Source organism: Acinetobacter sp. WC-323, from assembly GCF_000314615.1.
GTDB classification, from domain to species: domain Bacteria; phylum Pseudomonadota; class Gammaproteobacteria; order Pseudomonadales; family Moraxellaceae; genus Acinetobacter; species Acinetobacter courvalinii.
This window is the reverse complement of sequence record NZ_AMZS01000070.1, coordinates 1-57,671: the sequence shown is the minus strand read 5'-3', so window position 1 is coordinate 57,671 and position 57,671 is coordinate 1. Positions and strand designations below refer to the sequence as shown.

General features: G+C 42.1%; 52 protein-coding genes and 1 pseudogene (1 of these 53 running past the window's edge). 39 read left to right on the top strand and 14 right to left on the bottom strand.

Translation table 11 applies throughout. From position 1 onward, the window contains the following. The 4 genes in view from ACINWC323_RS00850 to ACINWC323_RS00865 are tightly spaced (at most 24 nt apart) and all read right to left on the bottom strand, a layout consistent with a single transcriptional unit that may run on beyond the window. On the bottom strand, positions 1 to 904 hold the 5' portion of the coding sequence (locus ACINWC323_RS00850) for an acetyl/propionyl/methylcrotonyl-CoA carboxylase subunit alpha (protein ID WP_009515977.1). It extends 1,088 nt beyond the left edge of the window; the window shows 904 of its 1,992 coding nt (coding positions 1-904); its start codon is at positions 902 to 904; the stop codon falls past the left edge of the window. Between the two features lie 11 nt (positions 905 to 915). After that, positions 916 to 1,719 carry an enoyl-CoA hydratase/isomerase family protein gene (locus tag ACINWC323_RS00855; protein WP_009515927.1) on the bottom strand — a complete coding sequence of 268 codons (804 nt, stop codon included), beginning with the start codon at positions 1,717 to 1,719 and terminating at the stop codon, positions 916 to 918. Positions 1,720 to 1,728: 9 nt separating this feature from the next. Then, the gene (locus ACINWC323_RS00860; RefSeq protein WP_009515893.1) at positions 1,729 to 3,330 is read right to left on the bottom strand and encodes a carboxyl transferase domain-containing protein; all 1,602 of its coding nucleotides are present in this window, start codon (positions 3,328 to 3,330) and stop codon (positions 1,729 to 1,731) included. A gap of 24 nt (positions 3,331 to 3,354) precedes the next feature. Beyond that, positions 3,355 to 4,527: an isovaleryl-CoA dehydrogenase gene (locus ACINWC323_RS00865; protein ID WP_009516011.1), complete on the bottom strand. Its 1,173-nt coding sequence runs from the start codon at positions 4,525 to 4,527 to the stop codon at positions 3,355 to 3,357. 148 nt (positions 4,528 to 4,675) lie between these two features. Here ACINWC323_RS00865 and ACINWC323_RS00870 point away from each other — a divergent pair, with 148 nt between their 5' ends. The 5 genes from ACINWC323_RS00870 (at position 4,676) to ACINWC323_RS00890 (ending at position 10,822) form a co-directional block, all read left to right on the top strand. After that, positions 4,676 to 5,293: a TetR/AcrR family transcriptional regulator gene (locus tag ACINWC323_RS00870; RefSeq protein ID WP_005231201.1), complete on the top strand. Its 618-nt coding sequence runs from the start codon at positions 4,676 to 4,678 to the stop codon at positions 5,291 to 5,293. A 109-nt stretch (positions 5,294 to 5,402) separates the two neighbouring features. Further along, a complete protein-coding gene (locus ACINWC323_RS00875) occupies positions 5,403 to 7,097 on the top strand; it encodes an AMP-binding protein (protein WP_009516000.1) in 1,695 nt (564 codons plus the stop codon). A gap of 72 nt (positions 7,098 to 7,169) precedes the next feature. Continuing rightward, positions 7,170 to 7,844 (top strand): class I SAM-dependent methyltransferase, encoded by a 675-nt coding sequence (locus tag ACINWC323_RS00880; protein ID WP_009515907.1) that lies wholly within the window; start codon positions 7,170 to 7,172, stop codon positions 7,842 to 7,844. Between the two features lie 238 nt (positions 7,845 to 8,082). Then, on the top strand, positions 8,083 to 9,363 hold the full coding sequence (locus ACINWC323_RS00885; protein ID WP_009516016.1) for a DcaP family trimeric outer membrane transporter: 1,281 nt from the start codon (positions 8,083 to 8,085) through the stop codon (positions 9,361 to 9,363). Between the two features lie 91 nt (positions 9,364 to 9,454). After that, positions 9,455 to 10,822 (top strand): MFS transporter, encoded by a 1,368-nt coding sequence (locus ACINWC323_RS00890; RefSeq protein ID WP_009515882.1) that lies wholly within the window; start codon positions 9,455 to 9,457, stop codon positions 10,820 to 10,822. Positions 10,823 to 10,896: 74 nt separating this feature from the next. Here ACINWC323_RS00890 and ACINWC323_RS00895 read toward each other — a convergent pair whose 3' ends face one another. Next, the gene (locus tag ACINWC323_RS00895) at positions 10,897 to 11,817 is read right to left on the bottom strand and encodes a LysR family transcriptional regulator (protein ID WP_009515996.1); all 921 of its coding nucleotides are present in this window, start codon (positions 11,815 to 11,817) and stop codon (positions 10,897 to 10,899) included. Between the two features lie 96 nt (positions 11,818 to 11,913). Between ACINWC323_RS00895 and aptA the strand changes: the two genes are divergently transcribed. The 3 genes from aptA to ACINWC323_RS00910 all read left to right on the top strand — a co-directional run bounded on the left by aptA (position 11,914) and on the right by ACINWC323_RS00910 (position 16,412). After that, the gene (gene aptA / locus ACINWC323_RS00900; RefSeq protein ID WP_171062231.1) at positions 11,914 to 13,296 is read left to right on the top strand and encodes an omega-aminotransferase AptA; all 1,383 of its coding nucleotides are present in this window, start codon (positions 11,914 to 11,916) and stop codon (positions 13,294 to 13,296) included. A gap of 62 nt (positions 13,297 to 13,358) precedes the next feature. After that, positions 13,359 to 14,921, top strand: coding sequence for a CoA-acylating methylmalonate-semialdehyde dehydrogenase (locus ACINWC323_RS00905; protein WP_009516026.1), 1,563 nt, complete (start codon positions 13,359 to 13,361; stop codon positions 14,919 to 14,921). 96 nt (positions 14,922 to 15,017) lie between these two features. Next, positions 15,018 to 16,412 (top strand): amino acid permease, encoded by a 1,395-nt coding sequence (locus tag ACINWC323_RS00910; protein ID WP_009515983.1) that lies wholly within the window; start codon positions 15,018 to 15,020, stop codon positions 16,410 to 16,412. Between the two features lie 91 nt (positions 16,413 to 16,503). Here the strand turns inward: ACINWC323_RS00910 and ACINWC323_RS00915 are convergent, their stop codons facing one another. After that, on the bottom strand, positions 16,504 to 17,418 hold the full coding sequence (locus ACINWC323_RS00915) for a LysR family transcriptional regulator (RefSeq protein ID WP_005287006.1): 915 nt from the start codon (positions 17,416 to 17,418) through the stop codon (positions 16,504 to 16,506). Between the two features lie 789 nt (positions 17,419 to 18,207). On the opposite strand from ACINWC323_RS00915, the gene ACINWC323_RS00920 reads away from it, so the two are divergent. Beyond that, positions 18,208 to 19,149, top strand: a complete 942-nt coding sequence (locus ACINWC323_RS00920) for a LysR family transcriptional regulator (RefSeq protein WP_009515993.1) — start codon at positions 18,208 to 18,210, stop codon at positions 19,147 to 19,149. Positions 19,150 to 19,154: 5 nt separating this feature from the next. Here the strand turns inward: ACINWC323_RS00920 and ACINWC323_RS00925 are convergent, their stop codons facing one another. From ACINWC323_RS00925 to aguA, 4 genes are all read right to left on the bottom strand, one after another. Then, positions 19,155 to 20,207 (bottom strand): AraC family transcriptional regulator, encoded by a 1,053-nt coding sequence (locus tag ACINWC323_RS00925; RefSeq protein ID WP_009515903.1) that lies wholly within the window; start codon positions 20,205 to 20,207, stop codon positions 19,155 to 19,157. Between the two features lie 468 nt (positions 20,208 to 20,675). Further along, positions 20,676 to 20,990 carry a DMT family transporter gene (locus ACINWC323_RS00930; protein ID WP_009516030.1) on the bottom strand — a complete coding sequence of 105 codons (315 nt, stop codon included), beginning with the start codon at positions 20,988 to 20,990 and terminating at the stop codon, positions 20,676 to 20,678. Positions 20,991 to 20,993: 3 nt separating this feature from the next. Continuing rightward, complete coding sequence (locus ACINWC323_RS00935) at positions 20,994 to 21,302, bottom strand: DMT family transporter (RefSeq protein ID WP_009516023.1); 309 nt, start codon at positions 21,300 to 21,302, stop codon at positions 20,994 to 20,996. Between the two features lie 56 nt (positions 21,303 to 21,358). Further along, positions 21,359 to 22,423, bottom strand: coding sequence for an agmatine deiminase (aguA, locus tag ACINWC323_RS00940; protein ID WP_032881781.1), 1,065 nt, complete (start codon positions 22,421 to 22,423; stop codon positions 21,359 to 21,361). A gap of 384 nt (positions 22,424 to 22,807) precedes the next feature. On the opposite strand from aguA, the gene ACINWC323_RS0119425 reads away from it, so the two are divergent. The 3 genes from ACINWC323_RS0119425 (at position 22,808) to ACINWC323_RS00950 (ending at position 24,721) form a co-directional block, all read left to right on the top strand. Further along, positions 22,808 to 23,080 carry a hypothetical protein gene (locus ACINWC323_RS0119425; protein WP_032881779.1) on the top strand — a complete coding sequence of 91 codons (273 nt, stop codon included), beginning with the start codon at positions 22,808 to 22,810 and terminating at the stop codon, positions 23,078 to 23,080. Positions 23,081 to 23,325: 245 nt separating this feature from the next. Continuing rightward, the gene (locus tag ACINWC323_RS00945; RefSeq protein ID WP_032881784.1) at positions 23,326 to 23,775 is read left to right on the top strand and encodes an SRPBCC family protein; all 450 of its coding nucleotides are present in this window, start codon (positions 23,326 to 23,328) and stop codon (positions 23,773 to 23,775) included. Between the two features lie 139 nt (positions 23,776 to 23,914). Next, on the top strand, positions 23,915 to 24,721 hold the full coding sequence (locus ACINWC323_RS00950) for an SDR family NAD(P)-dependent oxidoreductase (protein WP_009516015.1): 807 nt from the start codon (positions 23,915 to 23,917) through the stop codon (positions 24,719 to 24,721). Between the two features lie 62 nt (positions 24,722 to 24,783). On the opposite strand, the gene ACINWC323_RS00955 is transcribed toward ACINWC323_RS00950, so the two are convergent. Beyond that, positions 24,784 to 25,596 carry an IclR family transcriptional regulator gene (locus ACINWC323_RS00955; RefSeq protein ID WP_005231181.1) on the bottom strand — a complete coding sequence of 271 codons (813 nt, stop codon included), beginning with the start codon at positions 25,594 to 25,596 and terminating at the stop codon, positions 24,784 to 24,786. Positions 25,597 to 25,864: 268 nt separating this feature from the next. Here ACINWC323_RS00955 and ACINWC323_RS00960 point away from each other — a divergent pair, with 268 nt between their 5' ends. The 14 genes from ACINWC323_RS00960 to ACINWC323_RS01025 all read left to right on the top strand — a co-directional run bounded on the left by ACINWC323_RS00960 (position 25,865) and on the right by ACINWC323_RS01025 (position 39,572). Continuing rightward, on the top strand, positions 25,865 to 26,170 hold the full coding sequence (locus tag ACINWC323_RS00960) for a non-heme iron oxygenase ferredoxin subunit (protein WP_005231180.1): 306 nt from the start codon (positions 25,865 to 25,867) through the stop codon (positions 26,168 to 26,170). 24 nt (positions 26,171 to 26,194) lie between these two features. Beyond that, positions 26,195 to 26,494: a recombinase-like helix-turn-helix domain-containing protein gene (locus ACINWC323_RS00965; RefSeq protein WP_009516007.1), complete on the top strand. Its 300-nt coding sequence runs from the start codon at positions 26,195 to 26,197 to the stop codon at positions 26,492 to 26,494. Positions 26,495 to 26,511: 17 nt separating this feature from the next. Further along, a complete protein-coding gene (locus ACINWC323_RS00970; RefSeq protein WP_009515891.1) occupies positions 26,512 to 27,579 on the top strand; it encodes a Rieske 2Fe-2S domain-containing protein in 1,068 nt (355 codons plus the stop codon). Next, positions 27,572 to 28,336, top strand: a complete 765-nt coding sequence (locus tag ACINWC323_RS00975) for an SDR family oxidoreductase (RefSeq protein WP_009515911.1) — start codon at positions 27,572 to 27,574, stop codon at positions 28,334 to 28,336. Before ACINWC323_RS00970 ends, ACINWC323_RS00975 begins: the two co-directional genes overlap by 8 nt. Before the next feature lie 11 nt (positions 28,337 to 28,347). Continuing rightward, complete coding sequence (locus tag ACINWC323_RS00980) at positions 28,348 to 29,280, top strand: VOC family protein (RefSeq protein ID WP_009515908.1); 933 nt, start codon at positions 28,348 to 28,350, stop codon at positions 29,278 to 29,280. Between the two features lie 26 nt (positions 29,281 to 29,306). Next, positions 29,307 to 30,518 (top strand): NAD(P)/FAD-dependent oxidoreductase, encoded by a 1,212-nt coding sequence (locus ACINWC323_RS00985; protein ID WP_009515949.1) that lies wholly within the window; start codon positions 29,307 to 29,309, stop codon positions 30,516 to 30,518. Between the two features lie 308 nt (positions 30,519 to 30,826). Beyond that, positions 30,827 to 32,050 carry an MFS transporter gene (locus ACINWC323_RS00990; RefSeq protein ID WP_005231168.1) on the top strand — a complete coding sequence of 408 codons (1,224 nt, stop codon included), beginning with the start codon at positions 30,827 to 30,829 and terminating at the stop codon, positions 32,048 to 32,050. Positions 32,051 to 32,084: 34 nt separating this feature from the next. Next, positions 32,085 to 32,606, top strand: coding sequence for a cupin domain-containing protein (locus ACINWC323_RS00995; RefSeq protein WP_009515931.1), 522 nt, complete (start codon positions 32,085 to 32,087; stop codon positions 32,604 to 32,606). 33 nt (positions 32,607 to 32,639) lie between these two features. Then, a complete protein-coding gene (locus tag ACINWC323_RS01000) occupies positions 32,640 to 33,455 on the top strand; it encodes an alpha/beta fold hydrolase (RefSeq protein WP_032881777.1) in 816 nt (271 codons plus the stop codon). Positions 33,456 to 33,477: 22 nt separating this feature from the next. Continuing rightward, positions 33,478 to 34,272, top strand: coding sequence for an SDR family oxidoreductase (locus ACINWC323_RS01005; RefSeq protein WP_009515997.1), 795 nt, complete (start codon positions 33,478 to 33,480; stop codon positions 34,270 to 34,272). 9 nt (positions 34,273 to 34,281) lie between these two features. Next, a complete protein-coding gene (locus tag ACINWC323_RS01010) occupies positions 34,282 to 35,073 on the top strand; it encodes an aspartate dehydrogenase (RefSeq protein ID WP_009515998.1) in 792 nt (263 codons plus the stop codon). A gap of 12 nt (positions 35,074 to 35,085) precedes the next feature. Then, complete coding sequence (locus tag ACINWC323_RS01015) at positions 35,086 to 36,552, top strand: aldehyde dehydrogenase (RefSeq protein ID WP_009516021.1); 1,467 nt, start codon at positions 35,086 to 35,088, stop codon at positions 36,550 to 36,552. A gap of 38 nt (positions 36,553 to 36,590) precedes the next feature. Then, a complete protein-coding gene (locus ACINWC323_RS01020) occupies positions 36,591 to 38,231 on the top strand; it encodes a thiamine pyrophosphate-binding protein (RefSeq protein ID WP_009515987.1) in 1,641 nt (546 codons plus the stop codon). Positions 38,232 to 38,378: 147 nt separating this feature from the next. After that, positions 38,379 to 39,572: a hypothetical protein gene (locus tag ACINWC323_RS01025; protein WP_009515942.1), complete on the top strand. Its 1,194-nt coding sequence runs from the start codon at positions 38,379 to 38,381 to the stop codon at positions 39,570 to 39,572. 72 nt (positions 39,573 to 39,644) lie between these two features. Here ACINWC323_RS01025 and ACINWC323_RS01030 read toward each other — a convergent pair whose 3' ends face one another. Then, entirely contained in the window at positions 39,645 to 40,640 is a 996-nt protein-coding gene (locus ACINWC323_RS01030) for an AraC family transcriptional regulator (RefSeq protein ID WP_009515887.1), read from the bottom strand. Between the two features lie 361 nt (positions 40,641 to 41,001). On the opposite strand from ACINWC323_RS01030, the gene ACINWC323_RS01035 reads away from it, so the two are divergent. After that, positions 41,002 to 42,483, top strand: a complete 1,482-nt coding sequence (locus tag ACINWC323_RS01035; protein ID WP_009515879.1) for a flavin-containing monooxygenase — start codon at positions 41,002 to 41,004, stop codon at positions 42,481 to 42,483. A 118-nt stretch (positions 42,484 to 42,601) separates the two neighbouring features. Here ACINWC323_RS01035 and ACINWC323_RS01040 read toward each other — a convergent pair. Both ACINWC323_RS01040 and ACINWC323_RS01045 read right to left on the bottom strand, forming a co-directional pair. Continuing rightward, a pseudogene (locus ACINWC323_RS01040) lies at positions 42,602 to 43,452 on the bottom strand (metal-dependent hydrolase); the annotation flags it as partial. A gap of 125 nt (positions 43,453 to 43,577) precedes the next feature. Then, on the bottom strand, positions 43,578 to 44,435 hold the full coding sequence (locus ACINWC323_RS01045; protein WP_009515917.1) for a LysR family transcriptional regulator: 858 nt from the start codon (positions 44,433 to 44,435) through the stop codon (positions 43,578 to 43,580). A gap of 214 nt (positions 44,436 to 44,649) precedes the next feature. Between ACINWC323_RS01045 and ACINWC323_RS01050 the strand changes: the two genes are divergently transcribed. The 12 genes from ACINWC323_RS01050 to ACINWC323_RS01100 form a co-directional block, all read left to right on the top strand. Continuing rightward, a complete protein-coding gene (locus tag ACINWC323_RS01050; RefSeq protein ID WP_009515897.1) occupies positions 44,650 to 45,318 on the top strand; it encodes an ankyrin repeat domain-containing protein in 669 nt (222 codons plus the stop codon). Positions 45,319 to 45,335: 17 nt separating this feature from the next. After that, positions 45,336 to 45,797 (top strand): nucleoside deaminase, encoded by a 462-nt coding sequence (locus tag ACINWC323_RS01055; protein ID WP_009515881.1) that lies wholly within the window; start codon positions 45,336 to 45,338, stop codon positions 45,795 to 45,797. Positions 45,798 to 45,800: 3 nt separating this feature from the next. Further along, complete coding sequence (locus tag ACINWC323_RS01060) at positions 45,801 to 46,985, top strand: cyanate transporter (protein ID WP_009516024.1); 1,185 nt, start codon at positions 45,801 to 45,803, stop codon at positions 46,983 to 46,985. Between the two features lie 183 nt (positions 46,986 to 47,168). Further along, a complete protein-coding gene (locus ACINWC323_RS01065; protein ID WP_009515915.1) occupies positions 47,169 to 49,964 on the top strand; it encodes a type VI secretion system Vgr family protein in 2,796 nt (931 codons plus the stop codon). Positions 49,965 to 49,966: 2 nt separating this feature from the next. Next, positions 49,967 to 51,409 (top strand): LysM peptidoglycan-binding domain-containing protein, encoded by a 1,443-nt coding sequence (locus ACINWC323_RS01070; RefSeq protein ID WP_032881775.1) that lies wholly within the window; start codon positions 49,967 to 49,969, stop codon positions 51,407 to 51,409. Next, a complete protein-coding gene (locus ACINWC323_RS01075; RefSeq protein ID WP_009516019.1) occupies positions 51,399 to 52,199 on the top strand; it encodes a tetratricopeptide repeat protein in 801 nt (266 codons plus the stop codon). Before ACINWC323_RS01070 ends, ACINWC323_RS01075 begins: the two co-directional genes overlap by 11 nt. A 146-nt stretch (positions 52,200 to 52,345) precedes the next feature. Then, positions 52,346 to 53,350, top strand: coding sequence for a tetratricopeptide repeat protein (locus ACINWC323_RS01080; protein WP_009516018.1), 1,005 nt, complete (start codon positions 52,346 to 52,348; stop codon positions 53,348 to 53,350). Between the two features lie 228 nt (positions 53,351 to 53,578). Next, positions 53,579 to 54,409, top strand: a complete 831-nt coding sequence (locus ACINWC323_RS01085) for a tetratricopeptide repeat protein (protein ID WP_009516012.1) — start codon at positions 53,579 to 53,581, stop codon at positions 54,407 to 54,409. Positions 54,410 to 54,533: 124 nt separating this feature from the next. Then, entirely contained in the window at positions 54,534 to 54,716 is a 183-nt protein-coding gene (locus tag ACINWC323_RS01090) for a hypothetical protein (RefSeq protein WP_009515955.1), read from the top strand. Positions 54,717 to 55,203: 487 nt separating this feature from the next. Beyond that, positions 55,204 to 56,010, top strand: a complete 807-nt coding sequence (locus ACINWC323_RS01095; protein ID WP_009515885.1) for a tetratricopeptide repeat protein — start codon at positions 55,204 to 55,206, stop codon at positions 56,008 to 56,010. A gap of 60 nt (positions 56,011 to 56,070) precedes the next feature. Next, positions 56,071 to 56,331, top strand: a complete 261-nt coding sequence (locus ACINWC323_RS0119420; protein ID WP_249364872.1) for a hypothetical protein — start codon at positions 56,071 to 56,073, stop codon at positions 56,329 to 56,331. A 230-nt stretch (positions 56,332 to 56,561) separates the two neighbouring features. After that, positions 56,562 to 57,671, top strand: a 1,110-nt coding sequence (locus tag ACINWC323_RS01100) for an IS256-like element ISAba26 family transposase (protein WP_009506471.1), incomplete at its 3' end; no start/stop codon positions are given.

Sequence of the window (57,671 nt, the reverse complement as noted above, 5' to 3'; positions counted from 1 at the left end):
TTTCCGTGACAGGATGCTCGACTTGTAGGCGGGTATTCATTTCCATGAAATACGCCGTACCATCTTGTTCTACAATAAACTCAACCGTACCTGCGCCCACGTAATTTACCGCGCGTGCAGCATCAATTGCAGCTTGGCGCATTGCATCGAGCTTCTCGCTTGGCATCTGTGGAGCTGGGGCTTCTTCTAACACTTTTTGGTGACGGCGTTGTACCGAACAATCGCGTTCAAACAAATGTACGTAGTTGCCATGTGTATCGCCAAATACTTGAACTTCAATATGGCGCGGTTGAATCACATAACGCTCAATCAAGACATCATCATTACCAAAGCTCGATTTGGCTTCACGTTTACAAGACGCTAAGGCATGGAGAAAATCTTCACTGCGTTCAACCAGACTCATGCCTTTGCCACCACCGCCAGCACTGGCTTTAATTAAAACAGGATAGCCAATTCGGTCTGCCTGTTGTTTTAAAAAGTCGGTATCTTGGTTGGTTCCGTGATAACCTGGTGTTAAAGGAACACCTGCTTTTTCCATTAAAGCTTTCGAGGTCGCTTTTAAGCCCATCGCTAAAATGGCATCTACTGGCGGGCCAATAAAGCAAATGTTGTGTTGTTGGCAAGCGAGTGCAAACTGGTCATTTTCTGAAAGGAAGCCGTAGCCCGGGTGAACCGCTTGGCTGCCCGTATCAATTGCTGCTTGAATAATGCGGTCAGCTTGTAAATAACTTTGTGTTGCAGGGGACTGACCAATATAAACCGCTTCATCTGCAAGTTTGACATGTTGTGCGTTTGCGTCTGCATCGGAGTAAACGGCAACCGTTGCAATACCTAATTTTTTAGCTGTGCGAATCACACGGCAAGCAATTTCGCCACGGTTCGCAATTAAAATCTTTTCAAACATGATGATCGTCCTTAATTGTTGTTATTCGAGTTAGAAACCCAAGCAGGCTGTTGTTTATTTAAAAAGGCATTTAGACCTTGTTTTGCCTCACTGCCTTGACGAACTTGAGCAATATGATGTGCTGTCTGTTGTAGCAAGTCATTGCTCATGGTCTGATTGCTCACCATTTGAATGAGTTGTTTTGATGCCGCTTGAGCATGCGGGCCACCGAGTAATAGAGCATCAATAATTTCTTGAACTTTTTTATCTAAGTCTTCGGCATCTGCTACTTCGTGCGCCAAACCAATGTGTTTGGCATCACGTGCTGAAATTCGCTCGGCAGTTAAGAAGTAACGAGAGGCTTGTCTTGCGCCAATTGCACGAATCACGTAAGGACTAATGGTAGATGGAGCAAGTCCTAAACGAACCTCAGATGTCGCAAACTTGGCGTCGGTGCTGGCAATACAAATATCACATGCCGACGCTAATCCCATACCGCCGCCAAAGGCAATGCCATGTACACGAGCAATAGTCGGTTGTTTTAGCGTTGCGAGTGCATCAAGCATTTGTGCAAGTTTTAATGCATCTGCTTCATTTTCTGCTGAAGATGCCTGACCTGCCTGTTTCATCCAGTTGAGGTCGGCACCTGCCGAAAAGCTTTTGCCGCGACCAGCTAGAACCACAACACGAATGTCATCACGTGTATTAATTTGCTTAAAACAGGCATGCAATTCTTCAATGACTGTAGTATTAAAAGCATTGTGCAATTCAGGGCGGTTCAGCCAAACATAGGCAACCTGATCTTGTTGTTCGAGTTGTAAAAATTGATAGCTCATATACACCTCTTACATGCGGAACACGCCAAATTTGGTTGGCTGGATTGGGGCGTTCATGGCCGCAGCCAAACTTAAACCAAGTACCTGACGAGTTTGCGCTGGGTCAATTACACCGTCATCCCAAAGACGGGCAGAGGCATAGTACGGATGGCCCTGACGCTCGTATTGTTCACGAATGGGTTGTTTAAATTCGTCTTCTTGTTGCGCTGACCACTGGGCACCTTTTTGCTCAATCTGATCACGTTTTAAAGTCGAGAGTACGCTCGCTGCTTGCTCGCCACCCATCACTGAAATACGAGAGTTTGGCCATGTCCATAAAAAGCGTGGTGAATAAGCACGGCCACACATCCCGTAGTTACCTGCACCAAACGAACCACCAATAATCAAGGTGAGTTTGGGTACATTTGCGGTTGCAACTGCCATCACCAATTTAGCGCCGTTTTTTGCAATCCCTTCATTTTCATACTGGCGACCCACCATAAAGCCCGTAATGTTTTGCAGGAATAACAATGGAATATTGCGCTGTGTGCATAGCTCAATAAAGTGCGCACCTTTTTGTGCAGACTCAGAGAATAAAATACCGTTATTGGCAATAATGCCGACTGGCATACCATAGAGGGACGCAAAACCGGTAATCAATGTAGAACCAAAGCGCGCCTTAAACTCATCAAAACGTGAGCCGTCCACAATACGGGCAATTACTTCACGTACATCGAAAGGTTTACGTGCATCACTTGGAACTACGCCATAGAGTTCTGCTGCATCAAATAAAGGTTCATCAACTTGTTTATTTAAGTCGTTTGGTTTTTTATTTAAGTTCGCAACAATGTTTCGTGCAATGGCAATTGCATGTTCATCATTTTCAGCTAAATGGTCAGCTACACCCGAAAGACGTGTGTGTACATCGCCACCGCCTAAGTCTTCACTACTGACTACTTCGCCAGTCGCAGCTTTTACCAGAGGAGGGCCGCCTAGGAAAATAGTACCTTGATTACGGACAATAATGGTTTCATCAGACATGGCAGGAACATAAGCACCACCTGCGGTACAACTGCCCATCACCACCGCAATCTGGGCAATTCCCAGACTCGACATACGGGCCTGATTATAGAAAATTCGTCCGAAGTGATCGCGGTCAGGGAAGACCTCATCCTGCATCGGTAAGAACGCACCGCCTGAATCGACCAGATAAATACAAGGCAAGTGATTTTGTTCGGCAATTTCCTGGGCACGTAAATGCTTTTTCACAGTCAGGGGATAATAGGTGCCACCTTTAACTGTTGCATCATTGGCGACGATCATGCAGGTCACACCGTTGACTTGTCCAATACCTGCAATCACGCCCGCAGCAGGAATATCATCTTCATAAACTTTGTAAGCAGCCAACTGACCAATTTCTAAAAACGCGGTACCCACATCAATCAGTTGATCAATACGGTCTCGTGGCAGCAGTTTACCTCTGGCGAGATGCTTTTGACGGGCATTTTCACCGCCACCGAGAGCCACTTTTTGAGCAACCTGTTGAAGGTCTGCAACCAAGGTCTGCATGGCATGCTGGTTGGTTTTGAAGTCTTCACTTCGAACATTGATCTTGCTGTGTAATTGGTTCATACGCTGCGTCCTTATTGTTTATTATTATTTGGTTTCATTGAACAGTTCGCGGCCAATCAGCATACGGCGAATTTCAGAAGTGCCTGCACCAATTTCATAAAGTTTGGCATCACGCCATAAACGGCCTGCAGCGTATTCATTGATATAACCATTGCCGCCTAAAGTCTGAATGGTTTCACCTGCCATCCATGTGGCTTTTTCAGCCGCATATAAAATCGCACTGGCTGCATCTTTACGTAAGCTACGGTCATGATCAGCTTTGTCACAGGCTGCACCCACGGCATAGACCAGGGCTTTACATGCCAGCCAGGTGGAATACATGTCGGCCAGTTTGCCTTGCATAAGCTGGAATTCACCTAAAGCCTGACCAAACTGTTCACGTTCATGTAAATAAGGAATCACCACATCCAGACAGGCATCCATAATGCCAAGCGGGCCAGCACTTAATACAGCACGTTCATAATCCAGACCACTCATCAGTACTTTGGCACCGTTACCGACACCGCCCAATACGTTTTCGGCAGGTACTTCAACATTGTCAAAAAATAGCGGGTAAGTGTTAGAGCCACGCATACCCAGTTTGTCTAAATGGTTACCGTGACTAAAGCCTTTCATGCCTTTTTCAATCAGGAAGGCGGTCATGCCTTTGGCACCTGCCTGTGGATCAGTTTTGGCATACACCACCAGTACATCGGCATCACCGCCGTTGGTGATCCACATTTTAGAACCATTGAGAACAAAATGATCACCTTTTGGCTCGGCACGCAGTTTCATGCTGACCACATCGGAACCTGCATTCGGTTCTGACATTGCCAAAGCACCGACAAAGTCACCTGAAATCAGTTTTGGTAAATATTTCTGTTTCTGTTGTTCGCTACCGTTCCGGTTAATCTGGTTGATACACAAGTTGGAATGCGCACCATAAGAAAGCCCGATGGAGGCAGATGCGCGTGAAATTTCCTGTAGCACAATAATGTGTGCCAGATAGCCTAAATTGGTGCCGCCGTATTCTTCAGAAACGGTAAGACCGAGCAGGCCCATATCACCAAATTTTTTCCAGAGCTGGGCCGGGAATAGATTGTCCTGATCAACTTGCTGGGCAATGGGTGCAATTTCCTTTGCACAAAATGCAGCTACTGAATCTTGTAGCGCAATTAACGTTTCATCCAGACCAAAATTCAAGCTACGTAAGTTCATTGTATCGTCATCCCATTGGTTATATTTGTTGTTCCAAAAAGCGTTGTTGTATGTGCTTAAGAAGTACCATACAATGATTTTTTGAAAAAGTGAATAGTGATTCATAAAATGATTTACAATTCATTTTATTTGGTAGAGAATAAAATTCATGAGCTATAAACGATCATCTTTGATGCAGGAGCGGATGGAACAAAATCGCAAAGCGATTTTGAGTTCAGCCAGAAAATTGATTTCGGAGGGAGGGTTTAAGGACGCACAAATACAAACCATTGCTGAGCAAGCAGGTGTTTCAAGTGGGCTGGTGTATCGTTATTTTGATAATAAAAGTCAGGTGCTGATTGAAGTTTTATCCGAGGCGATTAATACCGAACTATTGGTAATTGATTCGATTACCGAAAGTAATTTAAGCGCACAGCAGAAATTACATAAGGCTGTTACCAGCTTTGTAAAACGGGCACTGAATAGTCCTCAGCTGGCCTATTCACTCATGTTTGAACCTGTTGATTCTACAGTTGAACATGAGCGTTTCCGTGTGAAACAGCTGATTAAACAGAGTATTAAAAAAATCCTTGCAGATGGAAATGCAAGTGGTGAGTTTGTGCTGGAGGATCTTAATACCGCAGCGCTGTGTGTAGTGGGTGCCATGACCTATGTGGTGGTTGAACCTTTAGATCCAGCGCAAAATATCAAGTTTGATCAGCAGTATAAAAACTATTTTTCCAAGCAGATTGCTGACTTTTGTGTGGATGCGGTGCAAAAAAAGTAAGGCCAACAGCATCATTAGAATGACACAACAGGATGTTGGAAAAGTAGCTGTACTCAAAATAATTAGATGACTGAAAACAGAATTACAAAGAATCAAGGAGAGTGATTCAATGCAACAACAACGGTTAAGCTATGTCTCTGGAACCAGTTCTCAGCCTCTGTTGGGGATGACGATTGGAGAAAAATTTGATCAGGCCTGTGCGCAATATGCGGAGCAGGAGGCTATTGTTAGTGCTCATCAGAACAGACGATTGAGTTATAAGGCATTGCAGGATGAAGTCAATGCCTTTGCTTGTAGCCTGTTAAAACTGGGATTAAAAAAGGGCGATCGTTTAGCGATTTGGTCTCCGAATTGTGTGGAATGGACCGTGACGCAGTTTGCAGCCGCAAAAGCCGGCATTATTCTGGTTAATCTGAATACGGCCTACAAAAGCCATGAACTGGAATACGTACTGAACAAGGTGGCCTGTAAAGGGCTGATCATTGCAGCGCAATTCAAGACCACAGACTATCAGGAATTACTAATCAAGATTGCACCTGAACTGGCATTGAGTGCAGATAAGGTACTTCATTCAGCACGTTTACCGCATTTAAAATATGTCATTAAAATTGATGAGCAGCAGCATAGCGGTATTCACCGTTTTAGCGATCTGGTCGGACAGCCGACACCCCAGCAACTCGAGCAGCTACATGCTTTAGCCCAGCATTTGCAGTTTGATGAAACCATTAATATCCAATTTACTTCCGGCACCACGGGAAATCCGAAAGGAACCATGCTGACCCATCACAATATTCTCAATAATGGTTATTTTGTCGGTGAAGGCATTGGTTTAACCCCGCAGGATCGGGTCTGTATTTCAGTGCCTTTATTCCATTGTTTTGGCATGGTCATGGGGAATCTAGCCTGTATCACCCACGGTTCAACCATGGTGTATCCAGCCGCTGTCTTTAATCCGCTAGAGTCTTTAAAAACCATCCATCAGGAAAAATGCACCGCAGCTTACGGGGTGCCGACCATGTTTATTGCCATGTTAGAGCATGAGCAATTTACCGAATTCGATTTATCCAGTTTACGTACAGGCATCATGGCAGGCAGTCCATGTCCGAGAGAAATCATGCAGCGGGTCATAGACCGCATGCACATGTCTGACATTACCATTTGTTATGGCATGACCGAGACGTCACCGGTCAGTGCACAAAGTTATATTGATGATTCCATTGATAAACGGGTCAGTACAGTTGGACATGTACATCCGCATCTGGAAGTCAAAATTGTCGATCTGGAAGGCGAGATTGTTCAGCAAGGTGTATTGGGTGAACTTTGTGTCCGTGGCTATTCAGTCATGGCAGGTTATTGGGATGAACCTGAAAAAACCAAAGAGGTCATTGATGCGGCAGGCTGGATGCATACCGGTGATATCGCAGAAATGGATCAAGACGGTTTTATCAAAATCAAAGGCCGTATTAAAGATGTGGTGATCCGTGGCGGGGAAAACCTGTTTCCGAAGGAAATCGAAGATTTCTTATATACCCATCCCGATATTTCGGATGTTCAGGTGATTGGTCTGCCAGACAGCCGTTATGGCGAGGAACTCTGCGCCTGCATTATTTTGCATGAACATCATCAATGTGATGAAGACAGTATTAGACACTTCTGCAAAGAACATATTTCACATAATAAAGTGCCACGCTATGTCAAATTCTTTGCTGAATTCCCCATGACAGCCTCAGGCAAAGCACAGAAATTTAAATTGCAGGAAATCATGCGTGCCGAGTTAAACCTGACAGCAGAAGTCTTTGATTAAAATTAAGCACGGAGGGATCATTCAGGATTTTAGTGATTGCTGAGTGCCACGTGACTAGAAACAGGGGATGAAATGGCCAAAGATTTTAATAGCCAGAAAGTGGTGGAGCGTTATGACCAGCATATTCGTTGTCTGATTCCGGGCTACGAGCTGATGCATCAGCAAGTCGATGCCATTTTACAGGCCAGTTTGAAAAGTGATGCGCATATTCTGGTGGTGGGTTGCGGCACAGGCTATGAGCTTGAATATCTACTGAATAAGCATCCACGCTGGTCTTTTACCGCTGTTGATCCTTCTCTCGCCATGCTGCAAAAGGCTCAAGCGCAAATTCAGGCAATCGGGCAGCAAGCTCGCGTTAACTTTGTACATGGAGAGACAACTTGTTTATCCGAACTGCAAAGGTTTGATGCCGCACTTTGTATTCTCGTTGCTCATTTTATTGCGCATGCGATCAAGCCCGTTTTCTTTTCCGAAATCGCAAAGCGTTTAAAAAGCAGTGGCATTTTATTGACCTACGATTTGATGCATTGTGAAGACACAGTGCAAATGAAAGCCTTGCCACTGTTATGTCAGGCCAATGGACTGAGCGTAGCGCAGAGTCAGGCGATGATGGAACGTTTAGGACAGGATTTTTACACGCTGTCTTTAACGGATTATCAGCACCTGCTTAGTCAGGCTGGTTTTAGCCATATCCATGTTTATAGCCAGACCTTGGCCTATCAGGGGCTGATTGCACAGAAGAATTAAGCTGATCAGTGGCGATTGTCATGTTTGGACAATTCGGCTTTGGCTTGCTGTTGCCATTTAAGAATAGAAAGACCTAACAAGGATTGAAACAGAGGAGGTACGAACTAAATAAATCAAATGGTTTTGATTTTTAAAATAAAAAATGTGCTGGGAAATTGCGATTCAGGCAAAGGAAAAACACAAATAAACAATGATCTTAAAAGGTCGGGAAGATCAGCGAAAAAGGAAATTGATTTAAATGGATAAGTTTATTTTAACGGTACAAAAAAGTCTGTTGGCGCTGTCAGTTATAACGATGATGTCACCTGTTTATGCAGCAACGGATCAGGCCGAAATTGCACAACTCCGACAGGAAGTACAACAATTAAGGGCGATGTTGCAGCAATATGTGCAGCAAAAAGCTCCTGTACAACCTGCCAATCCAGTGGCTGTGACGGCTTCACCCCAAGAGACAACAGCCCCTAAGCTGAACCTGAGTAAAGGCGGTGCAGAGGTCAATTTATATGGTTATATCCGTGCCGATGCCTCTTATCAGGCCAAAGGTGCATCGACCATGTATAACAATATCAGTGCTGTGCCACTGGAACACACGGCAGAGGAAGCACAGCAAAAAGACCGTTTACACTCAACCGTCAATGTCACGCGTCTGGGGCTAAACTTTAAAACACCGAGTGTCGCTGGCGAGGTGGGCGGTAAGTTGGAAATGGATTTCTTTGGGGGCGCAACGCGGGATCAATTCCGTATCCGTCATGCGTATATCACTTTGGATCAGTGGCTGATCGGTCAGACCTGGTCAACGTTTATTGCACCTGAATACTATCCGGAAACGGTGGATGCCGGAACTTTTGTGGGCGGTGCCTTGCAACGTTCACCGATGCTGCGCTATAGCGATAAGCTCTCGGCAAACACCAGTTTTGCGGTCGCGATTGAAGACCCAAAATATACTGCGACTTCAGATCCGGACAATGAAATGCGTATGCCTGCCTTGGTGGGACGCCTCAATCATAAATTTGACAATGGCTCGCTATTATCAGGCCGAACGTTTATGGCTGAGAAAAAAACCAGTACCGACAAGCAATGGGCATGGGGTGTTGGGCTAGGGGGCAAATATCAATTGAGTCCGCAAACCTTTTTAAAAGCTGATTATTACCATGTCAAAGGGGATGGTCGCTTTCTGCTCTGGGCCAATAATAGTTATGTGATTGATGATCAAAATAATATTCAGAGCAACGAATTCGATACGATTTCTGCGGGCATCACCCATCAGTTTAATTCCCAGCTGCGCTCCACTTTAGGTTATGGCTATATGAAGGCCAAGGATGACAATCGCTTTGCTGAAATCCAGAAAAGCAATCTCACCCAGAATAAAGAATTATGGCAGGGCTGGATTAATGCGATGTACAACCCGTACAAGCCAATTATCTTGGGCGTGGAATATGTCTATGGCGAGCGTGAAACCTTCGACGGCCGTAACGGGATTGATAATCGCGTTAACATGATGGCGAGTTACGACTTTTAATTAAGGATTTGAATAATATTGTTTTTCTTTAGGATGCACTATGTTGTTTTAAAAAATAAACAGGGATTTATCTCATTGAGGAGATGTATAAATGACGGATTCGAGGCTGAATGTCAATGCAATCATTGACCAGGCAAAATTTACCCCTTTTCACTGGAGTATTTTGCTCTGGTGTTTACTGATTATTATTTTTGACGGTTATGACTTGGTAATTTATGGTGTAGTTTTGCCTGTGCTGATGCAAGAGTGGTCACTCACAGCGGTACAGGCAGGTATGCTGGCCAGTACTGCGATATGTGGAATGATGATTGGTGGCATATTTTTTGGTGCTTTGGCTGATAAAATTGGTCGAAAAAATGTCATCTTGATTTGTGTGGCTTTTTTTAGCGGTTTTACCTTTTTAGGTGCTTTTGCATCAAGTCCTTTTGAGTTTGGTGCCTTGAGATTTTTGGCTGGTTTGGGGATTGGGGGGGTAATGCCGAATCTGGTGGCATTAACCTCTGAATATGCACCAAAGCGCATACGCAGTACCTTGGTGGGGAGCATGTTTAGTGGCTATGCGATTGGTGGAATGATTTCTGCATTGCTCGGCAGTTATCTGGTAGAAAGCCAAGGCTGGCAAATCATGTTCCTGATTGCAGGTATTCCCTTACTATTATTACCGATTCTATGGAAGTTCTTACCCGAGTCCTTAACCTTCTTGGTTAAAACTGGCAAGACTGAGCAGGCTTATACCATTATCCAAAAAATCGCACCCGAACAAGCATTAAGCCGCAATACACGATTATATTTAAATGAAGATAATCTGGTGACAGGGAGCTCTGCTAAAGCACTATTCCAGCAAGGTCGTGCGTTAAGTACATTCATGTTCTGGGTATTATTCTTTATGTGCCTGCTGATGGTTTATACCCTAAATAGCTGGTTACCGAAACTGATGCTGGCAGCAGGTTATTCATTAGGCAAAAGTATTTTATTCCTGCTGGCGTTGAATGTCGGTGCCATGATTGGTGCGATCGCAGGAGGAATCCTTGCAGATAAATTCCATTTGAAGCCGGTGATTTTAACCATGTTTGTTGCTGGCGTTTTTGCGTTGCTAGGACTGGGCTATAACTCGCCAGTATATGTGTTATATGGTTTGGTGACAGTAGCGGGGGCAGCAACAATTGGAACATCAATCCTGCTTTATAGTTATGTCGCTCAATACTATCCTTTAAGTATTCGTTCCACGGGTATTGGCTGTGCTTCTTCAGTAGGGCGACTGGGTGCAGTTGTTGGGCCAATTTTGACTGGGATATTACTGAGTTTAGGGCTGCCACATAAACTCAATTTTGTGATGATTGCCATTCCAGCCATCATTGCGATCTTTGCCATATCAATGCTAAAACGGCACGAGTCAGATCATGGCAGTAAAATGACAGACAACTCCAGGCTAAAGGCAGCAGAAACAGGCGAAGTTTAACCAGTATTATTAATCTCTGGAACAGGAAAGTCGATGGTGTTTGCAATCGGCTTTTTGTTTTGTCTAAAAATGCACTAACTTAGCGGTATAATTCTAGTTTTTAGAATATCCATAAATGCTTTTAACACCATATTGTAATTTTTGCCTTTATGGGTAATCAGGCAAATCGGAGTGCTATGATGAATGACCTGTTGCAGAACCGGTTGCATAAAACCATCATCGACCCATTTCTTGGCATAGTGATCGGGCAGGAAGCCAAGAAATTTCCCGGTCAGGATCATAAAAGCAATGCCTTCACGGTCACTGGCGGTGGCTGAACAGTCCAGAAGTTGATGTAGTTTCGATGCTTCTGCAGTCATTGCATAATTCGGCAGCACCGCTTGCCAGTTATTCAGATCCTTCGATTTGATTTCATCCAGATGATTAAACAAAGGATGATTTTTGCCGCAATAGAGAAATGACTTTTCTTCATATAAATGTAAATAATCCAGTCCAGACAAGGGCGTCACCAGAGGAATTACGCCCGCGTGTAAACGGTTGTCCAGTACCCGGCATTCGATATCGGAAAGGGTGCTCATACTGATATTAATTACCACTTCTGCATTTTCTTCCGCAAGTTGGGCCAGCGTATTGGTGATATACAGACTGGGCATGGTCACCAGATTATTAATAATCCCGATATTAAATTCTCCCTTGAGCTGGTTGTGCATCTGATTGATTTTGGCACGGAAGTCTTCAATCGAAGCCGTTAGAACTTCGATATATTCCAAAATTTCCCGTCCTTCGTCGGTGAGGGCAAAGCCGGCACGTCCACGCTGACACAGCCGGATGCCTAGGCGATTTTCCAGATCACTCATGTGCAGACTGATGGCTGAGCGACTAATCCCAAGAATACTTTCAGCGGAACTAAAACTATGGCAGTCACAAACCGTTTTAAATATTTTAAGAAGTTTTATATCAAAATCAGTCACTTGATTTAATTTTTTCGGTTTCATTTAGTTTTGCTTTTTTATATCTAAACTCAAGACAATTTGAATTTATCAAAACTATTTGGCTCTGTACACTCCAGAGATAACCACAAAACAAGAAGAGTGATTATGTTTGATATCGATACCGCAAATGACCGTGATGAAGCATTGGAAGCAACATCACCAAGCGCCCAGATGAACCTCAATTATCAAGCACACTGGATGCCATTTTCTGCCAACCGTAACTTCCATAAAGACCCACGTATCATTGTGGGAGCGAAAGGCGCCTATTTAATGGATAGCACAGGCCGTGAAGTCTATGATTCCTTGTCTGGGTTATGGACATGTGGGGCAGGGCATACTTTGCCGGAAATCCAGCAGGCGGTGAGCCAGCAGTTATCAAAACTGGATTATTCTCCTGGCTTCCAGTTTGGGCATCCCTTGTCGTTTCAACTGGCAGAAAAAATTATTCAGCACATGCCTGAAAAATTGCAACATGTATTTTTTACGGATTCTGGATCGGAATCAGCTGATACTGCAATCAAGATGGCGCGTGCCTATTGGCGGATTAAGGGGAAACCCAGCAAGACCAAACTGATTGGCCGTGCGCGTGGTTACCACGGCGTCAATGTCGCAGGAACCAGCCTTGGCGGAATCGGCGGCAACCGTAAAATGTTTGGTCAGTTGATGGATGTGGATCATTTGCCTCATACCTTGCAACCCGACTTGAGTTTTACCAAAGGCTGTGCAGAAACAGGCGGGATTGAGCTGGCAGATGAACTGCTCAAGCTGATCGAGTTACATGATGCGTCCAATATTGCAGCTGTGATTATTGAGCCTGTTTCAGGCTCTGCAGGCTGTATTGTACCGCCGACCGGTTATTTAAAACGACTCCGGGAAATCTGTGACCAGCACGATATCTTGTTGATTTTTGATGAGGTGATTACTGGCTTTGGTCGTATGGGGAAATGGACCGCAGCCGAGTACTTTGGTGTCGCCCCCGATATTTTAAATTTTGCCAAACAGATTACCAATGGTGCAATTCCACTCGGTGGAGTTGTGGCAAGTCATGACATCTATGACGCTTTCATGCAGCAAGATTTACCTGAGCATGCGGTTGAGTTCACGCATGGTTATACCTATTCCGCACATCCGGTGGCCTGTGCAGCAGCTTTAGCCACACTGGATGTGTTGGAAAAACAGAATTTATTGGCGCAATCTGCGGCATTGGCACCAAGCTTTGAAACACTCCTACATGAATTAAAAGGTGCACCACATATTCTGGATATCCGTAATTGTGGACTGATTGGTGCTGTACAACTGGCGCCACGCGATGGTGATGCCACGATCCGAGGTTTTGAACTTGGAATGAAACTTTGGAAAGCCGGTTTCTTTGTCCGTTTTGGTGGGGATACCTTGCAGTTTGGCCCAATGTTTAATAGCACCGAGGCGCAATTATCAAGATTGATGAATGCGGTTGGCGATGCACTTTATCAGGTGAAATAAATTCAATTTTTAACTCAAAAGCAAATCAATCGGAAGACATGATCCCATACAAGGAATAAGAGATGAATAACTTAGAACATTTTTCAAGTGAAACGACGCAAAGCCATGATGGTCAAGCAGCACAGGCAACGCAGGTGCTTGGACATTTTATTAATGGAAAGGTGGTGTCCAAGTCTGCCAAAAGACAGCCTGTTTATAATCCGGCAACAGGTGAAATCAGTAAAGTGGTTGAAATTGCAGATTCTCAAACGGTGAATCAAGTGGTTCACGTGGCAGAGCAGGCTTTTCCGGCATGGCGTGACACACCAGTAATCAAGCGTGCGCGCGTGATGTTTAAGTTCAAACAGTTACTGGAAGAAAATGCTGAAAAAATCTGTGAACTGATTGGACAGGAGCATGGCAAGATTTCCCATGATGCGAAAGGGGAACTGCAACGCGGCATTGAAAATGTAGAATACGCCTGTGGTGCACCAGAGCTACTCAAAGGTGAATATTCAAAAAATGTCGGGCCAGATATCGACTCGTGGAGTGAATTTCAGCCTTTAGGTGTAGTTGCAGGCATTACCCCGTTTAATTTCCCCGCAATGGTGGCGTTGTGGATGTTCCCGATGGCACTGGTCTGTGGTAACTGTTTTGTATTAAAGCCTTCAGAAAAAGCACCGTCAGTCGTATTATTCCTGGCTGAATTACTAAAACAGGCGGGTTTACCCGATGGGGTATTTAATGTGGTGAACGGTGATAAAGAAGCCGTCGATACCTTATTACACCATCCAAAAATTCAGGCGGTCAGTTTTGTCGGTTCAACCCCTATCGCTGAATATATCTATCGCACGGCCACTGCAGCAGGTAAGCGTTGTCAGGCCTTGGGCGGTGCAAAAAACCATGCCATTATTATGCCCGATGCAGATATTGATAATGTGGTGACTTCATTATTAGGTGCTGCTTTCGGTTCTTCCGGCGAGCGTTGTATGGCACTTTCAGTCGCCGTGGCGATTGGTGATGAAGTCGCAAATATTGTGATTGAGAAGCTGACCCAAGAAATGCAGAAACTGAAATTTGGGCATTATGCCGATAGCAATAATGATTTTGGCCCCTTGATCACGCAAGCCCATAAAGATAAGGTGCAAGCCTACATTCAGAGTGCAGAACAGCAAGGTGCAAAAATTGTGGTCGATGGTCGTGATGCCAAACCTGCTGGTTATGAAAATGGTTTCTTTGTCGGGCCGACCTTGATTGATCAGGTCACACCGAAGATGACTAGCTATCAACAGGAAATTTTTGGGCCCGTATTGCAAGTGATGCGGGTAGATACCATGCAGCAAGCCATGCAACTGATCAATGAGCATGAATATGGTAACGGAACCTGTATCTATACCCGTGATGGTGAAGCCGCCCGTTATTTTAGCAGTCATATCCAGGTCGGTATGGTCGGGATCAATGTGCCTTTACCCGTGCCGGTGGCCTATCATAGCTTTGGTGGCTGGAAGCGTTCATTATTTGGTGATCTCCATGCCTATGGCCCGGATGGCGTGCGTTTCTATACCCGTCGCAAAACCATTACCCAACGCTGGCCTTCTGCGCAAGTCCGTGAAGCCAAACAGTTCGCGATGCCAACTTTAAATTAATTTTTGCATCAAGGGAAAACCTGAGTTTTCCCTTTTTCTTTGGATAGGAATTAAAACATGTCGTGAACTAACCCAAATTATTTTAAGGAATAAAATATGGATAGCGTTAAAACAAAAAAATTAGGCGAAGGACTTTCAAATCGCCACATTACAATGATTAGTATCGGCGGTGTGATTGGTGCAGGTTTATTTGTCGGTTCATCGGCCGCGATCGCCAAGGCAGGCCCTGCAGTGATTCTGGCCTACCTGACCACCAGCATCATGGTGTTTCTAGTGATGCGTATGCTCGGAGAAATGGCCGTATTGGAACCCGATACCGGTTCATTTTCAACTTATGCACGTAAGGCGATAGGTCCCTGGGCAGGATTTACGATTGGCTGGTTATATTGGTGGTTCTGGGTATTGGCGATTCCTGTCGAAGCGATTGCGGGTGCGCAAATTTTATATTCATGGTTTCCTTATTTTTCGGTTTCCACTTATGCTTTCTGTTTTATCGTTTTTTTGAGTCTGGCCAACTTTTTCAGTACCAAAAGTTTTGGTGAATTTGAGTTCTGGTTCTCTTTAATCAAAGTGGTTGCCATTATTGGATTTATTATCATTGGTATATTGGCGATTTCCGGGTTCTGGCCTTTAGCGCAAAATGTCAGCGGTGTTGCCAATTTATACAACAATTCGGGATTCATGCCACATGGCGTTGGCGGCATTTTAGCCGCAATCCTGATTACGGCATTTTCATTTTTCGGTGTGGAGATTGTGTCGATTGCAGCAGCAGAATCCTCTAATCCGCAACAGAAAATAAGACGGGCCACCAATCTGGTGCTATACCGTATTATCCTATTCTTTGTGGTCTCGATGTTTATTGCGGTCGCCCTGGTCGACTGGCGCTCACCAGATTTGCAAAAGTATGGCACTTTCCAGTATGTCCTGATGAGCCTGAATGTTCCCGGAACTAAACTTATTATTGATGCGGTCGTATTTATTGCAGTCGCAAGCTGTATGAATGCGGCGATCTATACCTCCTCGCGTATGTTATTCCGTTTAGGTACCCGTCATGAAGCACCGAGCAAAGTTACCCATATCAATTACGCGGGTGTACCTGTAGTTGCGGTGTTCTCCTCAACATTTATTGGCCTTATTTGTTGTGTCATCAATTATGCATTTCCAGGCAAGGTGTTCGGGTTGTTACTCTCCAGTACCGGTTCAATTGCCTTACTGGTCTATCTGGTGATTGCATTTTCACAACTACGCTTAAGAACAAAACTGGAAAAAGCTGGCGTGGAAGTGCCATTTAAAATGTGGTTATTTCCTTGGTTAACCTGGTTCGTGATCCTCATTATCCTGAGTGTATTGGCTTATATGTTCTTTTCACCGCAGTATAGTTATGAAACGACCTTATCCTTGAGTGTCACCATAGGCGTGGTGATTTGTGGACTGATTGTGACCCGAAAGAAGAAAACCACTAGAACTGTAGTGATGCATCTTGATGGATAGCAAGAGAAGCAAAATAGAACCTTGTCTTGTTCGGCTAAGGTTCTATTTTTAGATAAAAATGAATTAACTGGGGGCCGGGAATAATAATAGATTAGAAATATTGTCTTGCAAACATACGGCACTCGGCGATCAGGGCCAGCAGATTTGGATCGCGCTCTTTACTTTTAAGAAATACCAGACCAATTTCCTGTTTGATCTGATAAGGGGCCTGTAGTGGAATAAGTTTGACCGAGCTTTCATAAATTGTTGAGATGCGCCCCGGCAACAGGGCCAAACCTACACCCGTGCTGACCATACTGATCAAGGTAAAAATATCACTGACTTGTAAAAACACTTTGGGATCGATGCCAGCCTTTTCAAACAAAATGTCCGAATCATTGCGCGTTGCAAAGCCTTGTGAAAGGGTTAAAAATTTTTCGTCTTTCAAGCTGCTCAGGTCGATATTGTCCAGGGTCGCCAATGCAGAGTTTTTATTGACAGCTAAATAAATATTGTCCTGAAACATCGGCAGTTTTTCAAAATCAGCATCGCAGGTGGTGTCATTTAGTGCCACAATGATGGCATCCAGTTCAGTCGATTTCAGTTTCTTGACCAGATCCAGATTTGAGCTGAGCAGCAACTGGATGTCCAGCTCGCCTCGTCTTAATTTCAATCCGCTAATAACATTAGGAATGGTATTGACCGTCAAGGAATAGAGTGAACCCAGTTTTAAAATTTTTGCAGCAAAGCCTGCTGCTTCACGGGTTTTATTGACAGCATTGAGCAGATCCTGAACCAGTTGTTGCGAATGCTCCTGTAACACGTAGGCACTTTTCAGGGGGATCAGGTTTCGTCCTTCATTTTTAAATAAAGGACAACCCAGAGAACTTTCCAGTGAATGCAGGGCCTTATGCACACTGACATTACTGATTTGCATTTCATCAGCAGTTTTTGACAAGTTGCCATGGCGCATAAACGCTAAAAAAATCTGGATTTTTTTCAGGGTCAGTTCTTCTTCTATTTTCATGCACACATCTAGATTAAAATAATGAAAACAATTGTATAGACTTAATGACAGGCTGGGGTAGCAGGATTGTTTCTTATTGAAAAGCGGATACAGCCTGCGCAAAAAACCTGTTTTAGAAATATAACCCGGTCGCTCAACTGAATTTTAAGGAACTATGCTTTAAAGCGGGAACAATACTGACCTGATGTGCCAGTATTGTCCTGAGACTCTACTGATTCAGGTAATTCGTTACGGCATTAAAGAACAGGGCATTTTTCATTTTCAATCTCTGCCGATGGACGGGCGGAATCCCAGGCACTCCATTGTACCATCACAATATTATTTTTAGGATTAATCGCCATTCTTTGCCCGAATATACCGCGTCCCCAGAAGGTCGTATCCATATTTTTCGAGCTTAAGGGGGCACTGAGGTTGGATGATAATTCCACCATTCATAGCTGTACTGGTTTTTTAATATATTTAAGGAGAAATATAATTAAGGGAATACTACCATCTAAGGTGTCAAATATTATGCCTTGGTTTCATTTATCTTAATTTCCAATGTAATTTAGTCCATTGAAACTGTAGGGGGAAGGAATTCTTTAACTGTAGCAAAAAACGGTTGAGATCAGTGCCATTAAAGGCAATAAAGAACCATGTTTCAAGCTTGTCATCCTATCTAGCCGAGACATCAGGAAATGGATATACCGTTTCATAAATCAAATACAATTATTCGTTTATATGAATTTGATTGGTTAAGTTTAATTTGATAGTGTCTGTATTTGGATAACTTAGTAGTCTAGACTTAAAATGGCGACTGATCGTTTAGGTGATATGCAACTTTTCGTAGAGGCAACAGAATTAAAGAGTTTATCTGCCGCCGGTCGTAAGATGGGAATCTCGCCCGCAGCCGCCAGCGCCCGATTAATAAAGCTGGAATCTTCACTCGAAGCTAAGTTATTTGATCGTACAACCCGCAGTTTAAGGCTAACTGATGAAGGACAGGTTTTTTTAAGATATTGTAGAATTGCCTTACAAGCTATAGAGGATGCAGAAATTGCTTTGCAAGATAAACAGTCTGCAGTCAAAGGAAAAATTAGAATTTCTGTCGCAGTTGATTTAGGCCGTAATTTGATTAGTCAATGGATTGAGGAGTTTAGTCTGATTTATCAGCACCTCAGTATTTCACTGACCTTAACTGATTCAAACTCTAATCTGATCCACGATGATATTGATATTGCTATCAGATTTGGCCTGCCAGATAATGATTTGCTGGTCGCCCGTTATCTGGCGCCTAACTGGCGCGTACTCTGCGCATCACCAGTATATCTGGAAAAATATGGTATACCTGAAAGACCTTTGGACCTAGCTAAACATAAGTTTATTGTTCTTGTGACAGAGAGTGGTCCCTTAAATGAATATTATTTTAATTTTGATAACCAACATTCAAAATACGTGGTGCCAATGGAGACTGCATGGGAAACTAATGATAGTGTTCAAGCCAGAATGTGGGCTTTGGCAGGTCACGGCATTACAAGAAAAATTATTTGGGATGTCGCTTCGGATCTAAAAAAAGGGAATCTACAAGCAATTTTGACGCAAGGAATAGTGCGAGAAGTGGGGATTCATGCAGTCATGCATAAGAATAAATATATTGCACCAAGAATCCGCTTCTTTCTGGATTTTCTGGTTAAAAAATTTGAGGTTCTGACCCCTCATATGCTAGATCAGCTTCCGCAGCCCAAAAGCTGATATTTTTAATACAATGAGCTTGAATGGTTTGGCCGGGTTTTCTGTTCTCGAATATAATCTCTTGGATTTTTACCAGTCCAGCTTCTAAAAGCTCTAGAAAATGCATTGATATGGCTATAACCAAGAATATCAGAGATTTCTTGAATACTTTTATTGGATGAAATCAATTGTTTGGTCAGCATAAATTTTTTCATCTGTATTAAAGAAGAAAAGGTTGTATTAGCTAGCATCAACTCTCTCTTTAGGACCCTTTCAGAGACACGCAGCTTTTTTGCTGTATCTGTGAGTGTCGGAAAGCCCTCATGAGGTATCAGTTTGATATTTTTATGCACTAAAGAAATAATTTTGCTCTTCTGATTTTGAGCAATTAAATATTCTTCCTTAACATGATGAATGGCAAAATTATAAGCTGGTTTTGAACTGAATTTAAGGGGAAGATCCAGACATTTAAGATCAAAGATGATCTGGTTTTTATCCTGATTGAATTTAAACGGGGGAAGGTGCTTTTCAAAAGCAGCATGATAAGAGTTTTGCGCCCACTTCAGTTGTACATACAAACCCGTAATTTCATAATCTGTAATTTCTTTAAGATTCGTAATGATATTCACAATAGCTACTTCAGTAAGAAACCGACTAATTGCCTCTTTTTTTTCTAAATCCATGCCTTTGGGAAGCTCATAAAGAGGGTGAATGGTGATGATAACCTTATTATTTTTATTATGAATTTGAAAGTCCATCTTATGAAGGCGAATGTTAAAGTATTTTTGTAGATCCAGAATTACATTACCAAGCGTATCATTTGAAAGCATGGCAAATCCAAGGGTTTCATGTGATGTAACTCGACAGTTAAGTCCAAACCTATATCCAATACCTTGTTCTGGAAGACGTTCGAGCAAATTGGAAATAATTTTAATCCAGTCAGAAAATTTTAATGTTTCAGGTGGATTGTCACTAAATAAACATAAGGGAATCGATATTTTTCTTATAAGTTCCTGTTTTGAAATAAAATAATCAGCAGCTATGTCAAGCAAAATATTAAGATAATTACTATGAATCATGATGGAGTTATGCTCTTTCAGAATGGATCATATAAGACAGGAAGGGCCAAAGCATGAAATTCATTTTAGTGAAGCGTTTTACAATTGTTAATGTGGCCTAAAATTGAATAACTTTCAATTTTAAATTGAAAAATACATATTTTCTCCTAATTATTTTGTACTTTGTTAAACAGATGTAAATTTTTAGGGAGTTTTTATTTTTTAGTCTTAGTAAATATTTTTTAATTATGAGCCTATAATTTTTATTATTAACATTAAAATCAATTGTTTATTTTTATTGGTTGGGTATTGCGTTTAGATAGAATCTTCTGTCTTTAAAGAAAATAAAAGGTTAGCTATTTGAATTTATTTATAGATAATAGATAAATTTTATCAATATAATTAAAATAGAAGTTTAGTTATAAAGATGTTAGAGTTTAATGTTATTTTAAATTAAATAGTGCAAAACACTTCAATTTATATTAGTTTTTAAGTCGATACTTTTAAAATGATAACGCCAGATACAATCAAGCTGACATAAAAAAACTTTTCCAAGCTCCTACGCTCATTCCAAAAGAAAACTCCCATCAGGATGGTTCCAACAACTCCTATTCCTGTATAAACTGCATAGGCAATTGAAACATCAATAGTTTCCATGGCCATATGTAATAAAAATAGTGAAGATGAAAGTGAGATTGCATAGAGTGGTATCGCGGTTCGGTATTTTTTCTGAGTAATATCCCTTATACTTTTCACCACAAATATTTCCAGTATTCCAGATGCAATTAATAATAGCCAGCTCATTATTTAATCTCCAATTTGTTTTAACTTCACAACACCAGTAATGATCAATACAATGGCAACCAATGAAATAGGTCTGAAAGGATTGTCTATCACATAGATATCAAAGATAAATGTTCCTACTGTTCCAAAAACCACAAAAAATACATAGGCATACGATGCTTTTATTTTTTTTGCCGCTAGTAATAAAAACAGAAAACTGCCAATGATAAAGAAAATCGTGAATAACCATTCAATAAGACTTTCAGCGTATTTCAAACCAATTGCCCATAGGATTTCAAATAAACTGGCAATCAACAAATATAACCAAACCATAAGAACGCACCATAAGCAATTGAAAAGAAATCAAAGTGATTGAATTAGTAAATAAACTATTGGGGAATCTGCTGGGTAATACAATGAATATTTCCACCCCCAAGTAAAATTTCTCTTGCTGGTACACCGGTTATCAAATAATCAGGATACATTTGTTGGAACAGGGCTTTGGCTTGTTCATCAGTGCGCTCATCAAGTAAAGGGAAAATAATCTGCTTATTACTGATTAAATAGTTCACATAAGAACCAGCCAGACGATTACCTTCAAACCGTTCAATCGCCAGACCTTTCTCAACACTGATTGTTTCTTCTTCAGTTGAATACAGCGGCCCGGGGGCTGGTAGTTTCCATACTTTGAAAGTACGGCCCTGAGCATCTTTGGTCGTTTCAAGTACTTTTAATGCAGCGACTGAGCGTTCGTATTGCGGATCATCTTTATCTTCTGTCCAGTGTAGTGCTACTTCACCAGCACGTACGAAACAGCACATATTATCAATGTGACCATCTGTCTCATCGTTATATACACCGAGTGGTAACCAGATGAACTGTTTGATGTTTAATAGTTTTGAAAGCTCATCCTCTATCTGAGAACGGGTTAACTCAGGATTGCGATTTGGATTGAGTAAACATTCTTCGGTAGTTAACAAAGTGCCTTCACCATCAACATGAATTGCTCCACCTTCCAGAATCAAACTACTTTTATATAGGTCAATTGAATGAAAATGGGCCACTTGACTAGCGACTTTGAGGTCTTTATCCCAATTGGAATATAAGCCACCATTTTCTCCGCCCCAGGCATTGAAGATCCAATCAATAGCTATATTGTTGCCGGATTGATCCTTAACGATCGTAGGTCCTGTATCTCTCATCCATGCATCATCACTTTCAATTTCAACCAACGTAATATCAGCAGGCATAATTCTTTTTGCTTTATGCATTTCTGTTTTCGGGACAGCCATATATACCGGGGTAGTCCGGGAAATAGCTGTAGCAACTTGTGCAAAAGCTTGCTGGGCTGGGGCCGCATCTTGTCTCCAGTTATCAGTACGATAAGGCCAGATCATCCAGATGCATTGTTGTGGTTCCCATTCGGCAGGCATTGTGTATAGAGGGTTTTTCATTTCAAAAAATTCGGATCAGGTTAAGTTCACTTCATGTTAGATCATATTTTTTCAAAAGTTAAAATAATACATTTCAATTTTTTTGAAAGAATATGGTTTTTTTAAATTTTAATATGATTGAAATTAAATTTTTTCAATAAAAATTTAGGTACATTAATATGTTGAAGGCTTGTGAAGAAATTAAGAAAAAATGTGATAGCTTGATGAAGGGATTAGCCAATATTATAAATGGCCCAAAATGATTAAGTAATTTAAAAAAAAGGTTAAGTAGGTTTTTTAAAATATAGCTTTTATTAAAAAATACCAAACTGATAATTTTTAGTGTTTATCTTGTTGAACTTTGCCACCTTTTTTTTAATATTATATTTTTATTTTGGATCAATAATGAAAAAATGGGTTTGTAAAAAGTGTGGTTTATATAAAAGGATCAAGGCATCTGAGATAAAACCAGGGCAGAAAGTCTTTTTCATAAAGTTTGAACGTCATGCTAATAAAATAAATGGAAAAGTAGCTTGTGGGGAGGTTCTGAGTCGACATGCGAATGCTTTAACGCTTTTAAGTAAAAATATAATTTTTGTGGTGAAGGACACCGATGTCTATCCAAAAGATGCACCCGTATATTTTATTTATAATATGTTTGGTGAGTGTGATTGTTAAATTTTTATTGATTAAATCATCTGCTTTTTTAATGGTGTGGCACACATAGTCAAATGAGGTGATATATCGTCAAGATATACTTTTATAATGTTTATATAGTTGAACCTTCAGACTTTTCCTTATGCAATATTTGCCAGCTCTAAACAGAACAATCTAGCCTGATTCTGTGCTTTAGATCTCATCTCGCTTTAAGGAAAGAATCAAAGTCTTCTGGAGTTTTTATGTCTGACTGTAGAGAACAAAAGATGTCTAAATATATTGTGATGAAGCAAAGGATTAATGCGCCTTTAGACCTGGTTTTTCCTATTTTTTGCAAACATAGAACATTTAATATGATCTTGTGGCCATTGGATTCTGTAGTCATCAAAACTTCTGAAGATTCTAATAATAGGGATGGTGTAGGTTCGATACGGCATATGGGCATAGGATCTTTTAAGTTTATTCAGGAGGAAATTACCAAAATTATTCCCAATCAGATGATTGAATATCAAATGTTAAAAAACAGTATATTTCCTTTTCATTTAGGTCGTCTGGAATTTGAAGAGAAAGAAGGTATTACCTATCTGAACTATAGCATCTGGCTACAAAGCAAAATCCCTTTACTGGCAACATTGGTTTTGGCCCAACTCAAGTGGTCTGCCACACGTGGACTAAAACAAGTTGCAACAAAAATTGATCAATACAAGCCTCAATGATCATCGTAAGTAGCGGTGATATTTAGTTATATTCTCTATTGGAACAGTCGCATTCTCTGGCAAAAACTGATTCAGGCTCTATATCGCAGAATGCATAGCCCGCCATCAGACGTTCAACATCCAATATAAAGGAAAAATAATGGATCTCAGCAATAAGACAATTATAATTACTGGTTCTTCCAGTGGAATTGGTGAAGAAGCGGCAATTCAACTGGCACAAGCAGGTGCAAAAGTTTGCCTTATTGCACGGCGTGCTGAAGAATTACAACGTATTCAAAAGGCGATTCAGGCGCAATCGGGGCAGGTCTTTATTTATCCGGCCGATATTACCGATCCAGCGCAGTTAAAAACCTGCGTCGCCTTGATTTTGGCCGAGCATCAAAAGATTGATGCGCTGGTCAATAATGCAGCGCGATCAATCCGACGTCCTATACTCGAGTCACTTGATCGTTTACATGATTATGAACGCACCATGCAGATTAATTATTTTGCTGCGGTGAATATGACCCTGCATATATTGCCGCATTTTCTGGAAAATGGTGCAGGACATATCGTGAATATTTCGACCATGTCAACGCAAGTTCCCATTCCTTTATTCTCAGCCTATCTGGCCAGTAAATCCGCGCTTGAATCTTTTTCCCGCTCTTTGTCTATGGAGCTTAAGGACAAAGGTGTTGATGTCAGCATTGTATATTTTCCGATGGTTAGAACACCGATGTCTTCTAAAACAGCAATTTATAAACATATGAAAATGCTGGATACAGCAACGGCAGCAGGATGGATTGTGAAAGCGATTACTGAAAAATCCTATCGTGTTAGCAGCAAGACCGGGTTGGTGGCCAATGCACTGTTAAATACCGTACCGACCTGGATGATGAATCTGTCCCGACCATTGTTTCAGCGCATGGATAAACGTTTAAAAAATAAATTGGAAGCAGATCTTTAAGCCAAAATCAGAACTTGGCAATTCAGAGTTAAAAGAAAAGCAGCGAAAGCTGCTTTTTTATATTAATAGATAAATTTAGAAATCTTATCTGCAGTCTGAATGACCGCTTCGGCAACTTCATTTCTAAAATACTGTTCATCATAACTGCCAAGCGGACAACTCACGGATAAAACTGCGGCCATTTTACTGGTGGATTGTTTATAAATCGGCGCAGCGCAAGCAGCCATATCATGGTTATAGTGGCCCCAACTCACCATAGAACGTTGTGTTTTTACAAAATGGAGACGTTGTAACAGCTCTTTGAGATTTTTTGGGGTGAGTTCGGAAAAAGTGTCCCATTGATTAAAACCTTTATAACGCTCTTTAATTTCGGCTTCAGTTAAATCTGCCAATAGCATTTGCCCAATCACGGTTGCATGTGCAGGCCAACGTGTGCCCAGACCGATGTTACTGGTAAAGGTACCATTGGATTGAATGTTGTTGATAAAGACAATGTGTGTGCCTTCCAGAATTGAAAGATGCACTGCAAGCTGGGTTTGATCACGCAGCTCTTTCATTAATGGTGTGGCTAAATCCAGTAAGGACTGTCTGGCTAAGCTGTTAAAGCCAAGCTCCATGACCTTTGAGTCCAAAGCATAGGTTTTCTGTGAGGCTTTACGTAAAAAGCCACAAGACTCCAGCGTATAGATCAGGCGAAAAGCGCTGGAACGGTTAACATCCAGAATTTCGGCAATTTCGGTAATCGTCATTTCTTGGGTTTGCTGGTTAAACGCTTGCAAGATTGCCAAACCACGCACTAAGCCAGGGACTAAATAGCGCTCTTCATTTTTTATTGCATCAGATTCTTGGGAGTCTGTTTCAATGCTTGAATTCATCTGTTCAATTTTCCTATCAAAAAAGCACACTGCTGTACATTTCGTTCTCTTCGATTTGTATTGTAACTGCAAATAGATTTATAAAATATTTTTTTATATATAAAACAAAATTTTTTTAGTAAAACGTAAAAGAATGTGTTTTAAAAGTCAAGGTATTGAATTTTATAAATATATTTAATTTGACATAAAAAACATGATGGGAGTATTCTTATCTAAAGTTTGTTATATCAAATAATGTTTTATATATAAAACAAATGAGGATGCAAGGATGAGTTGGATCTCAGTTTGTCAGCAAGACGACATCACCGAAGACGAGCCGAAAGCCATTGAAGTCGACGGTAAGAAAATTGGCGTATTTTTCATCGATGACAATTATTTTGCTATCGAGAATGTTTGCCCCCATGCCTATGCCTTGTTAACCGAAGGCTTTATCGAAGACCAGACCGTGGAATGCCCGTTGCATGAGGCGATCTTTGATATCCAGACAGGTGAGTTGAAGAGTGGGCCGGGATGCCGTGATTTGTGCACCTATCCGGTACGGGTTGAAGGGCAGGACGTTCAAATTCAACTATAAGTTTATTTTTAAGGATGGAATCTCATGAAAACTTTTAATGAGAAGCTAGCGAACTGGATTCATGCCACGCCAGCAACCGAAGCAGGGATTAACAATATTCAGATACCAGGACAGGCAGAGTTGCTGGTTTGGCAAACGCGTTATAAAGAACCAACGGTCTATGAACAGGATTTTGTTCAACATCTCATAAAAGCCTTTTCCGCTGGTGTGACAGAACTTACTGATTTAGTCCAGTCTTTAAACCAGCAAGGTTTCCGCTGTGAGTCGGGCGAACTTTGGACTTCTGAAAAGTTCTCAGAAGAAATGCAACGTTTAGGTTATTAATTCAAGGAAGAATAGTGATGAACGCAGCAGTATCAGTGACTCCAAGTGTAGAAGAGTATTTAGATTTAGGTTTACGTGATCAATGGCATCCTGTGTTAGCAAGCTGGGAAGTGGCTGCAAATCCGGTCGGTATTACCCGTTTAGGTGAAAATATCGTGGTTTGGCGTGACGCAGAAGGTCAGGTGCATGCCTTGGAAGATCGTTGCCCGCATCGTGGCGCACGTCTTTCTTTGGGCTGGAATCTGGGCAATCGTGTTGCTTGCTGGTATCACGGTGTAGAAGTCCGTCATGATGGCGTGGTGGAAGATGTGCCTGCGGTACATGACTGTCCAATGAAAGGTACCTCATGTGTCAAAAGCTATCCTGTGATTGAACAGCATGGTGCAATTTTCATGTGGTTTGGGATTGATGCCAATGAAGAACCTAAACCGCTAGATTTTCCTGAACAACTGGCAAGTCAAGAATGGAGTTCATTCTTATGTCAGGCCGACTGGAAAGTGAATCATCAGTATGCGATTGATAATGTCATGGATCCGATGCACGGTAGTTATTTGCATTGCACCTCACACTCAATGGCAGAGGGTGACCGTACGGCGGAAATGAAACATCGTTCAACCCCAAATGGCTTTATTTTTGAAAAAGAAGGCCAGGTTGGTGTGAATTTTGACTGGGTTGAATATGCCAATACCGGTGCAAGCTGGTTACGCCTTTCAATCCCGTATCGTAAAGACTTTGGTCCAGGCGGCGAGTTCTGGATTGTGGGTTATGCCACACCGATTGATGCCAACAATACCCGTGTATTTTTCTGGCGTTGCCGTAAAGTCAGTGGCTGGCAACGTAATGTCTGGCGTTTCCTTTATCGCAATCACTTAGAAAAATTGCACTGGGATGTATTGGAACAGGATCGCATTATTTTAGAAAATCTTGCACCGAATGCCCGTCAACACGAATTTCTGTATCAACATGATGTTGGTCTGTCCCGTTTACGCCGCTTAATGAAAAAAGAAGCGGAAAAACAGTTAAAGAAAATTGCAGCATTGAATACGTCGAATCGTATTGAAATGCAGGAAGAAGTTCATGGTTAATGTCGCGTTGTTGCAGGACAAAAAAGTCCTTGTCACAGGCGCGGCAAGAGGCTTGGGTCGAGACTTTGCACAAGCCATCGCGGAAGCAGGCGCGCAAGTGGTCATGGCGGATATCTTGACTGATCTGGTGCAACAAGAAGCTGCTGCTTTGCAAGCACAGGGTTTAACGGTGAATGCCGTGAGCATTGATCTGGCCAATGCCGACTCGATCCAGCAAGCAGTTCAGCAAGCAGTTGAGCGCATGGGCGGAATGGATGGTTTAGTGAATTGTGCCGCACTTGCAACCAATGTTGGCGGTAAAAGCATGATGGATTATGACCCTGATCTTTGGGATCGCGTCATGAACATTAATGTTAAAGGCACGTGGTTAGTCACAAAGGCATGTGTGCCTTATCTCAGCCAATCGAATGCAGGCAAAATCATCAATGTGGCATCAGATACCGCTTTATGGGGTGCGCCGAATTTGATGGCCTATGTGGCGAGCAAAGGTGCATTAACCGCAATGACACGTTCCATGGCGAGAGAACTTGGGCCACTCAATATCTGTATCAATACGCTTTCACCAGGATTAACTTTGGTTGAAGCCACCGCTTATGTGCCGCAAGAACGCCATGATCTCTATGTGAATGGCCGTGCGATTCAACGTCAGCAGTTACCACAGGATTTGAACGGAACAGCCCTTTATTTACTGTCAGATTTGTCCTCGTTTGTGACAGGACAGAATATTCCGGTAAATGGCGGTTTTGTCTTTAATTAAGGAGTTGTCTCATGATTACAGGGATTGAGATTTTAAAGTTTGGCGTTGAAGACAGAGCTGCTTCGAATAAATTTTTGGCAGATTTCGGGCTCAAGCAAAGCCAGTCGGATATTGAAGGGACTGATCTTTACCAGACTCAAAATGGTAGCAAGATTTACTTATTTGATTGTGATGACCAGCGTTTACCAAAAGCCATTGAGTCAGGTTCAACGTTACGTGAAGTGACCTGGGGGCTAGATGATGCGGCACAGGATTTGGCAAATTTAACACTTCGTCTAAATGATGTAGACGGTTTTGAGGCGACTGCGGACATGGTGCAGTGTCTGGACCCGAATGGCATGACCATTCGCTTTCAGAAAAGCTTTACCCAGGATTTACCTGCATTAAAAACAGAAGGCATTAACCAGTACGGCAATGTACAGCGTGTCAATGCAGCCAGCCCTGTTTATGACAAGGGTCAACCGGTCGCAATTGGTCATGTGGTGTTTTTTACCCCTGATTTAGCAAAGACGGAACAGTTCTATATCGAAAAACTTGGCTTCTTCTTGTCGGATGCCTATCGCAACCGTGGTGCATTCTTACGCTGTCGCGGTAAGGGTTTCCATCATGACCTGTTCTTGCTTTCGGTACCAAATAAACCGGCTGGACTTAATCACGTGGCATTTGTGGTGCGTGATATTCATGAGGTGATTGGTGGCGGATTGCACATGAACCGTTCTGACTGGTCAACCTTTATTGGCCCGGGACGTCATCCGATTTCTTCAGCTTACTTCTGGTATGTCAATTCACCGCTTGGTGGCGCATTTGAGTATTACACCAATGATGACTATCTGACTGAAGAGTGGCAGCCACGTGTTGAAGAACATCGTCTGGAACTCTTTACAGAATGGGCGATTGAAGGCGGTCTGGATGATCAGACCCGCCGTCAGATCAAACCTGTCTAAGTCCGGTTGAGCAGGGAGTGCAAGCGATGGAAAGAATTGTAATTGTGGGTGCAGGACAAGCCGCAGGTTGGGCCGTCAGTACCTTGCGCCAGAATGGTTATGCAGGTGAAATTCATGTGGTCTCCAATGAAGACCGTGTGTTCTATGAACGCCCGCCATTGTCAAAACAGGTACTTTCAAAAGAAGCGACTTATGAAAGTTTGCATCTGTTTTCTCCAGAGCAGGTACAGGATTTCAATATTCAATGGCACAAGCCAGCACTTGCCACACAGGTCGATCGCCAGCAGAAGCAGGTGATTCTGGAAAACGGTCAAGTTTTACCCTATGACAAATTATTGATCGCCACCGGCAGTCGTGCGCGTGTGCCTGTGAATACGTGGCAGTTTATTCCGAATGTGGTGACGTTACGCAATGTTCAGGATTGTGAGCGCTTGGCTGAAATCTTGCAGCATTCACAAAAGCTGGCTGTGATTGGTGGGGGGTGGATCGGTCTGGAAATTGCTGCGACCGCACGTAAACAGGGCAAAGAGGTTCATATTTTTGAATATGGCGATCGTCTGTGTGCACGCAGTGTCAGTCCGGATGTCTCTGATTTTCTGAAAAATATGCATGAGCAGCAGGGCACCCAGATTCATTTAGACAGTAAAAACCTGCATTTGATTGAAGCCGGTCAGCAAAAAGTTGAAGTGGTGAATCATCCGAATGCAAGTGAACTGTTCGATTGTGTGGTGGTTGGTGCTGGTGCGGATATTGCCAAAGAGCTTGGTGTCAATGCGGGCTTGGACGTGAAAGATGGCATCGTGGTGAATGGTTTTGGGCAGACGTCTGACCAGGATATTTATGCCGCAGGTGATGTAGCGATTCATCCGGGGCTTGGGTATTGCATCCAGTCTTGGGCCAATGCACAGAATCAGGCGATTGCCGCTGCAAAATCAATGCTGGGTATTGCAACCGAATATAGCGATATTCCGTGGTTATGGTCGGATCAGTATCACTTCAATATTCAGATTTTAGGTACTTATCAACCTGAAAAAACAGGGCAGATTGTAGTTCGTAAAAGCGCAGATGATCAATGCAGCTATCTGTATCTGGATGATCAAAACCGTTTACTCAACATGATCGCCATTAATGATTCAAAACTGGTCAAACTGGCAAAGCGCTGGATGCAGTCGAATACCGTGTTAGACCCAAAATTATTAGCAGACCCTGAATTTAATGTAATGAAATTAAAACCATAAACCTTAGGGTCTGTTGACATTTCAACCATGCATTGCGTTATCGGCTAAAACGACATAAACAAGGCATGAAATGCAGACAATGGCGATCCCCTTGTCAAGTTTCATAACGCAGTTTAAGGAAGTTTTAGCCATAACCCTACGGGACAGAGACATTTTTTGCCGCTACGGCGTTAGGTCTTGTTTACTTAGAGTGGCTAAGTTGCACAAAACCTGCCTTGTACCGTCTAAAAAATGTCTGCTGTCGCAAGCATCTGTGAGATGTCAACAGACCCTAGATCCGGTTCATGACTCAATCAAAGGGATGAAGTATGAGTAATGAAGAGAAAAGTGGATTAAAGCATTGGGTTCCTGCTTTTGTCCTGATGGTATGTGTCGTACTGGCATTCTTCGACAAAATCAGTATTGCCGTATTATTTGCCGACCCGCACTTTCAAGGTGCCATGGGGATTGCACAAGATAAGGCCAAGTTGGGATGGCTGATGACCAGCTTTCTCTTAGCCTATGGTTTTTCATCGGTATTCCTGAGTTTCCTCGGCGATATTTTTAATCCGAAGAAAATGCTGTTCTGGAGCGTCGCTTCGTGGGGCATCCTGATGTTCTGTATGGGCTTTACCACCAATTATACCGGCATGCTGATCCTGCGGGTTTTGCTGGGTTTGGCTGAGGGACCATTGTTTGCACTGGCGTATGCCATCGTCAAACAGACTTATACCGACCGCCAGCAGGCACGTGCTTCGACCATGTTCCTGTTAGGAACACCGATTGGTGCATTTCTGGGTTTTCCCATTACCGCAGCGGTGCTTGCGAAGCATGACTGGCACACCACCTTCTTTGTAATGGCGGGTTTAACAGTGATTGCACTACTGGCCATTGCATTTGGTTTACGTAATTTACAACTCAAGAAAACCATTGAACTGGAATCGAGCAGCAAACGTTTGAATTTCAAAGGCCATATTCACAATACCAAGCTGTTATTGCAAAACCGTGCTTTCTGGCTGGTATGTATTTTCAATATTGCCTTGATGACTTATCTGTGGGGCTTAAACAGCTGGGTGCCTTCTTATCTGATTCAGGACAAAGGCTTTAACCTCAAAGAGTTTGGTATTTACTCAAGCTTGCCATTTATTGCCATGCTGATTGGTGAAGTGATTGGTGCTTTCCTTTCTGACAAGTTAGGCCGCCGTGCTGTTCAGGTCTTCAGTGGACTGTTGGTGGCGGGCATCTTTATGTATGTCATGGTCATTATGACTGACCCGATTTTAGTCATCGCGGCCATGTCTTTAAGTGCAATGGCGTGGGGCTTTGGTGTCGCAGCTGTATTCGCCTTACTTGCCCGTGTCACCACTGCCGATGTGGGGGCAACTGCGGGTGGAATTTTCAACGGAATGGGGAATTTTGCCAGTGCAATTGCACCTGTTCTGATCGGTTACATCGTGATGCAAACCCACAGTTTTAATTTAGGAATTACCTTCCTGGCAGCCGTCGCCGTAATCGGATCGTTTTTCTTGGTTCCTTTATTGAAACGTTATTAATCAAACTATTGAACAAAAACCTAGGAGTTAAAACATGACTACTCAACAATTTGAATCATGGACACAACCTGAAGGTACAAGCTTACAAGACTGGTTAAATACCCGTATCGCACGCTTTGAAACACGTAAATATGATTTTGATGCCTTGAAATTTCAGGCAGATTACGACCCGAAATATCGCCGTGCACAAATGCGTTATATGGGCACGGGTGCAACTGGTGTGGTCAATGATGGCAATACGGTTCCAGCAGAAAACTTCACCTTTTCAACCATGGTCTTACCTCCGCAATGTGAAGGACCTTTACATATTCATCACGATGTGGAAGAAGTGTTTTTCATGTTACGTGGCGAGATTGACCTGTTCATTGAACATAACGGTGAAAAGTTTGAGACCCGATTGAAAGAACGTGACCTGATTTCGATTCCACCGGGTATTTATCGCGGCTTGTTTAATCCGGGTCAGGAAGATGCCCTGATGTGTGTGATGTTAGGTGCGGGTAAACCAACCATTCCGAACTATCCACCTGAGCATCCATTGTCTCAAATCAAACGTTAATTCGATTGATCTCATAACTGTTGAAGGAATGACATGATGACCCTGATTGAGCGTTTAATTCACTATCCCGTTAAAACTGTTGTCGTCAATGGCGCTGTGCAGGCTTATCGCGAAGCAGGTCAAGGCCAGCCGCTGATTTTGCTACACGGGATTAGCTCGGGTTCAGCATCCTGGATTAACCAGCTAGAGACACTCAGTCAGCATTTTCATGTCATTGCCTGGGATGCACCGGGTTATGGCTTGACCGATGGCTTAAGCACAGAGCAACCGGATGCAAGTGATTATGCAGCACGTGTATTGGCCTTGATGGATGCGCTGAACATTGCAAAAGCCATTGTAATTGGACATTCATTGGGTGCCTTACAAGCCAGTGCGTTTGCCCATCTTTATCCTGAACGGGTACAGACTTTAGTGCTTGCCAATGCGGCACAAGGCTATCAACGTTCCGATGAAGACACCAAAGCACAGGTCTATCAAAAACGACCGAATATGTTGAAAAGCTTGGGCACTGCAGGCATGGCAGCCAGTCGTGGACCGCATTTGATTTATAAACAGGACCCTCAGGCACTGGCATTGGTAAGTGAAGTGATGGGGCAACTGACTTTAGACGGTTTTACCCGAGCATCTTATTTGCTGGCGTATGACGAAATTCGAAATTATTTAACAGAACTGACAGTTCCTTGTGTGGTCATTGCGGGTGACAAGGATGGAATTACACCTGCGCAAGCAATCAAGGAACTGGCTGTAGAAATGCATTTGAGCCGATGTCATCTCATTACCGATGCAGGTCATCTGAGTTATGTCGATCAACCTGAACAGTTTAACGACATTGTTTTATCGGCGTATTAAGACTTAAACGAGAGATATGGATATGAGCTTCCAAGTTGAAGGAAAAGTAGCAGTTGTCACAGGTGGCTCGTCAGGCATTGGTTTGGCTGCAGTCGAAATTTTAGTTGCAGAAGGCGCCAAGGTGGCGTGGTGTGGCCGTGATGAGCAGCGTTTGGCAGCATCAAAACGATATATTTTAGAACAATATCCGCATGCCAACGTCTTCACCAGCGCATGCAATGTCTTGGATAAACAAGATGTGCAACGCTTTGCCCAACAGGTCAATCAGCATCTGGGCAATGTCGACATGCTGATCAATAACGCAGGTCAGGGCCGTGTATCTAATTTTGAAGATACCCAGGATGAAGACTGGATGAAAGAAATTGAACTGAAGTATTTCAGTGTATTACATCCAGTACGTGCATTTTTGGATGATTTAAAACAGTCGGCTTGTGGATCGATTACCAATGTCAATTCTTTGCTGGCCCTACAACCTGAACCGCACATGATTGCGACTTCATCTGCGCGTGCAGCATTGTTGAATCTGACCCATTCACTGGCGCATGAATTTACCCAGTACGGCATCCGGGTCAACTCAATCCTGTTGGGCATGGTGGAATCAGCCCAGTGGAAACGCCGTTTTGAAACCCGTTCTGATCCTAATGCTACTTGGGAACAATGGACTGGCAACATTGCCAAAAACCGTGGTATTCCCATGCAACGTCTAGGCAAGCCGGAAGAACCGGCACGTGCCTTGGTGTTCCTTGCATCACCTTTAGCATCCTATACCACAGGTTCGGCACTGGATGTCTCTGGTGGATTTAACAAACATTTATAAGGTGTTCCCATGAAACAGTTGATGATGATCGGTTTTGGAGCCATGGCAGCAGAAGTGTATGCGCATATGCCTCAAGACCTGCAACTTAAATGGATTGTGGTCCCTGCACGCAGTGTCGAAAAAGTACGGGCGCAGGTTGCGGCTGATGTACAGGTCATTTCTTCAATTGATCAATGTCAGGGTACACCGGACTATGTGATTGAAGTGGCTGGTCAGGCAGCAGTGAAAGAACATGCGCAAAAAGTGCTGGAAAAAGGCTGGACCATTGGCCTGATTTCAGTGGGCACTCTGGCGGATAACGAATTTTTAATTCAACTGAAAAACACCGCAGAACAACATGATGCGCATCTGCATTTATTAGCGGGGGCAATTGCCGGGATCGATGGCATCTCTGCGGCCAAAGAAGGCGGTCTGGAAAAGGTCACTTACAAGGGCTGTAAGAGTCCGAAAAGCTGGCGTGGCAGCTATGCAGAACAACTGGTCGACCTCGATCAGGTCAGTGAAGCAACGGTTTTTTTCCGTGGCACAGCCAGAGAAGCTGCCTTGAAGTTTCCAGCCAATGCCAATGTGGCCGCCACGATTGCACTGGCTGGACTGGGTATGGATGAGACCCTGGTGGAGCTGACGGTTGATCCAAATATCAACAAGAACAAACACACCATTGTGGCAGAAGGCATGTTTGGTGAAATGACCATTGAACTGGTGGGGGTGCCATTGGCGAGTAATCCCAAAACCTCAACCTTGGCTGCATTAAGTGTGATTCGCGCTTGTCGCAATAGCGTTGAAGCAATTCAGATTTAAAAGGATTTGATCATGGTAAAGGAAATTTATATCGCAGGTGAATGGCGATTAGGTAAAGGCGCTACGATTCAAAGTTTATTTCCAGCAGATCAATCGGTGAATGCTGAAATTTCAACGGCGAGTCTGGATGATGTCAATGAAGCCATTGAAAAGGCAGATGCTGCTTGGCGTAAGGCGGAATGGCGCAACAGCATGCCGCATGAACGTGCCCGTATTTTATATAAAGTGGCCGACATTATTGAAGCGCGTGTGGATGAACTTTCAAAGCTGCAAACCCGCGATAATGGCAAGCCACTGGCTGAAACCCGTGCCTTAACCCTAAGTGCGGCAGCAACAGCGCGTTATGTAGCAGCAGCCTGCGAAACCTTAAATGATGAGCTGACCACGCAACGTGCCGCAGATTTCATGACCATGAGCGTGCATGAACCTGTGGGCGTGGTGGCTGCAATTACGCCGTGGAACTCGCCGATTGCCAGTGAAGTACAGAAACTGGCACCTGCGCTTGCGGGTGGTAATGCCGTGATTCTAAAGCCTGCGGAAGTGACTTCTTTGATTGCATTGGAACTCGCCAAAATCTTTGAAGAAGCAGGATTACCAAAAGGTTTACTCAGTGTACTGGTCGGACGAGGTTCGGTGATTGGTGATGCGATCGTGAAGCATCCTTTGGTACGTAAAATTTCATTTACCGGTGGAACTACCACGGGGCGTCATCTGGCACATTTGGCAGCCGATAAACTGATTACCACCTCTTTGGAATTGGGTGGAAAGTCTCCAACGATTGTATTGCCAGATGCAGATATTGAACTGGCAGCCAAGGGCGTGGCTTACGGCATCTTTAGTTCGGCTGGACAAGCCTGTATTGCAGGCTCACGTTTATTTGTACACAGTAGCATCTATGATCAGTTCCTCAATCGTCTGATTGAGATCACCAAAGGCTTACGTGTCGGACATCCGGAAACCGCAGGTGTACACCTTGGCTCTTTGATTAATCCGAAACACTTGGCTTCTGTCGATGCCTATGTCCAGCTGGCCAAGCAGGAAGGCGGTCAAGTGCTGGTCGGTGGTCATGCCTTGACAGAAGGTGAATTTGCCAAAGGTAGCTATTACTTACCAACGATTATTATAGGCTTAAGCAATTCAGCACAAACCTGTCAGGAAGAGATTTTTGGCCCTGTACTGGTGGTCATGAAATATGACGATGAACAAGATTTACTTGCACAAGCCAATGACAGTTGTTTTGGTCTTGCTGCAGGTATCTGGACTGAAAACTATCGTAAGGCATGGCAAATTGCCCGTGCTTTAGAAGTCGGTACGGTCTGGATCAATACCTATAAGAAATTCTCGATTTCAGCGCCATTTGGTGGCTTTAAAGAAAGTGGCATTGGTCGTGAAAAAGGCCGATTGGGCATTTTGTCTTATATGCAACAAAAAAGCATCTATATGGGATTAAGCGAGCAGCCAAATCCTTGGGCGAATTAATACATTCATGGAATGAACCGTTTTTGAGGAATATACAAATGACAGAACGTGTAAATGTCGGCGAAGCCATCGCCCGTGTTTTAGAAGCACACCAAGTAGACAGTATTTACGGGGTAATCTCGATCCATAACTTACCGATTGCTGATGCTGTCGGTCGCCGTGAAAAAATCCGTTTTGTGGCGGCACGCGGTGAAGCGGGTGCGGTCACGATGGCCGATGGTCACTCACGCTTTAAAGGACTCGGTGTGGCGCTCACCAGTACCGGCGCAGGTGCAGGTAATGCAGTCGGTTCACTGATTGAAGCCATGAATGCAGGCAGTCCAGTGTTGCATTTAACCGGACAGGTAGAGCGTGAATATCTGGATCGTGATGCCAGCTTTATTCATGAAACCAAAGATCAACTGACCTTCTTGCGTGCATCCAGCAAAGCGGCATTTCGTATCACCAGTCCTGACAATGCAGTGGGTGTGATTCGTGAAGCGATTCGTGTCGCCACGACAGTGCCGATGGGGCCAGTCAGTGTTGAGTTGCCGATTGATGTACAGGCAGCAGAAATCGATTTGCCGCTGAACTTGGGTCCAGTGAAAGCACTGGAATTGCCACAAGCTGAACAAGTAGAAGTTGACCTAATTGTCGATGAACTGAAAAAAGCCAAACGTCCAGTGTTCTGGATTGGTGGTGGTACGCTGAACAGTGTTACAGAAGTCAGGGCGATTGCCGATCTTGGGATTCCTGTGGTGTCATCGACCCATGCGCGTGGTGTATTGGCCGATGATCATCCGCGTAGCCTGGGTGCATTCCATAACTCGGCAGGGGTTGAGCAGTTGCTCAAGGAGGCTGATCTATTGGTGGTCGTGGGTTCTCGTTTACGTAGTAATGAAACCAAGACCTATTCAGTGCAATTCCCTGACAATATTATCCAGATTGATGCCAATCCTGTGGCACAGCAGCGTAATTACAAAGTTCGCAATTTCATTTGTGGTGATGCCAAAGATGTATTGCAACGTGTATTAAGCGGCTTGCAAGGCGTATCCAAAGTTGACGCAGATTATGATGCAGCCGTGGTGCAGGCCAAACAGGCGGCAATCGATGCGCTACGTAAACAGTTAGATCAGTACGCTTTGATCTGTGATCACTTACGTGCTGCATTACCACAAGACGGTATTTTTGTACGGGACATTACCATGTCAGGCAGTACCTGGGGCAGCCGTTTATTCCCGGTACAGGCACCAAACCAGAATATTCATTCTCTAGCAGGTGCCATTGGTCTAGGTCTGGCAACTGCCATTGGTGCCTCAATTGCCAATCCTGACAAGAAAGTCATTGGCTTGGTCGGTGATGGCGGTTTGATGTTAGGCATCGGTGAAATCGCAACCATGGCGCAAGAAAATACCAATATGGTGCTGATGATCATGAATGATGGTGGTTATGGCGTAATGCGCGGCATTCAAAATAACTACTTCGGTGGTCGCCAGTATTTCAATGAATTGCATACCCCAGACTATAAAGTCTTAGGCGAAGCCATGGGCGTGAAGAGCTGGAAAGTAGGCAGTGCGGATGAATTCAAGACCGTGATTCAGCAAGCCGTTGCATTCCAAGGGCCAAGTGTGATTGAACTGGATATGCATTCAATTGGGCCATTGAACTTCGCAGGTCCGCCACAGAAAAAACTGTACTAATCCCACTGAGCATTGGCAGTTCGTGCTGATGTGAAGACCGCGTTATGGGCAAAATTTTTTACCCATAACGCAATAAAAACTATGTTTTATAGGTAAAACAACAACAAGACCAACAGGATCGTTGGGACGAGAGCGAAGGAACAACCGATGAAAAAGACAGTGATGGTCGCGATGCTTGCTGCATGTTATTTGGGTACACCATCCCAGGTGTTTGCACAAAGCTCAGCCCTAGAATGGAAAAGTGAAGATGGAACCGATTCAGTTAAACTCGGCGGGGTGGTGCGACTGAATCAGCGTTATGAAGCTTGGGAAGGACCGAATGGCGGATTCGGTAAGCTGTATTTTGATATTTTCAGGGTTGACCTGAAAGGCAAGTTTGACGATGCCTATTTTAATGCCAGTTACCTGTTTCAGGATCAGGAAAAGCGTTCGGTCGAGAAAGCTTATGTCGGCTACAATCTTGACCAGAACAACAGTATTGAAGCCGGTCTGGTGTACAAACCTTTTGCGATTTATCCTTATCCGCAAAATGGCTGGACTTACCATATTCCGTTTTTCCTGGGCTATGGCAATAATATCGCACCCGGATTGAACTGGAATTTTAATAACAAGGACTGGGATATCAAACTAGGCTATTATCCGCAAATGCTGGATACCAGCCTACGCTATTCGCCTGAAAGTGCCACTTATGATGATTTGGCTGAAAATGCTTTCCCAACCCAAAAAGCCTACCAAAATGAAAAGCGCCATCAGTTTAATACCCGTATTGTGCGCAAACTGGAAACTGAATTTGGTAAGCAGGAATTTGGTGTGTCGGGGGCAATTGCACAGTTACATAACAAGAGCACTGATAAAAATGGTCAGTATTATGCGGTTGGTCTGCATAGCGACAATAATTACAAACGCTTTAATTTACAAAGCTCGGTGATTCATTATCAATATGATGCCAAAAATCCGGATGGCGTGAGCAATGATGTGACCTTGATGGGCAATAACGGCTTTACGCCTGCCTATTTCATTGCGTCAGAAGCCACGGTGGCCAGTTTAAATCTGGCTTATACCTTGCCAGTGCAGAATATGGGCAAACTCAAGGCCATCCGTTTCTATAATGACTATAGTTATATGGATAAGAAACGTGATGACTGGTCGGCTTCACAAATGAATACCACCGGGATGATGTTTATTGCTTCGCCGTTTATGGTCTGGGCTGATTATACCTGGGGTAAAAACTCCAATATTATCGGCGGGGCTTCTAATGCCACAGGTTATACCTCAACGGTTTCACCCTATAGTGACCAATGGTTATACCGCATCAATTTAAATATAGGCTTTAGTTTCTAAACCCTCATCTATAAATGCTTGAGAGGGGTGGATCATGTCGATGATTCACTCCTTTTGCTTTTTAAGCGTGGGCTAGGCAAGATGATTTTTTCGATAATCAGACGGAGACATATTTTCCCACTGTTTAAAGGCACGGCTAAACGCGCTTTGTTCTGCATAACCCAGTAAAAAGGCGATTTCTGTGAGCGAGAGTTCTGAGCTGCTGAGATAGGTTTTTGCCAGTTCCAGACGAATGCTTTTGACCAGATCGCTGTATTGCAATTGATAGCCACTCAGTTTGCGATAAAAACTTCTTAAGGACAGATTCAGGTGTCTGGCAATATGTTCTGCTGAAGGTTCACCTGCTTTTAGCATATGCACGATGAGCAGTTGCAAGTCTTTTAAAAACGTATCGGGATTAGGAATGCTCTTGAGCAGCGCTTCGGCTTGCTGGTCAAGAATCTTTTTGAGATAAGGGTCGCTGCTGGGAATCGGCAACTGGAGTATTTCAATCGGTAACCACAGTCTTAACGCATCAGCACCAAAGCTGACAGGACAACCATAAACTTCCGGATATGCAGTGGTATCTGCTGGCGCAACAGCAGAAAACTCGATTTTCGAAGCGTGAATGTCTGGATGGTGCAGGATTTTGCGGATGGTACTGATTACACCTGAGATCAAAACTTCATTGGTTAGTTGTGAATTCTTCTCTGTGACCGGAGTCCAGCACATGCAAAACTGATCTGCTGTGTGGGTAATTGAAAAAGCAGCAGAATTTTGCAGGATCAGTTGAAAGTTTTTAAAACGCTTTAAAAAACTATATAAATCAGGGCTGGAAAGTGCCAGATAGCCCAGAATATGGATATGATGCGGTTCGACCAACTCACCGATATAATATCCCATCACTGGCACAGGATGCTGCTGGTAAATATCTTCGAGTAGGTTGCTCCATTTATGCAACGGCATACGTTCCTGATGAGCATATTGCTTGCTCAACTCACTGAGCTGTAAATTCGATATATTTTTATGCTGGAGATATTTTTCAATCAGTTCCAGAAGAACTGTGGGAATGCTTGCAGTTTCAGTCATAATTACTCAGCTCATTCTAAAGTTAAATCTTTAACTCTATCCTGATCTATCAGCCAACTATCATATTTAAGTAAATTATTTATTTTAGCCGATATAATGATTGTGGTATTTATCATCATGGGACAGAATTTAATACTTAAAGTACATAATAAGATAAATTAAAAAATCAATAAAATATAATAGATTTATTTTTTTCGCTTCATTTGACTTTGCTTCATTTGACTTTGCTTCATTTGACTTGGCATTCAAGGTCAAGTATTTATCAGGCAACCGAATTATTTTCCATAGCTAGGTCTGTTAATAATTTAGAGAAATTATTAAGTGGTTGAGGTAACAAGATTTTTATATTTTGGAGTGGAAAATGCCAGATTTAAAGCAAAAGACTATGGTAAGTAAACATCAATTTGATGTGATCATTATCGGTGCCGGTTTTTCTGGACTTGCAGCAGGCATCAGGCTGCAACAGCAAAATATCAATAATTTTATCATTATTGAAAAATCAGGTGATGTCGGTGGGGTCTGGCGAGAAAATACCTATCCCGGTTGTGAATGTGATGTTCCCTCATCTATTTATTCCTACTCATTCGCCCCGAATCCCAACTGGAGTCATATTTTCGCAAAACAGAAGGAGATCCAGCAATATATTAAAGATGTGAGCAAGCGCTTTAATATGGATCAACATCTTCTATTTAATACCGAACTGTATACGGCATACTGGTCAACTGAAGATCATGTCTGGTCGGTCGAAACCAGTCAGGGTAACTATACCGCCAGATTTGTGTTTTTTGCTACCGGACCGTTAAGTGAACCTACGACCCCTGCAGTCGAGGGGCTGGATCGCTTTACTGGTAAAGTCTTTCATTCAGCACAATGGGATCATTCGGTCGATTTAAGCCATAAACGCGTTGCGGTGGTGGGAACCGGGGCATCTGCGATACAGATTATTCCTGCAATCCAGCCGATTGTTGATCGGCTGTATGTATTTCAGCGCACTGCACCGTGGGTGATTCCAAAACCGAATCTGGTGTTTCATGATGCCTCTAAGAATGTTCAGCAAAAAGTGCCTTTTACCATGCATTCTCTACGTAAAGTGACCAGTATTTCCATGGATATGTTCAGTGCCAGCGTCAATCAACCCAAGACTTTGGATCTGGTCGGCAAAGGTTTGATTAACTGGATGCATTACCAGATTCAGGACCCGGTATTACGAGAAAAGGTCCGGCCGAAATTTACCCTGGGATGTAAGCGGATTTTATTTTCCAATACCTATTACCCGGCGTTAGCAGCCAAAAATGTACAGTTGTTTGATCAAGGTCTTACCCAAGTAACAGAAAAAAGGGTACTTGTGGACGGTAAGGAAGTTCCACTGGACATTATTGTGTGGAGTACCGGCTTTGAGGTGGCAAAACCACCGATTGCCAAGCGGATTATGACTAAAACAGGCATGATATTGGATGAAGTTTGGCAATCACATACGGTACAGGCTTATAAAGGTTGTGTGGTTAAAGACCTGCCAAATGCATTTATGTTGCTGGGCCCTAACAGTATCAGTTATAACTCTTTAATTAGCACTGCCGAAAATCAGGTCAATTACGCAGTTAAAGCCATTCGCTTTATTGTGGATAATCAGTTGAAAAGTTTTGAAATTAATCCTCATGCAGATAAAGGCTATAACCAGAAGCTACAACATAAACTTGCTGGTACTGTATTTAATCAGGGAGGTTGCGCAAGTTATTATCTTGATGAGCATAAAACCAATGTGGTGAATTATCCCTGGACCATACATTATATGAAAAAAGATATGAACGAATTTGATAGTCATCGTTATATTTTTCATCGATAAATCTTAAATAAAAAGCCTTCTTTATAAGGCTTTTTATTTTTGCGCAAAATAAAGAAAATAAAAAGTATAGGACGGTGCGTGAAGGGGGCAAATATAACGTCACTGTTTTACATACCCATTATTGGATTAATGCTTTAACCAGTAGAGGGTTGTGGATAACCTGCAAAGCTTTAAAAAGTATCGTCTCTCATAAAATGGATGATAGCTTGGCTTTAACCAATGTCTTAGGCTCAACATCATCGAGAAAAAGCTCGGCACCTGTTTGCTACGATCATTTTCAATGACAGTTTGCGCTAATGAGCGCAGCAGACCATAGCGATGAAAACTTTTGGGTTGAGTATCTTGTTGTGTTAACTTCTTGAAGCATTGATAGATAGCGAAAGTAAAGCCTGGTGCTACCGCTGTCATGATGATTTGGCGTTGCAAGTAGGCAAAGATTTTATTTTCTTCGCCGCATAAGTGCATATATAAATCAAAAGCAACACTACGATGCTCAACTTCTTCTGCCAGATGCCAGGTCATCAGATCAGACATCATTTCGTCCGCGGTTTTATTTTGCCAAGGTTGGTCATCCAGACACCAGGTACCTAACATGGTGGTAAAATGTTCAACGGCAGCGGCGATACCCACGCGAATGGTCAGCCATCGATATTCCAGATTCTTGGACAGTGTCAGGCCTAAAGGTGCGGTATTCAGTTGCTTGGCGATCGTATCTAAGGACCCAATAAATTCATCGATTTCATAGTCATAATGTCTTAAATAGTCTTGCGCCACTTTATGAGCTGCCGCGTGATGGGCTTCCTGATGTACAAAGCCTTTGACATCGGCACGAAGTTTCTCATCTGTGACATAAGGCAGTGCCTGATTAAAGGTACGGCACACCCATAACTCGCCAACCGGTAAAATCAAGTGCACTGCATTGATTATATGGGTGGAAAATGGATTGACATAAATCCAGTGTTCGGGGGAAGACTAAAATCATAATGAAGAAATTTAACTTCCTGTGCCATGGCTGTTATTTTTGGCACATATAGCCTAAGACTTGGCACTTAAAGACGGTAGATGGATGGATAGAAGCGGTTATTTCAGGTATATCATCCGGTCTTGCTCTGATTAAAACGATGTTGCAGCACCGCAGTCATTTGCTCCACCAGTTGAGCCACCGGTCCTTCTTTATCCCAAGCATAGAGCGAAACCGTCATCGGGCTGGCCTTGCCCAATGCAAGATATTCACGTACCCGATAGCCTTGGGGGGTTGCAACAGGCAGCAGTGACAGGCCTAGTCCGGTTTCAACGCCCACCAGTACGCTGGCGAGACTATTACTGGTAAAGGCAATATACCAGTGACGCCGTTCACGTTCGATCTGCTCAAACATATCTTCGCGATACAGCCCACCTTGTGGAAAGGTCACCAGTGGCAGGGGATCAGACCAGTTCCCGCCATGATCGATACTTTCAAACCATGCCATTTGCTCTGGAAAAGTCGCATGACGATCCGCACTGGCAATGGCTTCTTTCACAATCACCAGATCAAATTGTCCACTTCGATAGCCTTCCATCAGATCCCGACTCAGTCCAGCGGTCACATCTAGCCGAATACTACGATGCTGTTTGCTAAATGCACTTAATGCCAGCGCCATGTCGGTATTCATAATATCTTCCGGCAAACCAATATGAATCGGGATGGTGCCAGTCGGATCACCGAGCACATTCTGAGCCTCTTGCTGCAGTGCCAGAATGCGTCGGGCATAACTAATCAGGTATTCACCTGCGCTGGTCAGTTGCATTGGCCGGGCATGACGATCAATCAGCTGCTTTCCTGTAGCTTGTTCCAGCCTTGCCAGTTGCTGGCTAACCGTTGATTGCGTCATGTGCAAGCGTTCGGCCGCGAGAGTAAAACTACCTGTTTCAATAATCGTGACAAAAGCACGGAGTAAACGTGGATCGAACATGGCCGTCACTCATTGATGGGAATTTTTTAAGATTTAAACATTACCTGGGTATTCATTATCTTAATACATTTGATTCAATAATTTAATTTTTAAATAGTAGGGAATCTCGCTATGCTCAACTTATAAATGGGTTGACTGGAAGGATAGCAATGACGCAACCAACAGGGGTGTCCCGATCTTTGCTGTATTTCTGTTGTTGCTTTGGAGGAAGTCGATGAAAAAGTCCTTAATCGCTGCTGCTTTGGTGATGACATTATCCGCCTGTGGTAATGCCAGCTCAGGAGATACGATGCAAAATAATGCTTTACATCAGGCGGCAGCACAAAATGATGTGGCGCGAATCAAGCAACTCTTGTCTACAAGTCCAGACATTGATGTGCGTGACTCATCAGGTGCAACCGCGTTAATGATTGCTACACGCGCCAACCATATTCAGGCGGCACAGGCATTGATCAAGGCGGGAGCTGATGTCAATGCCAAGGATGATATTCAGGACAGTCCTTATCTCTATGCTGGTGCAAGAGGGCATTTAGAGATCTTGAACATGACTTTGCAACATGGTGCAGACCTGAAAAGTACCAATCGTTATGGCGGCACAGCCTTGATTCCTGCGGCTGAACGGGGACATGTAGACACGGTAAAAACCCTGATTGCGGCTAGTGTGGATGTGGATCATGTCAATCATTTGGGCTGGACGGCATTACTGGAAGCCATCATGCTGGGCAATGGCGACACGCGATATCAGCAAATCGTCGAGCTGTTGATTAAGGCAGGGGCCAATGTCAATCTGGCTGATCGTGATGGCGTAACGCCATTGGCTCATGCTCAGGCACGCGGTTATAAGCAGATTGAAAATGCATTATTGGCTGCTGGTGCAAAATAAAACCGAGAGGGATAAACATGGATCAACATACAGATTTTCTGCGTCAGGCGATTGAACTTGCTTATCAGAATAGTGAGGCGGGTGGCCGTCCATTCGGGGCGGTGATTGTCAAAGATGGCGTGGTCATTGCGACCGGTGTGAATCAGATTCTCAGCAGCAATGATCCCACTGCGCATGCAGAGTTACAGGCCATCCGTGCAGCCAGCAAACAGCTGAACTCGGCCAATCTGGAAGGATGTTCGGTGTTTGCCAGTGGACATCCCTGTCCGATGTGTATGGCTGCCATACGTATGGCAGGTATACAAGCCGTGACTTATGCCTACTCAAATGAAGCGGGTGAACCCTTTGGCTTATCTACTGCCGCAATTTATGCCGACCTGGCCAAGCCTTTTGCTGAGCAGTCGATGCAGATTCGCTATGTTCCTGTACGGCTGGAGCACAAGCCCGATTTGTATGCATACTGGAAATCACTGGCCTGAATCATGCTGACTTCTCCTCAACATCGTCCGTTACTCATCGCGACCGTGGCACTGGTCGGGCTAAATTTGCGGCCTTTTATGACCAGTATCGGGCCGGTCACGAATTCGATAAGAACGGGAACTGGCCTGAGTTTGCAAGGCATCGCCTTACTCACCTTGGTGCCGATGCTGCTGATGGGCATCATTGCTTTCGTTGGACCGGCGATACAAAGTGCCTTGGGTGAACGTAAGGTCATTCTGACGGCTTTAGCAATTATCTGTCTCGGCTGTACATTACGTTTTATCAGTCCGAATGGCGGATTCCTGATTCTGACCGCGGCCATTATTGGCTTTGGTGTGGCGATGGTACAGGCCAGTTTTCCGAGCATGATCAAAAGAGAATTTGCGGATCATCTGGGGCCGATGATGGGACTGTATTCAGCCATGTTGATGGGTGGTGGCGCTGTGGGCGCCTTGATTGCTCCTCTGATAACCGGCATGACCGGAAACTGGAAAATTGGTTTATCTGTGTTTAGCTTGCCTGCAATGGCTGCATTTGTACTGGCTGGTTGTTTTTTAGCTCGACCTGCAAAATCTCAGTACACCCTGCCATCGGTTGGCGTGTTTATGAAACAGCCACGGACATGGTTATTAATTTTTTGTTTTGGACTGATTAATGGCGGCTATAGCTCGATCGTGGCATGGCTGGCGCCGGCCTATCAGGAGCTGGGCTGGAGTGCGACCGCGAGCGGTAATCTGATGGCGCTACTGACACTGAGTCAGGCTGCGGCAGCGCTGCTGTTGCCTTATTTATCCCGAAGCAATCAGGATCGCCGTCTCTGGATTGCTTTAACCCTGATCATGCAATTGCTTGGATTTGCAGGTCTGGCTTTTATGCCCGAATCTTTGCCTTATTTTTGGGTGGTGAGTTTAGGCGCAGGCTTGGGGGGCTGTTTTGCCTTGCTGATGATTGTGGTACTTGATCATCTGGCTGATCCTGCCCATGCCGGACAGCTTTCCGCCTTGATGCAGGGCGGCGGATTTTTGCTTGCAGCGCTTGCGCCTTGGCTGCTTGCAGTATTTCATGGCGTTACAGGTCATTATACGCTCGGCTGGATCTGGCACTTTGCCATGGTCGTGGTGGTGGCCATATTGGTGATCAGGCTCAACCCAACACATTACGGTAAAGCCATCCGCTTGACCCAATAAATCTGCAGCGGCTGAACAAAGGGAAACGTCTTTTTGAGCAGCAGCGTGTGCAGTACTTAACAGGGAAGTTTAAAAAAATAAATAGAATGTGACAATTATGGTCATCTATAGACAGAACTGTATAGACATTAAATCGTTTTTTTGAGTAAAATATGGCAAATTTAATGAAATGTTCTATAAAAAATGCTGAACAATATTTTTCAGGCTCTGGAAAGTTTAGGCCTTACAGCACAAAAACGTGCCATTCATATTCAGTTTTCGAATCAAAATTTAAATACCCAAGTTTTCCTGCAACGCATAGATGGTCAGCATGCGCTGAATGCCGGTTTTAAGGCTGAGCTGATCTGCCTGTCGACCAATGCCAGCATTCCCCTGAAACAGTTCATCGGCAGCCTAGCCGCCATTGATACCGTCACCGATCAGGGGCAACTCAGCCGTGTCACAGGCATTATCACGCAAGCCTTGCAAGGCCAGTCTGACGGTAGTTTAACCCTCTATAAACTCACTTTAGAAGATCCAACGGCTCTGTGGAAACAACGCCGTAACAGCCGTGTGTTTATGAACAAGAGTGTACGTGATGTAGTGGAAGTCGTCTTCAAAGAATGGCAACAAAAAAGCCCCTTATTTGCTTCCAGTCTAACGCTGGACCTCAGTGGACTCAGTCAGGACTACGATGTCCGACCATTCGTGATGCAGTCCAATGAGAGCGACTATGACTTTCTTACCCGTTTGCTACGTAGCGAAGGCATCAACTGGCTGGTGGATGAAGCAGAAAGAACCGTTCCACAAAGTAGTGCTGCGATTCAGCCACAAAAACTGCGTTTGATTGATGACAATAGCCAGTACCAGGCTTTAGAGCGTCGCCAGATCCGTTATCACCGCAGCAGTGCCACCGAACAATACGACAGCATGACCAGTCTGGTCGGACAGCGCTCTCTACAACCGAGCAGCGTACATGTACAACGCTGGCAAGCTGATGCACTGGAACAGGAAGACGGTGCAGGCAGTGTCCAAAGCACGCATAAGCACAGTGAACAACATGACAATGCCAGTCTCGGTCTGGAACAGGCCTGGCATTTTTCACCGGCATGGATGCAAGACCTGAATGGTGAAGATGGTGCAACCTCATCGGGCAATGCCCAGATAGAAAAGCTCAATCAGAACCTGGGACAATATTACGATCTGCAATCCAAACAGTTTGTGGCGAAGACCACCGTCCGTGACACCCATGTCGGTTACTGGTTTGAACTGGCAGAACACCCTGAAATTGATCAACACGATGGCAGTGATAAAGAATTCCTGATCACAGGCAAACACTTCTACAACCAGAACAACTTGCCTAAAGATCTACAGCAGCAGATTCATCAGCTATTGGCCCAAAGTAACTGGCAGATAAAAGAGAGTGACGAACGCCAAGCCAACCAACTGATCCTGCAACGCCGCAATATCAAAACCGTTCCTGAATTTAACCCATTACAACACCGTCCAGCCGCTTCACCACAACGCGCCAAAGTAGTTGGCCCAAGCGGCGAAGAAATCCATGTGGATGAATGGGGCCGGATCAAAGTCCGTTTCCTGTTTACCCGTAGTGAAGACCACAGTCACGATGGTGGTGCAGGGGCCAATGACAACGACACTGATTCAGCCTGGGTCGATGTACTGACCCCTTGGGCTGGAGAAGGCTATGGCGCACGCTTCCTGCCGCGTATCGATGAAATCGTGGTGATCGACTTCTTTGATGGCAACATTGATCGACCATTTGTGGTCGGACGCATTCATGAAGCACAACGCAGCCCGACCAAGTTCGACAATACAGGCAAGCTGCCAGATACCAAAAAACTGGCCGGGATCAAGTCCAAAGAATATCAGGGCGAAGGCTTTAACCAGTTACGTTTTGATGACACCACCGGACAGATCAGCGCTCAGTTGCAAAGCAGCCATGCTGCCAGCCAACTCAACTTAGGTAAACTGAGTCATCCCAAAGACAAGGCAGAAAGCGAAGACCGCGGTGAAGGCTTTGAACTGCGTACCGATCAATGGGGTGCAGTACGAGCTGGAGAAGGTCTACTCGTTTCCACGCACAAACAGGATCAAGCCCAAGGCGAACATCTGGATGCACAGCCTGCTAAACAGCAGCTGGAAGGCAACCAAAGCAATGCCAAAGCCTTAAGTGAAGTGGCCAAGAACCAGCAGACCGATGAAATTGAATCAGTTGATCAACTCAAAGAATTTGCAGAGCAGATTCAAGAGAAGATTGCGCAATTTAAAAAATCATTATTATTGCTGAACTCACCTGCGGGTATTGGTTTAAGTAGCAATGAAGATATTCATTTATCTGCAGATGGGCAGATCAACCAGTTTGCCGGTGATAGTATCAATCTGAGCACGCAAAAAAATCTGGTAGCTCATGTCAGTGGTAAAGCGAGCCTGTTTGCCGCACAGAATGGAATTAAACAGGTGGCTGCCAAAGGTAAGTTTGAAGTCCAAGCCCAATCGGATGGCATGGATTTACTGGCCAAACAAGGCATTCATATTATTTCAACCGAAGATCGGATTGAAATTACCAGCCCCAAAGAAATTGTGATTACTGCCGGTGGTTCCCAGATCAAGCTGAATGGTTCGGGGATTTTCCCTGTGACCAGTGGCAAGTTTGAGGTGAAGGCTGGGCAGCATTTGTTTATGGGTGGGGCAAAAGCAGCATATGAACTTCCAATATTACCAAGTTCAGACTTTGATTTAGTTCAAAAAAGTATGAAATTCGATCTAAGTCAATTGGATATGTTATCTGATTTTTCTCAATCAAAATATAGAATTTATAAGAATAATGGGGCTTTCCACGAAGGGTTTCTAGATGCAAAAGGTCGAACAAAAAGAATTTCATCTTCTGAGATGGAAGAATTGGAATTGATTATCGAACATCCTGATTTTGTTGTCGAAGAAGAATTTTTCGTAGAACCAAATGATAATTTGGAGAACTGAAGTTGGCTAAACTAAATTTCCGCATCACATTTTTTTATTTGGGTTTTAAAGAAGTTGTCCCTAATCTTGAGTATAGGATTCAAACGAGTAATGATATTATTAAATTGACACCTGAATTACAAAAAAAATGGGTAGTCCCTACGATAACGCCTCCCCAATTCATGAGAGCAACAAATAAGAAAGGCGAGACAGAACCTTTTAAAGTGAGTGGAGTGTGCACCATTGAAGTTTATGTGAAAGGAACACCAACATCATATAACCAATGGACATTGATTAAAAAAATACACGTCAATGAAAATTATCTTCATATGAAAAGTATTGAATATGCTTTAAGAGTGCAAATTCCTTTTAGTAAGTTTGGGAAAGCTGTTACAGCCGATAAGGGGACTTCTAATCATCAGTCTGACTATTACCAAGTACAGTCAGGAGATACTTTAAAAACAATTGCTCAGAAATTTAAAAAAGATATCCAAGTGCTGATGAGCAATAATGATATAAAAGACCAGAATAAAATTAAAGTTGGACAAAAAATTTATATTGGAGATGCTGTAAAAAAAGAAAAAATATCAATTAAATCAAGTAATCCAAATGATTTTGTAGATATTGTCTATGAAGTTAAGGCCGGGGATACGCTATCGAGTTTAGCAAGAAAGTTTAAAGTCAATCCTAGTCTGATTGCTATGCAGAATAATATTCCTTTGTCTGATATGAATACACTTCCAGTTGGAAAAATTTTAAAAGTAAAAAATAATCGAGATCGCTATATTCCTGAAATTCTAAAAAAAGAGTTGATGTTTTCAAAAGAAAAAGGTTTAGCAATCACACAGTATCAAGCCAAAGAACCCTCTGCGAAACAAATATTTATAACTTTTAGTGGAGCATTATATTTTATTGGAAGTGCGTTAGATATTGGGATTGCTTATGATGATAACGGAGACTGGATGTTATTTGTTTCTGTTGGTGTAAGTGGTGAAGTTGACCCAAGTAAAGTCCCTCATTTAGCCAATGGTGGAAATATAAATGAATTATCGCAATTGCTAAAAGATGAAAAAAAGCTTAAAGAAAGCTTAAAGAAAGATGTGAGTGTTTCTATGGGAAGCACAACGCTGAATGTGAAAGCCAAGCATGTTTCTGACCTGACTGGTAGTGGGCTAACTTTAACCAATACGCTAAACGTAGGTGCTTACTCAATCAGTCGGACAAATAGTTATGCCACAGTAGATGATGTTGATAGCCATGGAAATGCTGTAAAAAGGGATGTAAGAGGACAAGGTTTTACGGCAGGTGCTGCTTTAGAAACGAAAAAAGCAAAGCAAATGGTTAGTAGTAAACCTTTTGGAATAACTCATTCTGTTGCAAAATCATATACCATCCCTATTTTACTATATGATCGAAATGAGCGCCTAATAAAGGGCAAAGGAAAAGGTATTGAATATGTGGATTAAGACTAAAAATAGTGTAACGTTATTTGTTCTAGCTTTCTTCTTGTCTTCGTCTCTTTTGGTTGCTTGTGGTAATTCCACAAATACAGCGAAACCCCAAAATCATAGTAGCCAACAAGAGGTTGATACTTTATTTAAAAAGGCTGAAGTTTTATTTGAGGAAGATAAAAATCTTGAAGCTTACAAAATATTTAAGCAACTTGCAGAGCAAGGTGATGCTAAATCTCAAAATGTTTTAGGGAGTGGTTATCAACATGGTTTTTGGGGCGAGATTGATCTAAAACAAGCTAAATATTGGTATCAAAAGTCAGCAGATCAAGGTTTTAGAGAAGCTATTTATAATATAGGAGCGCTTGATTTCTTAAATGGTAAACATAAAGAAGCTTTACCATATTTTGAGAAATCAGCAAAAATGAATGATCCAAATGCTTTAAATATGCTAGGTATTTATTATAGTAATGGAATTCTCTTTGATCAAGATTATGACAAAGCATTAGAGTATTTTCGTAAATCAGCCGACCAACAAAATCGTGATGCTGAGTTCAATGTTGGACAAGCTTATTATTACGGTGAAGGAGTTGAACAGGACTATAACAAAGCTTTTGTATGGATTAATAAATCGGCAAATCAAGATTATAGTCTAGCGAAAATTCAATTAGCGGAAATGTACTTTAGCGGTAAAGGTGTTAATAAAAATGTAGCGAAAGCTGTTGAAATTATTAAGCCTTTGGCAGAGTTAGGTGATCCAAAAGCACAGCAAAACTTGAAGTGGTATATTGATCATCCAAATTAAAGTAATAGATGTGAATAGTTAAAATTTTTGAAAAAATGAGTGACTCAAAATATTTTAGATATTTATTCTTAGGTTGATTTAACTGGTAAAAAGCGGATTATCTAGATCCGCTTTATATTCGGCTGGATAAAACAGGATTCCTTAAAATGAAATTTTTGTTTACTACATCAATATTGGCGATAACCTTAACAGGTTGTGATGTACAAGCTAATAAAGTTAGCGGGGAAAGCCAAGGTGTTAACCTAGATTTGTCTAAAATTGATAACGTTGTAAAAAGTAAAGAAAATAATGAGAAAATAAAATATTTTAATGCTTTATTGGTTGAGGCTGAAAATAATAATCCTATTGCGCAAAATTTAGTGGGGGTGGTTTTTGAAAATGGATATTTAAATCAAAAGAAGGATATTAAAAAATCAATCTATTGGTATGAGAAGGCAATAAAAAATAATAACGGGGTGGCTGAAAATAATATGGGGAGTTTGTATGCTCATGGTAATGGAGTTAAGCAAGACTATGAGAAGGCTTATACCTACTATAAGAGTGCAATGAGTAAAAATGTACCTGAGGCTATTAATTCAATCGGCTTTATGTATTTTAATGGTTTCTATCTTGAAAAAAATCTAAAAAAAGCATGTGAATATTATGAGAAATCAGCAAATTTAGACTATGGTTTAGGAGCTGCAAATACTGCTAATTGTTATTATGAAGGTTGGGGAGGTATAAAAGATAAGCATAAGTATTTTAATTATTCTCTAAAAGCTGCTGAAAAAAATTATGCACTGTCACAATTTAATGTTGCTGTTATGTATAAAAAAGGAGAAGTTGTTGATAAGTCAATTGAAAAATCTGTGTATTGGTATAAAAAAGCAATAGAGAATAGTGAACCTCGTGCTGCTTATAATTTGGCGTCGTTATATGAAAAAGGTGACGGAGTAAAACAAGATTTTGATCTTGCGTATGCCTATTACACTTTAGCAAAAGAGTTTGGATTGGATGTCGCTCAAAAAAAATTAGTGGAACTAGATAGTAAAGTAGTTAAAGAAAATATTCGGATTTTAAAAAATGGAGATAGTATACAAATCGCAGTAGATGATCCTTCTGGCAAGTGGGAAATTATGGATGAAGAGGATTATTTGAAAAATAAAAGATAAATATTGTATCTGATTAAATATAAGACTTGTCTTAATAATACTTAGCTTAAATTTTATTTACTAATAGTTCTTATATCTATTTATACAGTAAAGAAAGTAATTGGGTTTTAGTTTTTTAATTTTTCAAATCTATGGATTATTAATTATTGATCCATATAGACGTTTCTCTAAAAAGCATTTTGATAGAGATCCGATTGTCGAAATAGATTTGATGTCTAAGGATTAATTATGTTTGATTTTAAAAAAATAGTTTTTATTTTTACAGTTTTCATTCTTGTTTTTAGTAGTGCTTGTAATTCAAAAAGTACTAGTGGTATTTCTGAAGCTGAAAAAAAAGAATATGTTTCTAAATATCAAGCTGAAATGGATAGTGAGAACTATAAAGATGCTTTTAGTATACTTGAAAAATTAGTTGAAAAAAATGATGATTTTGCAAAGAATGAAATGGGGTTTTTTTATGAGAAGGGTATATTTGTTGAAAAAGATATAAAGAAGGCAATAAAATTTTATGCTGAAGCGGGTAATAATAATTATGTACCTGCAATGTACAATATTAGTAGATTGAAACTAGAGGATGGGAATTCGGCTGAAGCTTTGTCTATATTAAAAAAAATAGAAAGTGATAATTATGCGCCAGCTATTAATCTTTTGGGTATCATGTATAATAATGGGGATTATGTTGATAAAGATTTAAATAAGGCTTTTTTATATTACAAAAAAGCAGCTGATTTGGGAAACCCTGATGCTAAATTCAACTTAGGGCAAATGTATTTTTATGGTGAGGGAGTTAAACAAGACTATAAAAAGTCTTTCTATTGGTATGATGAGTCTGCAAAGCAAAATTATGATTTTGCAAAAATTCAGTTGGCAACATCATATTATAAGGGGTATGGTGTGGAGAAAAATGTTGAGAAAGCTATAAATGTTATTAGTGAAATGGCTAAAAATGGTGATCCAGACGCAATTTATAATATTAGACTTTACTATAAATCTATGGGTGATAATGGGGAATATGAATATTGGGATGTTAAGTGTAAAGGAACTATAGGTTGTGAATAATATTTTATATTAAAAATAAAATTAATTACTCAGTATCAACTAGATGGGAAAAATTAACTAAGTTGATACTGAGGTGGTTATTAATTACATAAGAAAAATTGATCAAATATCTTACTAAACTGAAATGGTATTAGCTGGAGGAGCTGCGGGTGCAATTTTAAGCAAGCGTCTACTTGGATTTTTAGGTATTACGCCTCATGCTAAAGTTGGGCAGTTAATTATAACTGTAGCAGGATTAGGTGGTGCTACTGGTTCAAGTATGTTTGTGGATAAAGCACTATATCAAAGTATGGGATTGTGTAAATAATGGGTTTTAATTTTTTATCTTTATTTTTAGTATATTATTGTTTTTGGTAAGTTGTTTATATTCTTATAATTTTATGAATAAAAATAAGTTTATAGAATTGAATTTTCCTAAAATCAATGGAAAAAAATACTCATTTTATGAGATTTTTGAAATACAATCTCTGTTATTTTCTTTTTTATTCATTATAATATTTTCTATAAGAAAAGTGGGCGCCTCCCAGTTTATGATGATAAACATAATGTAGTAATGAATAACTTTTCTAAAGATGAGTTGATTGAATTTGTTAATAATAATTACATTTTTTTAAAAAAATATTCTTTGATTTTTTTTATTTCTGGGGTGTTATTTGTTGGATTATTAACTTATTTCTTTATTTTTAAGTATTAATTTTTGTAATTTTAGTATTTTTTAATGGGTGTGGGTTTTATAAATTTTATTTTTGTTAAGTTGTTGTAATAAAAATAAGGTGAAGTAAAAGGTGTCGAATATGTGGATTAAGACTAAAAAGAATGTTTTGTTAATTGTTCTGACTTTGTTTTTATCTTCATTTACTTTAGTGGCTTGTGGTAATTCTACAAACACAGCAAAGCAGGAAGCTAACAATAGCCAACAAAACGTTAATTCTTTATTTGAAAAAGCACAAAATTTATTCGACGATGATAAACCCCAAGAAGCATATAACATTTTAAATAGGCTTGCTGAGCAGGGAGACGCTAAGTCTCAAAACTCTTTAGGTAATGGCTATCAACATGGTTTTTGGGGCGAAATTGATCTAAAACAAGCTAAGTATTGGTATCAAAAAGCAGCAGATCAAAATTATGCGGGAGGCATCTATAATTTAGGTATCTTAGAATTTTTACAAGGAAATTATAAACAGGCTTTACCGTATTTTGAAAAAGCTGCAAATATGAATAATGCTGATTCCATCAATATGGTAGGAATTTATCATCAAGAAGGAATAGTTTTTGAACAAAATTATAAAAAGGCACTTTCATATTTTTCTCACGCTATAGATATTGATGCGGATAATGCAAGTGCTTTATTTAATATTGGACAAGCTTATTACTATGGAGAAGGGGTCAAGCAAGACTATAAAAAAGCTTTTGTATGGCTTACCAAATCTGCAAATCAAGATTATAGTCTAGCGCAGATTCAATTGGCGGAGATGTACTTTAGTGGTAAAGGTGTCAATAAAAATGTTGCGAAAGCTGTTGAAATTATTAAGCCCTTAGCAGAGTTAGGTGACCCAAAAGCGCAACAAAACTTGAAATGGTATATTGATCATCCAAATTAATGTAATCAAGATGATCTTAATCTCAAATGGGGAATTATGAATGAAGAGGTATAAAAAATTATGAAAAGTAAATTTTTTACTTTGTTGTTTTTATCATCCTTAATTGGGGGATGTGGTAGTGTAAATGCTAATAAGAGTAATCATAATGATCAGATCAATAGTGATGATGTTCAGATAGGGAATGCATATGAGGAATTAAAAATGATTGCAGAAAATGGTAATCAAGTTATTCAGGAGTTATTGTTAAAATGTTATGAAGAGAGTTTAAATGGTTCTCAAACCACTTATAGAATTTATAAAGAGGGAAAAGTTATTTATTGAGGGGTTCTAGATTGTAAAGGAACACCTAAACCTAGTTTTACAAAAAATAATGAAACAGATGATGACTTAGAAATTTTTATAGAGCATGAACTAATAGTTGAAGAAGAAACATATTTAGGACCTAAAAATGAGTAATTCTCATCTTAAGTTTTATTGGGACTGTTCTAAATTTTGTGTAAGTACTTAATTTTCATTTATCCTTCAGAGGATAATTACAAAAGGTACTTCACATGGATGAAGCAACAATCAAAAGTATGGCTGCCGAATTGGCTAAAGGTCTAAAAACACCAGAAGACTTAAACCAAATGACAGCAGTCTTTAAAAAATTCATGATTGAAACTGCACTCAATACTGAACTTTCAGACCATCTCGGTTATGAAAAGCATCAGCCCAAGAAAGGCTCAAATAGCCGTAATGGGTTTAGTTCTAAAACCATTACAACTCAAGATGGACAACTGGCTTTAGATATTCCCCGTGATCGAGAAGGTTCATTTGAGCCACAAATTATCAAAAAGCACCAAACACGCATCACCAGTATGGATGACCAAATCCTCTCACTGTATGCAAAAGGAATGACTAATAGGGAAATTGTAGCCTTCTTCAAAGAAATGTACGATGCCGATGTGTCAGCATCTCTCATCAGCAAAGTTACCGATGCTGTGATTGAGCAAGTGACTGAGTGGCAAAATAGAGCCTTAGATAGCCTTTATCCTGTTGTCTATCTTGACTGTATTGTTGTCAAAGTCCGTCAGCACTCCAATGTGATTAACAAGTCCGTATACCTTGCTTTAGGCATCAATATGGATGGGCAAAAAGAATTACTGGGTATGTGGATTGCTCAGACAGAAGGTGCCAAATTCTGGCTGTCAGTCATGACAGAGCTAAAAAATCGAGGAGTACAGGACATTCTTGTTGCCTGTGTAGATGGATTAAAAGGCTTTCCTGACGCGATAGCCTCTGTTTACCCTCATACTGATATTCAACTGTGTATTGTGCATGTTGTACGCAATAGCCTGAGATTTGTAAGCTGGAAAGACTACAAGGCTGTTACGTCGGGTCTGAAAGCGATTTATCAGGCAAGTACAGAGGAAAATGCTTTAAAGTCCCTAGACATCTTCTGTGATCAATGGAATCACCAGTATCCCAAAATTGGAGAATCCTGGCGGGCCAATTGGGAAAATATCCGAACGATCTTTAGCTATCCAGCCGAAATACGTCATGCTATTTATACAACAAATGCGATTGAGTCGTTGAATAGCGTAATACGCCATTCAACGAAGAAAAGGAAAATCTTTTCATCTGATGACTCAGTAAAGAAGGTCATTTACTTAGCAACATCA

What these genes read in the sequence shown, in the direction of transcription:
- ACINWC323_RS00855 (WP_009515927.1), bottom strand. Translation starts at nt 1,719, where the DNA reads ATGAGCTATCAATTTTTACAACTCGAACAACAAGATCAGGTTGCCTAT.
- ACINWC323_RS00860 (WP_009515893.1), bottom strand. Translation starts at nt 3,330, where the DNA reads ATGAACCAATTACACAGCAAGATCAATGTTCGAAGTGAAGACTTCAAA.
- ACINWC323_RS00865 (WP_009516011.1), bottom strand. Translation starts at nt 4,527, where the DNA reads ATGAACTTACGTAGCTTGAATTTTGGTCTGGATGAAACGTTAATTGCG.
- ACINWC323_RS00870 (WP_005231201.1), top strand. Translation starts at nt 4,676, where the DNA reads ATGAGCTATAAACGATCATCTTTGATGCAGGAGCGGATGGAACAAAAT.
- ACINWC323_RS00875 (WP_009516000.1), top strand. Translation starts at nt 5,403, where the DNA reads ATGCAACAACAACGGTTAAGCTATGTCTCTGGAACCAGTTCTCAGCCT.
- ACINWC323_RS00880 (WP_009515907.1), top strand. Translation starts at nt 7,170, where the DNA reads ATGGCCAAAGATTTTAATAGCCAGAAAGTGGTGGAGCGTTATGACCAG.
- ACINWC323_RS00885 (WP_009516016.1), top strand. Translation starts at nt 8,083, where the DNA reads ATGGATAAGTTTATTTTAACGGTACAAAAAAGTCTGTTGGCGCTGTCA.
- ACINWC323_RS00890 (WP_009515882.1), top strand. Translation starts at nt 9,455, where the DNA reads ATGACGGATTCGAGGCTGAATGTCAATGCAATCATTGACCAGGCAAAA.
- ACINWC323_RS00895 (WP_009515996.1), bottom strand. Translation starts at nt 11,817, where the DNA reads ATGAAACCGAAAAAATTAAATCAAGTGACTGATTTTGATATAAAACTT.
- ACINWC323_RS00905 (WP_009516026.1), top strand. Translation starts at nt 13,359, where the DNA reads ATGAATAACTTAGAACATTTTTCAAGTGAAACGACGCAAAGCCATGAT.
- ACINWC323_RS00910 (WP_009515983.1), top strand. Translation starts at nt 15,018, where the DNA reads ATGGATAGCGTTAAAACAAAAAAATTAGGCGAAGGACTTTCAAATCGC.
- ACINWC323_RS00915 (WP_005287006.1), bottom strand. Translation starts at nt 17,418, where the DNA reads ATGAAAATAGAAGAAGAACTGACCCTGAAAAAAATCCAGATTTTTTTA.
- ACINWC323_RS00920 (WP_009515993.1), top strand. Translation starts at nt 18,208, where the DNA reads ATGGCGACTGATCGTTTAGGTGATATGCAACTTTTCGTAGAGGCAACA.
- ACINWC323_RS00925 (WP_009515903.1), bottom strand. Translation starts at nt 20,207, where the DNA reads ATGATTCATAGTAATTATCTTAATATTTTGCTTGACATAGCTGCTGAT.
- ACINWC323_RS00930 (WP_009516030.1), bottom strand. Translation starts at nt 20,990, where the DNA reads ATGAGCTGGCTATTATTAATTGCATCTGGAATACTGGAAATATTTGTG.
- ACINWC323_RS00935 (WP_009516023.1), bottom strand. Translation starts at nt 21,302, where the DNA reads ATGGTTTGGTTATATTTGTTGATTGCCAGTTTATTTGAAATCCTATGG.
- aguA (WP_032881781.1), bottom strand. Translation starts at nt 22,423, where the DNA reads ATGAAAAACCCTCTATACACAATGCCTGCCGAATGGGAACCACAACAA.
- ACINWC323_RS0119425 (WP_032881779.1), top strand. Translation starts at nt 22,808, where the DNA reads ATGAAAAAATGGGTTTGTAAAAAGTGTGGTTTATATAAAAGGATCAAG.
- ACINWC323_RS00945 (WP_032881784.1), top strand. Translation starts at nt 23,326, where the DNA reads ATGTCTAAATATATTGTGATGAAGCAAAGGATTAATGCGCCTTTAGAC.
- ACINWC323_RS00950 (WP_009516015.1), top strand. Translation starts at nt 23,915, where the DNA reads ATGGATCTCAGCAATAAGACAATTATAATTACTGGTTCTTCCAGTGGA.
- ACINWC323_RS00955 (WP_005231181.1), bottom strand. Translation starts at nt 25,596, where the DNA reads ATGAATTCAAGCATTGAAACAGACTCCCAAGAATCTGATGCAATAAAA.
- ACINWC323_RS00960 (WP_005231180.1), top strand. Translation starts at nt 25,865, where the DNA reads ATGAGTTGGATCTCAGTTTGTCAGCAAGACGACATCACCGAAGACGAG.
- ACINWC323_RS00965 (WP_009516007.1), top strand. Translation starts at nt 26,195, where the DNA reads ATGAAAACTTTTAATGAGAAGCTAGCGAACTGGATTCATGCCACGCCA.
- ACINWC323_RS00970 (WP_009515891.1), top strand. Translation starts at nt 26,512, where the DNA reads ATGAACGCAGCAGTATCAGTGACTCCAAGTGTAGAAGAGTATTTAGAT.
- ACINWC323_RS00975 (WP_009515911.1), top strand. Translation starts at nt 27,572, where the DNA reads ATGGTTAATGTCGCGTTGTTGCAGGACAAAAAAGTCCTTGTCACAGGC.
- ACINWC323_RS00980 (WP_009515908.1), top strand. Translation starts at nt 28,348, where the DNA reads ATGATTACAGGGATTGAGATTTTAAAGTTTGGCGTTGAAGACAGAGCT.
- ACINWC323_RS00985 (WP_009515949.1), top strand. Translation starts at nt 29,307, where the DNA reads ATGGAAAGAATTGTAATTGTGGGTGCAGGACAAGCCGCAGGTTGGGCC.
- ACINWC323_RS00990 (WP_005231168.1), top strand. Translation starts at nt 30,827, where the DNA reads ATGAGTAATGAAGAGAAAAGTGGATTAAAGCATTGGGTTCCTGCTTTT.
- ACINWC323_RS00995 (WP_009515931.1), top strand. Translation starts at nt 32,085, where the DNA reads ATGACTACTCAACAATTTGAATCATGGACACAACCTGAAGGTACAAGC.
- ACINWC323_RS01000 (WP_032881777.1), top strand. Translation starts at nt 32,640, where the DNA reads ATGATGACCCTGATTGAGCGTTTAATTCACTATCCCGTTAAAACTGTT.
- ACINWC323_RS01005 (WP_009515997.1), top strand. Translation starts at nt 33,478, where the DNA reads ATGAGCTTCCAAGTTGAAGGAAAAGTAGCAGTTGTCACAGGTGGCTCG.
- ACINWC323_RS01010 (WP_009515998.1), top strand. Translation starts at nt 34,282, where the DNA reads ATGAAACAGTTGATGATGATCGGTTTTGGAGCCATGGCAGCAGAAGTG.
- ACINWC323_RS01015 (WP_009516021.1), top strand. Translation starts at nt 35,086, where the DNA reads ATGGTAAAGGAAATTTATATCGCAGGTGAATGGCGATTAGGTAAAGGC.
- ACINWC323_RS01020 (WP_009515987.1), top strand. Translation starts at nt 36,591, where the DNA reads ATGACAGAACGTGTAAATGTCGGCGAAGCCATCGCCCGTGTTTTAGAA.
- ACINWC323_RS01025 (WP_009515942.1), top strand. Translation starts at nt 38,379, where the DNA reads ATGAAAAAGACAGTGATGGTCGCGATGCTTGCTGCATGTTATTTGGGT.
- ACINWC323_RS01030 (WP_009515887.1), bottom strand. Translation starts at nt 40,640, where the DNA reads ATGACTGAAACTGCAAGCATTCCCACAGTTCTTCTGGAACTGATTGAA.
- ACINWC323_RS01035 (WP_009515879.1), top strand. Translation starts at nt 41,002, where the DNA reads ATGCCAGATTTAAAGCAAAAGACTATGGTAAGTAAACATCAATTTGAT.
- ACINWC323_RS01045 (WP_009515917.1), bottom strand. Translation starts at nt 44,435, where the DNA reads ATGTTCGATCCACGTTTACTCCGTGCTTTTGTCACGATTATTGAAACA.
- ACINWC323_RS01050 (WP_009515897.1), top strand. Translation starts at nt 44,650, where the DNA reads ATGAAAAAGTCCTTAATCGCTGCTGCTTTGGTGATGACATTATCCGCC.
- ACINWC323_RS01055 (WP_009515881.1), top strand. Translation starts at nt 45,336, where the DNA reads ATGGATCAACATACAGATTTTCTGCGTCAGGCGATTGAACTTGCTTAT.
- ACINWC323_RS01060 (WP_009516024.1), top strand. Translation starts at nt 45,801, where the DNA reads ATGCTGACTTCTCCTCAACATCGTCCGTTACTCATCGCGACCGTGGCA.
- ACINWC323_RS01065 (WP_009515915.1), top strand. Translation starts at nt 47,169, where the DNA reads ATGCTGAACAATATTTTTCAGGCTCTGGAAAGTTTAGGCCTTACAGCA.
- ACINWC323_RS01075 (WP_009516019.1), top strand. Translation starts at nt 51,399, where the DNA reads ATGTGGATTAAGACTAAAAATAGTGTAACGTTATTTGTTCTAGCTTTC.
- ACINWC323_RS01080 (WP_009516018.1), top strand. Translation starts at nt 52,346, where the DNA reads ATGAAATTTTTGTTTACTACATCAATATTGGCGATAACCTTAACAGGT.
- ACINWC323_RS01085 (WP_009516012.1), top strand. Translation starts at nt 53,579, where the DNA reads ATGTTTGATTTTAAAAAAATAGTTTTTATTTTTACAGTTTTCATTCTT.
- ACINWC323_RS01090 (WP_009515955.1), top strand. Translation starts at nt 54,534, where the DNA reads ATGGTATTAGCTGGAGGAGCTGCGGGTGCAATTTTAAGCAAGCGTCTA.
- ACINWC323_RS01095 (WP_009515885.1), top strand. Translation starts at nt 55,204, where the DNA reads ATGTGGATTAAGACTAAAAAGAATGTTTTGTTAATTGTTCTGACTTTG.
- ACINWC323_RS0119420 (WP_249364872.1), top strand. Translation starts at nt 56,071, where the DNA reads ATGAAAAGTAAATTTTTTACTTTGTTGTTTTTATCATCCTTAATTGGG.